Below are 57671 nucleotides of genomic sequence, written 5' to 3'. Positions count from 1 at the left end.
GAGTATAAATGGCTATGTTAAAGAGTGAAAAGCGAGAGAGTTCATTTGCTCTATGCTACAATATGAGCGTGAATTTTGAGACCATCAAGCAGGTGGTTTTCATATTTGCTGTCTCATTCGAAACGTGCGTTTAGCGCTAGTGTAAGGTGCACAACACTACTATTTAACCGAGCAAAAGAACTAGTAATTGTTAGAACTCATAGTATTGGGGACTACGGTTTCCTAATCATAGAAAAAGGACCTTTTCTAATCATAGAATGGTCCTTTTTGGTTTCTATTTAATTTGCATTTCTGAGTGTGGCAAAATAATGGTCTTTATTATAATCGTGCACTTTCATCCAATGGTTCTTCGTTCCCCTCCGTCAAATGACTGAAATATAAAGGGAATCGTATAAAAAGAGGAACGTCTTGTTTAGGAAGTTCCTTACGTTCTTTCATTTACGTCTCGAAATATAGATGCTTATGAAGGCTACAGCCCGGATTGAATGCACTTCGGCAAGCTGGACAAGTGGAGTTACAAGACAGATACTCATCAATGGTCAATTCATGTCCGCAAGCGCCACACAATATAGCTTTTTGATTGAACTGTTCAATTGGCCAAACTTGAGGAGAATCACATCCAACCTCTTCGTGGCAGGAGAAACAAGGATAATAGGTATCGCAACAATAAAACTTGATGGCGATTCGATCGATTTCTGAATGGTAATGAAGGCAACGTGTTTCGTTATCGACATCATTCCCTTTTACTAGGTGTCCATGAATGATCATTGGTTTTCTCCTTTTTAGCGCTATTGAAGCCATTTAACCATACTAATTAAACTAAGTCATTCACTTAATAATAATTATGGAAAAATATTCTTGATAAACATTGTGGAACGACATACATCGTGTTACGATGTAAAAAGTTATTAATCATAAGGAGGGATGTTAATGGATAAGGAAATCATGAAAGGCAGTATCGATATATTACTTCTGTCCATTGTAAATACAAAAGACATGTACGGTTATGAAATGGTGAAGAAATTAAAACATAATAGTGGAGAACTTTACAACATGGGTGAGGGAACATTATATCCAGCTTTGAAACGTTTGGAAAACAAAAAATGGCTTGAATCTTATTGGGATAATCCAGAGGTCGGTGCCAGAAGGAAATATTATCGCATTACAGATTCGGGGAAAAAAGAGTTGGCCCGGAAGTTACAAGAATGGAAGAAGATAAGTGACTTAATCAAAGTATGTTCGGAGGGAATAGCATGGATCAAACCATTGAAGCCTACATTAGGAAAATCGTAAGTGAACTTAATTGCGATGAACATGAAAAAAGTGAAATGACTGAAGAAATGACAGGGCATATCCTTTTATTGAAACAGGAATTTCTGGAGCAGGGATTTTCGGATTCAGAATCCACACAAAAAGCATTGCAAAGCTTTGGGGATGAGAAAAGTATAGAAGAAGGATTCCAACACTCTATATTTCCATACTATAAAATGTTCAGAAAGATTAATTGGCTTTTATTTGGCATCTATTCTTTAATTGTTCTAAGTAACTTACTTTTCTTGAGGATATTATCGATAATCATTAATTACAAAAGTGATTTCAATAAATACTTTTATATCTCGCCAGAATCTAATGGATTCTTTGATTTAGCCACATGGCAACAAAATTCGAATTTGATCCCATTTGGAAATACTTTTGAATATTTAATGGGTGCGGATAAATTCAATGTGGACATTATTATCAACAATACGTTAGGGAATGTGTTGATTTTTATCCCTCTGGGCATTTTCCTTCCCATCTTATTTAAAAAATATCAATCATTCACTCAAGTGTTTGTGGGTAGCATTATCATAACGTTTATTATTGAAGTGTTACAGTTTTCCCTTCAAATTGGCCAGTTTGATATTGACGACATCATTCTCAATACGATTGGTACGGCAGTTGGATTCTTAATCATCAAGCTCTTGATGAGAGTAGCTAAGTTATCCAGATTGACGATATTTTATAAGACTACAAGTTAACCAAAATCTATATGTAATCCCTTTCGTTTTTTAGAGGGGATTTTTTAGTTCAAATGAAGGTTTTTCAGACATCAACGCCAAAAAATCAGACTGAGAGTCCGCTCAATATGAAGAAAACCGTCTACCTGTCCGAATCGAGCAGGAAAAGACAGGATTCAATGTCGAAATAGGAATAAGATAATTTTACGAGGTGATGGAATGAGTTGGATAGAAGCGCTGCAACGCTCAATAGATTATTTGGAGAATCATTTAGAGACTGCTTTCAAAATGGAGGATGCCGCTGCAGAAGCGAATGTATCTGTATTTCATTTTCAAAGAATTTTCATGGTTCTGACGGACATGAGTGTGATGGAGTATGTACGCCGCCGCCGGTTGACTCTTGCTGCAGAGGAACTCGCATTGACGGATGTGCGAGTAATCGATGTGGCATTCAAATATGGTTATGAGACACCGGAATCTTTTGCGAAGGCATTCAAGCGGCAGCACGGGTTATCGCCCTCTGAAGCGCGATCTTCAAAAAAAGGATTCACTTCCTACAATCGTTTGGTCATCTCTGTACAATTGAAAGGGGCGTTACCGATGAAGGTACGAATAGAAGAAAAAGAGGCATTTCCGATTATTGGTGTGAAAAGAGAGTTCTCGTGTGAAAACGGGGAAAATACACGAGAGATTCCAAAAATGTGGCAAGAAGTTCATCAAAACGGAGTGGATGACGAATTGGTCGCGTTGAATAATGGCGCAGTGCAAGGAATGCTTGGAGTCTGTCGCATGATTGATACAGCTGCAAGTACTTTAGAGTATTGGGTTGCTACTGCTTATGATGGAGACGAGGTTCCAGCACGTTATGATCGTATGGAAATTCCCGCGGCGACTTATGCTGTTTTTGAAGTAGTAGGCCCGATGCCTCAAGCAATTCAATCAATGTGGGAGAAAATCTACAGCGAATGGTTCCCGTCGAGCTCTTATCGCCCAAGCGGTTCAGCTGAAATGGAAGTTTATTCGATCGAAGATGCCAGTCAGGCGGATTATTATTCAGAGATCTGGATTCCTGTCGTAAATAAGTAGACCTTTACTGTGACAAATCTTTGAAGACCCTTTCGATAAAATCACTTGATTAGGACGGTATGACTGTACACTCTACCCCTCGCCTCTCTATAATGAGGGGTGTAGAAAGCAGGAGGGGTTAAAATGTCTGAAAAACCACTTAAGCGATTTCGTTTCATGGGATTATTGGAAGGCAGTTCTCTATTAATCTTATTATTCCTGGCGATGCCATTAAAATATTTCTTTGGAATGCCAGAAGCTGTGAGAGTCGTTGGTTCAATCCACGGGTTTCTGTTTGTCAGCTATTGCCTGGTAATTGCGTATATGACTTTTATCGTGAGATGGCCGTTTATTTATAGCGTTATCGCTGTGATTGTTGCCTTCATTCCGTTTGGCAATATCATATTCGATCGCAAGCTTCAAAAATTGGAAACAGTATAGACACTGGTAAGATTCATATCTTACTGGTGTTTTTTCTATTGATTCCAAAGAACCTGCTCGTAATCATGTATAATAATACTTATTTTGGAAATCTTGTTTGCTTAATATATAGGTAAGATAAATGTAGAGAAACTACTGAGAATGATAATCCAGATGAATGATGAAAGGAGCACATGATGAAATTTTTCCACACAGCCGATTGGCATTTAGGTAAGTTAGTACAAGGAGTTTCAATGACGGAAGAACAACGATACGTGTTGCAACAATTTACTGAGGCGATTGCCGAAGAAAAACCGGATGCCGTTATTATCGCGGGAGACTTATACGACCGGGCAGTACCACCGACGGACGCGGTGAATTTGTTGGACGAAGTACTTGAAACGATTGTATTGAAACTGAAAACACCTGTCATTGCCGTTTCGGGGAACCATGATAGCCCGGGGCGTTTGAACTTTGGTAGCCGTATGATGAAATCGAATGGTTTTTATATTACGGGTCAATTGAAGAAAGAATTAGAGCCGATTGTGCTACAGGATGCACACGGAGAAGTTCATTTCCATCTAGTTCCGTATGCTGATCCTTCTCAAGTTCGGCATGTATTAGAAGATGAAGAGATCCGCACACATGATGATGCCATGAAGAAAATGGTTGCACATATTAAGTCTTCGATGGATTTATCTAAGAGACATGTGCTGGTAGGACACGCCTTTGTGACACCTCACGGGGAAGAAGAGGAAAACACGAGTGATTCGGAGAGGCCGCTTGCAATTGGTGGAGCGGAGTATGTAAGTGCTTCACACTTCAAAAAGTTCCACTACACGGCACTTGGACATTTGCATCAAGCCCATTATGTTATGAATGAGACGGTCCGATATTCGGGCTCTCCACTGAAATATTCAATTTCTGAAGAGCATCATCAAAAAGGTTTCCATATAGTTCAGATGGACGAGCTTGGAAATGTCAGTGTAGAAAAGCGTTTACTCAAACCTAAACGCGACATTCGCACCGTTGAAGGAAAAATGGAAGACATTTTGCAGCATGAAATGAATCACGATTATGTGTTTGTGAAATTGCTGGATGAAACACCGATTTTATTCCCTATGGAAAAGATTCGCTCGGTTTATCCAAATGCAATGCATGTAGAACGTAAACTATTGTCTGCTGTAAAAGATAATGAAGAAACCACGGTAGGTTCACGTCGTAAAATGGATGACTTAGCGTTATTTAACGCTTTTTACGAAGAAGTAAAAGGGGTACCTGCATCGGAAGAAACTGAGGATATTTTTAAAGAAGTGCTTCAAGAGTTCTTACTGGAGCAACAGGAAATCACTAGCCCAGGTAAGAAAGAAGGGCTGACAATATGAGACCCATTACCTTAAAGATGACCGCTTTTGGTCCTTATAAACATACCGAAATTATTGATTTCAAAGAACTTAAAGGCAACCAATTATTTGTCGTATCCGGCAGCACCGGAGCGGGCAAGACAACCATCTTTGATGGGATTTGCTTTGCCTTATATGGTTCGGCAAGTGGTTCGGATCGAAGTGAATCACGTATAATGCGCAGTGACTTTGCAGAGGACCATGTCCATACATCTGTAGAGCTGGTATTTGAAATGCATCAGCGAACGTATCGAATCCTACGCCAAATAGGGCATGTGAAAAAAGGCAATAAAGGAGCGACGGGTGAAAAATATGAGTTTTATGAAAAGCTAATAGACCGTGAAGTTCCATGTGTTGAACGGCAAATCGTGTCAGAAATTAATGATAAAGTCGATGAAATTATTGGGCTAACAAAAAATCAGTTCATCCAGATTGTGATGCTGCCACAAGGCGAGTTTCGAAAATTACTAACTTCTGAGACAGAAAACAAAGAAGATATTCTACGGAAAATCTTTAAAACCGAGCCTTATAAAATGATTAGTGAACGACTTAAGACAAAGAAAGCACTTGCTGAAGAAGAATTGAAAATTGAGCAACGCACGACTAACAGTTACATTCAAAATATCGCTGCATCGTTTCCGAAACGCGAATCCACCATATTTGAGGTGCTTGCTCAGGAACACTACAATATTCACCAAGTCATTTCGGGATTGGAAGAAGAAGTTTCTTTCTATGAGGAGAAAATCCGCCAAGATCACTTTAAATACGAAGATGCTTACCAGAACCATACAAGTAAGTCAGGTGAATTCCATGAAGCCAAAAGCTTAAATGAACGATTTGAGGAATGGGAAACAAAAGAACAGAAACTGCAGGCGTTGACGGACCAGTTACCTTTATTTGAAGGCAAAGAAAAGCAGCTTGAACAGGCAGAACGAGCAAGCGTAATCGAAGGAATCGAACGAAACTATAAAGAACTTCAAAAAGAAGTACTGGAGAAACAGCAGCTTTGGGATGGAGCGGTTACTTCAGAGGCAAAAGCAAAGGAAAAGTTAGCGCAGATGAACCTTCAATATATTGAAGAAGAGAACAAGCAGGAGATTCGTGAAAAATTAAGCGAGTCACTTGTCCGTTTATATGATTTCTTGCCAATAGTAAAAGATATGACTTCGAAAGAGTCCGAGTTAAAAGTTATGGAGAATGAAGTCGATAAATTATCAGTAAACGTCAAGGAAATCGAGGAACAAATAAACTCTAAAAATGAAGCTGTTACAGCTATAAAGCTTGATATGGATCGGCTCGAAAATCAGTTGATTCCATTTGATGATAAGTTACAAAAACTTAGCGAGTTAAATGAACAATGCCGAGTGTTAAAAGAGTTTCTGTCCATTCAGCAATCAATGAAAACACTAGAAACTGAAACTCTTGATAAAGAAAGACGCTATAATACGGTGAAAACAGAGTACACAACGCTTGAAAATGAATGGTTTGCTAATCAAGCTCGAGTTTTAGCGGCTCATTTACATGACGGAGATGCATGTCCAGTATGTGGCAGTGTGGAGCATCCAAATAAGAACGAGCAAGATCAAACTATTGCTCCTTCGAAGGAACAACTGGATCAAGTAAAATTGACTTTGAATCAAGTAGACAGTTCCTATCGAAATGCTTCAGCCAAACAAAACGCTATGATGGAGCAACTCTCGATTAAAGGGCAAGAAGTAGCTGGGTTCGGTGTTGATTTAACGCATTCTGATAAGGTCTATGAAACTTTGGATGAATCTCGTCTTAAATTTGATGTTGAAGTGAGTCAAATGCGAAAAGATAAAGACGTGCTTCGAAAAATAAAACTACAACACCAAGAGCTGTCACTAGCTGTACAAGAGTTGGATGTTAAAAAAAATGAGATAACAAAAAATCATCAAGAAGCACAATCTATTTACGAAAAAAGCAAAGCGATTTATGAAGATAAATTACAATCGATTCCAGCCGAAGTGCGTATCTTGTCTCAATTAGAACAACAAGTACGTGAAACAAGTGAACGCAAAACCAAACTTGAAAATGCATGGAAAGCGGTGCAACAACTTCTTCAAGAAGCTAGGGAACAACATGCTTCTTCTGTTTTGACGATTGCACATACCGAACAAGCTTTGCAAGAAACACAGGCTAAACTAGATAAGACAAATGTTGCATTTAATAAAGCCCTCGAGTCCTCGGCTTTTGAATCAGATGAAACTTATCAACAAGCGAAGTTAAGGGATTCAGAGAGAACTTCATTGAACGAGCAAATTCTGGAGTTTAAACAATCTCGACATACACTGATTGAACAAGTGGCTGAATTGTCCATAAAACTTGCAAACAAAACGAAAGTCGATTTAAACGATTTGCAAAATGAACTTGCTTCTTTGAAGGTAGTCTATGAAAAGGCGTTACAGGAAGTAAATCTATCAAATGATTATAAAAAAGCAGCGAACAATCTAATTAGTAGCATAGTGTTATCCAGTAAAAAAGCCATTGCGAAAGAACAGGAATTCAATCAAATCACCGACTTGTATGACGTGATCAGAGGCCAAAATGGAATGAAGATTTCATTTGAACGATATTTGCAGATTGAATACCTTGAACAAATTATTGTGTCGGCGAATGAACGATTGAAGAACTTATCGAATGGACAGTTCCATTTGATTCGAAGTGAACGGCAAGAAGCAAGAGGAAGACAAAGTGGTTTGGGACTAGATGTTTATGATGCGTATACGGGACAAACACGCGATGTCAAAACGCTTTCCGGAGGAGAGAAATTTAACGCCTCATTGTGCTTAGCGTTAGGTATGGCCGATGTCATTCAAAGTTTCCAAGGTAATGTTTCCATCGATACGATGTTCATTGATGAAGGATTTGGATCGCTGGACGAAGAATCATTGAACAAATCAATCGACACACTAATCGACTTGCAAAAATCAGGTCGTATGATTGGCGTCATTTCTCATGTTCAGGAATTGAAAACAGCTATTCCAGCGATATTGGAAGTGACAAAGTCGAAAGAAGGCTATAGCGAGACACGATTTGTTATTAAGTGATTAGACTCGTGTTTCGGATGGTGGTTTTCTGATTGTTTGCAGACAACTTGTTTGAATATAACTACAGATGTAAAACCAGTACCTCATAGAGATACTGGTTTTTTGTATGTAAATATGCTTGATTTATTAAAGATAATTCAATTTATAGCCAATATTACAATTAACACCTTTAGAAGTTATTAAGTTTCCCTCCAGTAAATATTGGAAATGTGGGCAGTTGTAGGGGAAATAATGTTCGGTAATAATTACCACCATTCCCTATATAATTTGCATGCTATACTCAAAAAAAGTTAAGCCAAATACATAACGACCCTTCGTGCTGTTGCTTTAAATAATGAGCCAACAGTTTGCAAGCGCTCTACCTACATATTTTTACATAGTAGACCTTACCAAAACATATTTCAAAATTTGTACCAAGTGTAAGAAAAAAATACCAACTAATTATTCACGAGGAGATGAACTTCTATTAAAAAGTTTACAAGAATTTTGATTCTATCATTTATGTTAGCGCTTTCATTTTCGGGAGTCGCAGGTGCAACATATTCAGTGCATAAAGGTGATACATTAAACGGCATTGCTTATAAATACAGAATGGGCTATCAGGATTTGCGATCATTAAATCCGCAAATCAAAAATCCTCATCAACTTAATATTGGTCAATCTATTGTTGTTAGAACACCGGACAAAGCATCCGATCTTGTTGACTATGCAAAGGTTCTTAAAACACAAACGAAATACGTATACGGGGCAGATTATAGCCTAGCGCCTTACAAAGCAGATTGTAGTAGCTGGACTAAACATGTCTATGCTAAATTTGGCGTGAACTTGCCTAGAACTAGCCGTGAGCAATCACATATCGGAACGTCAATTTCATTTAAGAATATGAAAAAAGGGGATTTAATGTTCTTTGCGAGCAACGGCAAAACTATTTCTCATGTAGGGATTTATATGGGGAATGGGCAATGGATCAGTAATCTAAACACGGCAAACAGTGTACAAACTTTTTCTGTCTGGGGACCATGGACACAAAAACACTTCATGTGGGCACAAAGAGTACTATAATATTCATCCCATATTTCTAGAAAAGCGCATCTAATTTATGTGATATTTTACCAGCAACACTAAAGGACTGACGTTATTCATCGTCAGTCCTTTAGTGTTGCTATTAACCCATTTGATACTTATTTTAACTCCCGTTCAATCGAAAACAAAGAGCTCTCAACTTATATTGTATTAGTTTACACTTTCCCTCAATTTACACTATTTGAAAGCAGTATTTTCAGCCGGAATATAAAATTCAAACGTAGTAGAAGGCTGTGAATGAACGAGTGTGTCATTTATTTTCCGAATGGTCAATATTGCGTTTACTGTATACATTCCTGCCGGCACTCTCTCCGCTTCATTCGTTTTGTAATTCCAGATACTTTCAAATTGAATTTGTTCTCCTTTGTTTAACGTTTTATATTGAAGTGCTTGGAGAAACATTTTCCCTTTACTAAAATGATACACTCGTTCTCCTTGGGCATTATACACTGAATAGTCATAAGACTGACTCGTTGGAAATTCTAGAATTATTGGCTGCTCACTATTATTTTTAACTGTAAAAGTAAACGTAGCTTGATCTACATCTACTGTGACTTTTCCATCCCATTTCAATTCTGTTATGACCCTAACCTCCGTATTTAAAGTTTTATGGTTCCTTACGACGAAAATCATCCGAAAATTGGACAGCAATTCTCCATGAAATGATACCCCTTACTTATAATGATTAAACGAGTTCGTTATTTTTTCGGTACTTCTCCAAAAAGCGCAAATGTAGGATAAACAACAATAAAATTTTAAAGAGCCAATAAAAAAGAAATCCAGTGACTCTAAGAGTTATTGTATTATTTTATGAAGAATATTGGTGCCCGAGAATTAAAGTGTATCTTCTTTTTCAACTTCTGTATCGTCTTTATCCAGATGATAAATGGGTGAACCTTCAGCGACCATATTTTGAGAAGCAATAAAATCTTGATTTTGACGTAATTCCATTTCCTTTTGACTCACATATTCAGGTTTCATCGTCAAATACTCCCCTAATATAGTTTTTTAGAAGTAGTATATGAAAGTTGTCAGAAAATAATTACGAACTCATGAATGGGACACCATTCGTGGAATTTTCGGTCTATTTACAATGATAAGGCTAGCGAGGGAGGCTGAACTTTTCATTATGTGTATAGACTTCTAGTAACTTTTAATTACAGCATTACTTGTCAGGATGAAAAATCTTATTTAGGGGCATATTTCGAAATGAGAGGAAAGAAATAATACTCTGAACAAGGGAGAGCTAAAACATGCCGATGTCTTATGAACAGGTAGTAAATGTCTTAGATGAGTTTCCAGAGTTAAAGCGTAAAGAAGTCTCGAATAATCGCTCGACCTATTATTATCCCAATAGTCCAATTCGCAAAGAGAATGTATTACAAGAATTGCATTTATCGGGAAATGGTTATTTATTTGTTGGCTATTTGTCTGAATATCGTCATCGTATGGATAAAAGACAGTTCATAAGCATTAAAAAGTTTACAGAACCTGAGTTCAGAGATGCGCTAAAGCAGGTTTTGCAGTCATTTCATGAAAAATCAAAAGCTTGATTGAAATTCGTATTTTCTTATTTCTATCACTAAATTAGATAATAGAATCCAGCATGTAAGTAATTTGCTGGATTCTTTTCTATTTTCGAAATCGTTGGGAAGCAACATCTAAACTGAATAATTCTCCCACGACAAGCTGGCAAGAGGATTCAAGGAAGGAGAATAAAAACAAAAGAGTTTGGTCAGAAACCATCCTTTGCCATAGTGAGGTATTGGTAAAATGTGAAAAAGTAATCGTCGAAAAATCACATACAAATGAATAGGTTTATTTTTTTATCGTATTTAATCTAAAGATTTCTCCAAGTCCTTGTCCACAATAAAAACTTCAATTCGTTCACCCATCTTGGTACTTATATCTGCATGGCTTGAGAGTACCTTACAACCTGTACATTTTTCAACTATGCCCTCAAAATCCTTACTGTACATTTCGCGCAGGACTTGTCGCATCTGTTTAACCAGTTTCCGTCCGTTGTCATGAGAAACAAGATGTTTTTCTTCCACGGTAAGAACCCCTTTAAATCGTGCAATCACCATATCTCCTACAATATAGGTCTTCGTTTCTTGTGGGCCACGACCGAGTAATTCCCGTTGCAGCTTTATAAATGCTTCACTTAAATCAGCTTCTAACTTTTTCTTCTGTGAGATTGGCAACTGTATTTCCTCCGGTGGACTGTATTTTTCATCTTCTTAACGACTTATCTTACTGAGGTGTTGTTAAAGTTGTCAATATGAATTTATTTTTATAGTCACACAGTTAAAATACAAACGTAAAAATTCCTGACTAATAGGAACTTTGAATTTTCTGATCTATATTGAATATTCAAAAGTCTAAAAATAGTTCTAATTACCTGTATACATAAAAAAGAGTCAAGAGTAATATACATTTTATTAACAGAAAATAACATATCGGCTTAGTCCTGAGCAATCAGGAACGGAGGAACCAATTTTTTGGGGTTAATTCTACAGTTGTCTGTAGAAAGGATGAGATGCTCTTTCGCCATCCTACCCGTCAGCTAACTTCGTCGGCTAAAGCGGAGGAGGTCACAAGACCACCTTGATTTCGAGAGTCTTTTTTTGTTGCCTTTTTTAGGCGGAAAAGGAAGCTCGGGGACTGTAGTAGGTCTTTTTATATGTTTATTAATATATGATTTTTAGCTAGAGTGCCAACTTCTTAAGGCACTTTAACTGAACTTTTGAAAAAGGAAACAGGAAGACAGAACGCAAAGAGAGCTAGAGCTATTGCTTGCTGGGCGTTAAGTAGGCCAATGTGTACTTTTTCTCCAACAAAGTTGAATTTCAAAAATTTTCATCGACACATCCCACTGGGGTGTGGATTGAGATGGATTTGTTTGCATTTAACTGTGGGGAAGAAGTAAACATTGGCCTATTTTTTGTTTCCAGGCAAACGCTCGAAACCATTCAAAGATGTGCGTTTTGTACGGACAATTTTAAAGGAGGTGATTTTTGAAGACGGAGCTTGAGAAAAAATAATTCACAAATAAAGAGAGGGAGATAAAGTATGGATATCGTTTCAATTGCATTAATTATTTCATCTTTTGCAGTATTTTTGGGGTTCATTCATTTTTGCGACAAAGTTGTAGATGAACAAGGGAGCGGAAAGTAATGATTTTCTTATTGATTCTAGTCGGAGGACTAACAGTTTACCTAATCGATGCCTTAATTCATCCTGAGAAGTATTAATTTTTTAAATAGATGGAGGAAACAAAAATGGATTTTTTACAAATAGGAATTGTATTACTACTGGTTGTACTACTGGCAATTCCGATGGGGCGCTATATTGCCAAAGTATTTTCTTTGGAAGAAACAAAGCTTGATAAAGTTTTTGGTGGCGTAGAAAAAGCCATTTATAAGATGTCGGGTATCTCGATAACGAGCATGAACTGGAAACAATATGCAAAAGCCTTATTGATTAGTAACATCGTCATGTTTGCCACTTGTTACCTCATTATTCGTTTGCAAGGGATATTACCGGCCAATCCAAGTGGGATTGCTGCAATGGATCCTCTCTTAGCCTTCAATACAGTAGTAAGCTTCTTGACGAATACGAACTTACAGCATTATAGCGGGGAATCAGGGTTATCTTACTTCTCCCAAATGACCGTCATTATATTTTTGATGTTTACAACACCGGCAACGGGTCTTGCCATATGTTTGGCATTCATGCGTGGAATCACTGGTCAAAAAAGTGTCGGGAACTTTTATGTTGACCTAGTACGGGCAAATACACGTATCTTAATCCCGTTATCCATAGTTGTAGGACTGCTTCTAGTTGCTCAGGGTGTTCCACAAACGATGGGTGCCACAATATCCGCGACAACAGTTGAAGGTGCGGTGCAGCAAATTGCGCGTGGACCTGTTGCAGCGCTGGAATCAATTAAACACTTAGGTACAAACGGTGGAGGATTCTTTGGTGTTAACTCGGCTCATCCTTTTGAAAATCCAACACCATTTTCCAATGTCATAGAAATTCTGGCCATGTTCTTGATTCCAACTGCTTTGCCATTTGCATTCGGAGCAATGGCTAAAAGCCGTAAACAAGGGGTCATCCTATTTTCAACCATGGGACTCATGTTCCTAGCCTTTTTATCACTTACTTATTTTAGTGAAGCAAGTGGAAATCCAGAACTGGAGAAAATTGGTCTTTCTCAAGAAAATGGAAGTATGGAAGGCAAAGAGGTTCGTTTTGGAATTGCTCAAAGTGCCTTGTTTACCACAGTTACAACCGCAGCGACGACAGGAACAGTAAATAACATGCACGATACATTAACACCCCTAGGAGGCTTCGTTCCATTAGTGTTAATGATGTTCAACAGTGTATTCGGTGGAGATGGAGTAGGCTTCATCAATATCATGATGTACTCTATTCTTGCCGTATTCTTGGCAGGATTGATGGTAGGTCGAACACCCGAGTTCTTAGGAAGAAAAATCGAAGCAAAAGAAATGAAATTGATTGCGATTACCATATTGATTCATCCGTTAATTATTCTTGTTCCCACAGCAATCGCATTGGCTACTGAGATGGGCTCATCAGCGATTTCGAATCCAGGATATCACGGGATTTCTCAGGTTGTTTATGAGTTTACATCTTCGGCAGCAAACAATGGTTCTGGATTTGAAGGGTTAGGAGATAACACACCGTTTTGGAATATATCAACTGGTTTGGTTATGTTGTTTGGCCGTTACTTCTCAATGATTGCGATGATTGCAGTAGCTGGTTCATTATTGGCCAAAAAACCTGTTCCCGAAACAATGGGTACTTTTAAAACAGACAACAGCACATTCCTAGTCATCTTACTGGCAACAGTTGTCATCGTAGGTGCGCTTACATTTTTCCCTGTACTTGCGTTAGGACCGATTGCTGAATGGTTAACTATTCGATAAGCAAAGAAAATAGAACATAAAGGAGTACCCCAATGAACACAACCCGTAAAGCTACGCTGACTAATGATATTGTCAAGCGGGCAATAATTGATTCGTTTAAAAAACTTGATCCACGACTTATGGCGAAAAATCCAGTCATGTTCGTCGTTGAAATAGGATTTATTGTTACGTTATTTCTAACAATTTTTCCAACGATGTTTGGCGGAGAGTCCAATGCCTTTTACAACGGAATCGTCAGCTTTATCCTATTGGTTACTATTCTATTTGCCAACTTCGCAGAAGCTTTGGCTGAAGGAAGAGGAAAAGCGCAAGCGGACAGCTTGAAAAAAACAAAACAAGATACAAAAGCAAAGCTGCTCCAAAAAGACGGAAGCTATAAAATGGTCAGCTCAACTGACTTAAGAAAAGGGGACATCGTTGTTGTTGAAGCGAACGAATTGATCCCGAGTGATGGAGAAATTATTGAAGGTGTTGCTTCTGTTGACGAGTCAGCAATTACTGGTGAATCTGCACCTGTCATTAAAGAATCAGGCGGTGACTTCTGCTCGGTTACTGGTGGTACACGAGTAATAAGTGATAGCATCAAAATTCGGATAACGACAGATCCAGGTGAATCTTTCCTTGATCGAATGATTAGTTTGGTTGAAGGGGCGAAACGTCAAAAAACACCGAATGAAATTGCACTGAATACATTGCTCGTTAGTTTAACGTTAATCTTTCTAATTGTTTGTACAACATTATTACCCATTGCATCTTATGTGGATGCGACCATTCCGATCTCAACACTAATTGCCTTGCTAGTTTGTTTAATTCCAACAACCATTGGGGGCCTTCTTTCAGCTATTGGTATTGCAGGAATGGATCGGGTTACACAGTTTAACGTGATTGCAATGTCAGGTAAAGCAGTAGAAGCTGCTGGTGACATTAACACAATCATCCTTGATAAAACAGGAACAATTACATTTGGTAACCGAATGGCTGCAACGTTTATTCCAGTAGAAAATGTAAATCAAAAAGAATTAAATAAAGTGGCTCTTCATACTTCACTCTATGACGAGACGCCAGAAGGCCGATCAGTCGTTGAGTTAGCAAGAAAAATGGGTGTTTCTGTATCAGAACTAAATGTAGCCGGATCTGAGGGGGTAGAGTTTAAAGCGGAGACGAGAATGAGTGGAACGAACTTTGCAAACGGGCGTCAAGTCCGTAAAGGTGCAGTCAATGCCATCAAAGATTACGTAATGAAAAAAGGTGGAACAGTTCCAAGTGATTTGGATGAGAAAACGAAGGAAATTGCGATGGAAGGTGGTACGCCGCTTGCCGTAGCAGATGGTAACCGAATTTTAGGATTAATTTATTTAAAAGATACAGTTAAACCAGGAATGAAAGAGCGTTTTGATGAACTAAGAAAAATGGGAATAAAAACGGTGATGTGTACTGGCGATAATCCTTTAACAGCTGCAACTATTGCCCGCGAAGCCGGGGTTGATGATTTTATTGCAGAGGCAAAACCAGAAGATAAAATTGCTGTTATAAAAAAAGAGCAATCTGAGGGTAAACTTGTTGCGATGACAGGTGATGGAACCAACGATGCCCCAGCTCTTGCTCAAGCAGATGTTGGTCTTGCCATGAATAGTGGAACAACTGCTGCTAAAGAAGCTGCTAATATGGTTGATTTAGACTCGGATCCAACAAAAATCATTGAAGTAGTGGGAATCGGAAAGCAGTTGTTAATGACAAGGGGAGCATTGACAACCTTCAGTATTGCAAACGATGTAGCAAAATACTTTGCCATCATTCCTGCGATGTTCATGGTAGCTATTCCTCATATGGCTGCTCTGAACATTATGAATTTGGCAACACCGCAAAGTGCGATATTGTCTGCACTGATCTTCAATGCCATCATCATTCCTTTGTTGATTCCTTTAGCAATGAAGGGCGTAAAATATGTTCCGATGAGCTCGACTAAGCTTTTAAACCGCAACCTGTTTATTTATGGGTTTGGCGGAGTTATGATTCCTTTTATTGGTATAAAAATAATTGACTTGATGCTAGTTTTGATAAATTTAACATAAAATAATGAAGGCAAAGGTGACGAATCATGTTAAAAAACTTACGATTAACGCTCGTGTTACTTTTTATATGTGGGGTAGGTTACCCATTGGCGATGACAGGTTTTTCGCAACTAATTATGCCAGCAAAAGCAGAGGGAAGCTTATTGACGGATCAAGATGGGAAAGTAGTTGGATCTGAGCTAATCGGCCAAACATTTAATGACCCAAAGTACTTTTCTGGAAGAGTTTCTTCTATAGATAATAACGCAGCAGGTTCTGGGTCCGGAAACTATGCGCCTTCGAATGAAGATATGATTGAACGAACTAAATCGGATATTGACATATTTCTAAAAAATAATCCTGATATTCAAAAGAAAGATATTCCAGCAGATTTATTAACCAACTCTGGATCAGGACTGGATCCACATATTTCACCATTAGCTGCTGAGATACAGGTTCCTCGAATTGCAGCTGAAAGGGGAGTTAGTGAAGAAGAATTATTAACAATAATTAAGGAACATACGGAAGGACGTCAGTTAGGTGTGTTTGGTGAACCACGTGTAAATGTATTGAATCTCAATTTGGCTCTTGATGAATAGCGATAAGTAGGAGAAAAGGGAGAGTGAAATGACTCTCTCTTTTTACCTTGCAAAAGGAAGGTGATTGATACATGGTAGACCAATTTCGGAGGAAGTCACCTGAAGCACTGCTTCAGGAAATAGTGAAAGTAAATAAAGGTCACTTGAAAATTATTTTAGGAGCAGTGAGCGGGTCAGGTAAAACCTATCATATGTTACTAGAAGGGAATGCAATGAAAAAGAGTGGGATAGATGTCGTGATTGGACTAGTTAGTGTATCGAACCATCCAAAAACAGTTGAACAAATTGGACAGCTTGAAAATATTGCTCCGATTGAGTGGAACAATGAAGGAATAATAAAATGTGATTTAGATATGGAAGCGATTCTTGCGCGAAATCCTGAATTAGTTCTTGTAGATGAGTTAGCACATCGAAATTCCCCACAAGCTAAAAATAAAACAAGATTAGACGATGTTTTAGAATTAATCAATAAAAAAATAAGTGTGATTACAACGGTCAATATTTATGATTTGCAAGGTGTACGAGAAGTAGCTGAAGAAACTTTAGGTGTTCGCGTACAGGTTGATCATTGTGTCCCCGAAGATACATTAGATTTAGCTGATGAAGTAAAACTCATTGATGTGACCCCTGAATCCATACTAAAGCGATTACATGATGGAACAATTGAAAGAACCATTGTTACATCAAAAGGAAGAGATAAATTATATTTGCGTGACAATCTTGCGGTTCTTAGAGAGCTCTCATTAAGGTTTGTAGCAGAAGAAGTAAATGAGGTATTGGATTCTTATAGAGAAAAACAAGGGATGTTAGGAGCATCAGGTGCCTCTGAAAAAATTTTGGTATCCGTTCAATACCATTGGAACGGGTCCATCTTAATCCGTCGAGGCCAACAAATAGCCAAGCGACTAGGAGCAGAACTCCTTGTTGTCTGTTTTCGTTCATCAAAAAGAAACCTCACCAAAAATGAAGAATCGTTCAGACGCGAGATAAAAAAACTTGTGGGAAAAATAGGTGGTTCTTTTGAAGAACTTCCTATTATAAATGAGGATGTAGCTGATGAAATTTACAATTACGCTACGAAGAAAAAAATCACCCGTATAGTCGTGGGGCAAACAAAACGTAGCAGATTGGAAGAAGTGATGTATGGGTCAATTTTGAACAAAATACTACGAAAAACAAAAAATATAGATTTATTTATCGTAGCAGATCGTGCAGAAAAAGAAGGAGAACGGATTCTACCTGCAAAAAAATCAGAAATTCCGACGTCAGATCCATACCGACGACTATCACATAAAGAACTTGAAAATGAGGTACATAAAATTAAAAATGGCACCTTAAAGGTTTACATCGGCTCTGCCCCAGGAGTTGGTAAGACATTCACGATGCTTCGTGAAGCAAATATCTTGAAGCGAAATGGAATTGACGTAGTGATAGGCTTATTGGAAACCCACGGAAGAAAAGAAACGCTGGAACAAGTTGGTACCCTTGAGTTCATTCCTAGAAAAAAAGTGAAGTATAAACATGTCATTTTAGAAGAAATGGATACAGAAGCTATTTTAAAGCGTAACCCTGAGGTTGTTCTTGTCGATGAAATCGCCCATACGAATATTCCTACTAGTAAGTATTCAAAAAGATATATGGATGTCGAAGAAATAATAAAGTCAGGTATTTCAGTGATTTCTACTATGAACATTCAACACTTGGAAAGTTTAAACGATAGTGTTGAACAAATTACGGGAGTGCGAGTTCGCGAAACGGTTCCAGACAATATTCTTCGAATGGCAGATGAAATAGAATTAATCGATATTTCAGCTAAAGCTTTAAGAACACGGATGCGGCAAGGGAATATATATGCTGCAACGAAAATTGAACAATCCTTAAATAATTTTTTTAGAACAGGTAACTTGATTGCGTTACGGGAATTGGCGCTACGTGAAGTAGCAGATGATGTTGACGAGAGATTGGAGTCTCTGGAGAGAAGTCGAACGTTAAGAGGACCTTGGCGGAAACAGGAAATAATATTTGTTTGTGTAAATTTAGGGAATGACAGTGAACGGCTAATTCGAAGGGGATTCCGTATTGCTTATCGATTGAAAGCCAGGTGGTATGTAATTTATGTAAAAGATCATGCTGCTCTTTCAGAATCAGAGGAATCTATGTCAAATAAAGTGAAGTCATTAACAGAAAGACTTGGCGGAGAGTTTGAGATATATGAAACATCGCATCGAAGAAAAGTCGTGTATGAATTAGTTCAAAAGCTAAATGAAAGAAAAGCAACACAAGTCATTATTGGACAGTCAGCTAGAACACGTGTGGAAGAAATCATGAAAGGATCGGTAGTTCAAAAGCTATTGCGTTTAGTCCGACATTTAGATGTGTTAGTTGTTGCTGATTATAAGTCTGAAAAAGACAAAAATTTTTGAAGCTGTGAGCAAAAACATATTCTATCAAGTTTACCAAACTCTTAATGTTTGAAAATAGCACATTGGTTGATATGTTGTTCTACTCTATTTAAGAAAAAATAATAGAGTAGAACAACATAGTAAATTGGTATAATCTCTGGATTAAATGGATATAGTGACAGTAATCTATTAAAAATTGGGGAGGTAGATTATGAACAAAGTAGAGTTTAAGAAGAATTTTGATTTAGGATATGAAGTTCTAGAATTTGTTGCAAATCATGATGAGACATCTATCTGGATTAAGAATCATTACTCTGTTCCATCTTCCACGGTCAGTTCAACTATCATAAAAATTGCTGGAACATTATATGAAGAGAAAAGATGGGGCTTGATTTTTTCGGATTTAATTGAAATTGAAACGAATATTAACGAAGAAGTCCAGTTGGAATTGGACCGATTCGAAATCGATATTGAAGATTTTGATGAAGAAGCGTTTCTTGCACATTTAGTAAACCAAGCCACAATTGAAATACAGAACTCAGAATTCTCTACAGCACTGAAAGAAATGATGGTTGTTTAAAAGTACACAAATTTTGAACATAGGTGAAAGGCAGCCCGCATATCAATCATTATCGTTGGAAATATACGTAGGCAGGAGATTATTATGTGTGGATTTGTAGGGTTTTTGTATAATCAACCTCAAGAAACAAGTGACCTAAGAACGCAGGAAATGAATGAAATTATTTCATTACTTGCCCATAGAGGGCCTGACGACAAAGGGTGTTTTGTTGATGAATATGTAAGCTTTGGATTTAGAAGGCTGAGTATACTAGATATCGAAGGTGGTCATCAACCGTTCTCTTATGAGGATGAACGTTACTGGATTATCTTTAATGGAGAAATTTATAACCACGTTGAACTACGGGAAGAACAAATAGCCAAAGGTCATGAATTTTCTAGTGAATCGGATACGGAAGTCCTTCTTACCTTATATAGTGAGCTTAAAGAAAAAATGGTGCACAAATTAAGAGGGATGTTTGCATTTGTCATTTGGGACAAAGAGGAACAACACTTATTCGGAGCTCGGGATCATTTCGGCATTAAGCCCTTCTTTTACTTAGAAAATGAGGAAATGACGTATTTTTCTTCTGAGAAGAAAGCAATCCTTTATGTCGAATCCGATGAACTGGATGACGATTCACTTCATCATTATCTGAGCTTCCAATATGTACCTGAACCCAACACCATGACGAGATTGATTAAAAAGTTGCCGGCTGGTCATTATTTCACTAAGAAACCGGAGCAACCAATGGAAATTCATTCTTTCTGGACCCCGAAATTCCAGCAAGTTCATTCTTCAGAAAATCAACTAATCCATGAGATCCGCGAAGTATTAACCGATTCAGTTCATGTTCATATGCGCAGTGATGTACCGGTGGGGGCATTTCTTTCAGGAGGGATTGATTCGTCCTTTATTGTCTCATTGGCAAAGGAAGTGAATCCACGGCTGAAAACGTTTACGGTCGGTTTTGAAAAAAGTGGTTACAGTGAGGTAAATGTCGCACAAGAAACAGCAAATGTCCTCCAATTAGAAAATATCAGCTATATGATTTCATCACAGGAATTTCTTGAAGAACTTCCTAAAATCGTTTGGCATTTAGATGACCCCTTGGCCGATCCGGCATTAGTTCCGCTATACTTCGTGGCAAGGGAAGCGGCAAGGCATGTAAAAGTTGTATTGTCAGGAGAAGGGGCAGATGAGTTATTCGGTGGCTATAATATTTATCGAGAACCGCATTCTCTAAGGATGTTTAATCATATTTCTCCACGGTTTAAAGAAATATTGAAAGTCCTCAGTCGTATATTTCCTGAAGGATTTAAAGGGAAAAGCTTCATTGAACGCGGGACTACACCGTTGGAAGAACGATATATTGGAAATGCCAAGATGTTTGAAGAAAATGAGAAAAGGAAATTGCTTCGAACCTATAAATCGAATTTGGATTATACAACCATCACAAAGCCAATTTATCAACAATCAATGAGTTATGATTCGGTCACGAAAATGCAAAATATAGATATCCACACATGGCTAAAGGGCGATATATTAGTCAAAGCAGATAAGATGACAATGGCCCATTCACTTGAATTGCGTGTTCCATTTCTAGATAAACACGTTTTCGAAGTAGCATCGAAGCTACATACCTACCTGAAAATAAAAAACCATTCAACCAAATACATCTTGAGAAAAGCAGCAGAAGGACTCGTGCCTGAACATGTGGTGGAACGGAAAAAGCTCGGTTTCCCTGTTCCCATTCGTCATTGGTTAAAAGATGAGTTATATGAATGGGCAATGGACTTAATACATATCAGCCAAACAGAAACTATTTTCAATAAACAGGAAGTGTTTAATTTACTAGCGGATCACGTGAACAATAAAAAAGACAATAGCCGGAAGCTTTGGACGATTCTTATCTTTATGGTTTGGCATCAAGTTTATGTAGAGAATATTTATGAATTTAATCGTTAAGGCGGATATTGAAAAGACTTAGTAAAAAAATACATAAAAAAACGTCCGGCAACCACTCCGGACGTTTTTTCCACAGACCACATAACACAAAACAGGTAGGTTATGTGTTGAAACATAATATGAAATATTTGTAGGACGAAAGACGATGCGCATCCTCTTCCGTCTACCTTTTAAGTCTAACATGGTTATCAGAGTTGGCTAGACATCAATATATAGTTACGTTTCCAGTATGTTCATGAAACAGGCTAAATTTGTCATGGGGTCTGTAGTACTTTAAGAGTAAATGCTTTAACATCGAGTGCCGTATCTTCCCGTTTCACGTCTTCGAGCATAATATCACGGAAATAAGCAACACTTGCCGGTAACGGCAATTTTATTAATTTCGTCAATGCTTCCTGATACATGAGGATAAATTCTGGGTCGGTATTGCCTCGCTTCAATTCGGCAAAGGACTCATAAAACTGATCGAGTTTATCGGCAAATTCAAGAATCCGTCCTTCGATGGTAGCATCTTTTCCCTCTTTCATTCGATGAAAGAAAACGGGTTGAAATTCTTCGGGGATTTCTTCCAATATGAATTTTTCCATCATTTTATCTTCCACATGGGCAATCATTTGCTTCAACTCAGGCGAGGCGTGTTTGACTGGTGTTTTAATGTCACCAATGAAAACTTCCGCGAAATCGTGGTTAATCGTTTTCTCGTACAGCGCTTTCCAATCGATGGCTTCTCCGTTATTTTCTTCAATCGTCGCAAAAAACATGGCGTATTGAGACACTTTCCAACTATGTGCGGCAACATTATGCTCTTCAAATTTAAATTTTCCTGGACAGCGTATGATGCGTTCTAAATCGTTCATGCTCGTAAAAAATCGATGAATTCCCATTGTATTTCTTCTCCTTTAAGGTAGCTGTTTCCTGTCAACGTGTAATCTGTATGTACAAAAGTCTTTCATAAGTGGTTTCCACCATTCCAACAGATTAAACGCTTCTTCCTATACAATGTGTAAAAATCCATCTGGTCGTGACAAATAACACAAAAAAACTCATCCTCATTAATATCTGAGGATGAGTTATGTTTATTATTTTGTTTCTTCAACTGGTGGTGCAACAGGTGTTGTGTAATCAAAATCAATTTCATTCAATCCGTCAATTTCGATTTTTCCTTTTTTGCCAGCCAATGAGCTGTCTGCAGAAAGTTCAACTACTAAAGTTGTACGATCATCAGATAATGAAGTTCCAACAAACTGAAGTTCTTTTACTGAACCATCTTTGAAGTACGCTTCAATGTAGAACATTTCTGCAAGTTCTGTAACTGAATATTCTTTAGGTGCAGCTTCTTCCATTTTGATTTCAATCGTTGTCGAAGTCAGAATTTTAGCTGATTCTGCAAAAGGCATATAGAAAGAGAACATAATTGTATTGTATAGAAGGTTGGCAAATTCACCACGTTTGATGTTGTCATTCGTACCAAATGAAGTTGCTGTTTTACCATTTGTGATTCCTGAGCCATATAAAGCTTCAATATAAGGTGTAAATACCCCAACAGCATCCGTGAATGGTGTTGTTTCTGCATAATCTTCAAGTCCGAATGAAATAGTCAATAACTTCGCCATTGCGCCTCTGCTCAACAGTTGGTCTGGACCGAATTTATCTTTAGATACTCCCGAGATAATTCCTTCTTCAGCCAAAGCATTTACTGCACCTTGGACACGTGGGTTTAAATCTTTGAATCCTGCAGATGGTGCATTATCGACATCAAGACCAAGCGTGTTTGCCAAAATGACAGCAGCATCTCCACGTTTGATATTTAAATCTGTTCCGAAAGTGGTAGGAGTTGTTCCTTTGATTAATTCATATTCATAAAAGAAGCTGACAGCTTCATCATAACTTGAATTAACATCCGTAAATTGGTGTTCCGCTGCAGAAGCAGATGGAACGATGGCAGATACTGCCAGGATAGCTACTAAGCTAGCAGCAATAAATTTTTTAAGACTAGTAAACATTGATCTTTCCTCCTATGTATGGGTAAAACTATTTTCAAATACATCTTAATTTACCATGGATAGTTTTGTATAAATACAGGTAAATTGAGGGATTTTTAATTTGAGCCTAAAGACTCCGTACAATGGGTAAAAAATGATGAATTGGCATAAAAAAACTGCCCTTAAAAAAGGGCAGCACACTTATTTTACTTCTTCTTTTTTGAAACAATACGGCTCAATGCGAAAGCGCCAGCAAAGACTCCGATAGCAGTATTTGTGCGTTTATTGAATACTTGTTTGACAACCAAGTTCAAGTTTTGCGGACGTTCAGCTAATCTTCTCATGAAGTAACCATACCAATCATCTCCGAATGGTACGTATGTGCAGAAGTTGTATCCTTGTTTCGCTAAATCCACTTGCATGTCTTTGCGGAAACCATACAACATTTGGAATTCAAATTTGTCGTTTGAAATTTGATTGTCTTTTACAAACTTCTTCACATGATTGATAACATTGTGGTCATGTGTCGCGATTGAAGAGAATTTACCATTCAGTAAATGATACTCAATCAGTTTGATGTAGTTGGCATCAATTTCTTGTTTTGTTTGGTAAGCGTGTTCAGCAGATTCTTTGTAAGCGCCTTTTACAATACGTAAACGCATATCTTTATATTTTTCGATATCGTCTTGTGCACGGTAGAAGTAAGCTTGAATTACTGTGCCGACATTGCTGTACTGTTCAGAAAGAGTATCGATTAGATCAAATGAAGGTTGAAGGTGACCATAATCTTCCATGTCAAGGTTAATGTGCATGTCATACTTGCTCGCTGCAGCAACGATTTCATGTAAGTTGTCATAACAGAAATCATAATCGATATCGAGACCAAGTTGAGTTGGTTTCAAAGAAATGTGAGCGTCCACACCATTTGCTTGAATTGCTTCGATTACTTCCAAAATGCTTTCTTTAGCTTTCAAAGCTTCAGATCTCTCGAAAACGAATTCGCCCAAGTTATCAACGGTTGCACTGATGCCCAACGCGTTTAACTCACGAATGCTTTTGATTGTGTCTTCAACATTTGTTCCAGCGACAACAGTTTGTGCGCCTAATTTCAAACCATATTTTTTAGCTGCACTCGTCAGCAATTGGTTTTTTGATAAAGCCATAAATACATCTTTTAACATGATTTTTGCCTCCTAAAAAATATTCATTATATGTTGTCTTGCATCCGTAAAATCACTAAACCTATCATGTGTATCATGACACCGTTTTATTATAAATCTTTTTTCACGAACATGTACACTAAACGTATTGAGATTGTACGGAAATTCTTTCCTTTTAATCGTAAACCTACTCTTTAATACTATCTGAAAAACATCAAAACAGAACGATATCAGAAATAACTGATTTTTATTTATAGAAAATGCTTATCATACACATCTTAAAGTGACTTTCTCATGAGTCGTTTATGGGAGGAAGTTTCTCGTAGGCAGATAGCTTGATGTATAAATGCCATCGATATATTATCAACTCAAGATATTAGTTTTGCGAAAGGATTTTGATGATGACTTTAAATGAAAAATCTATTCCAGTTTCCGTATTGGATTTGGTTGCTGTACTTGAAGGACAAACACATAAAGAAGCAATTGGCGATTTGGTCAATTTAGCTCAACATACAGAAAAACTTGGTTATCAACGTTATTGGTTAACCGAACATCACAATATGCCTGCAGTAATTAGTTCAGCTACGTCAGTTCTTATTGGTCATGTGTTGGAAAATACTCAATCCATTCGAGTAGGGTCAGGTGGAATTATGTTGCCGAATCATGCACCATTGGTTGTAGCAGAGCAATTCGGAACATTAGAAGCCATATATCCGAAACGAGTAGACTTGGGTCTCGGTCGAGCACCTGGAACAGATATGCGTACCGCGCATGCACTTCGTAGAACAACACAGGAAACTGCTTTCGCGTTTCCTCAAGATGTAGTGGAACTGCAACAGTATTTCAGTTCCATTGAGCAGCAAGGGGAAGTTCGTGCATTTCCAGGTGTAGATGCCAAAGTGCCAATCTACATTCTCGGTTCTAGTACATCAAGTGCTTCGCTGGCTGCAAGACTTGGATTGCCATATGTATTTGCAGCCCATTTTGCACCGGCTCAACTCGAGCAAGCACTTCAGATATACCGCAATCAATTTACGCCGTCTGAGTATTTAAGCGAGCCATACGTGATGGTTTGTGTAAATGTCGTAGCGGCGGATACGATTGAAGAAGCCACCAAACTTTCCACTTCAACTAATCGATTCTATTTAAACGTGGTGAGACGCACAGAGGAATTCTTGAAGCCTCCGGTAGAATCAATGGACGGTTTATGGAATTCATTTGAAGAAAGCGCCGTCCGCAGTATGTCTACATATTCCTTTAAAGGTGACAAGAATGCAATTCAGAAACAACTGAAAAGATTTCAGGACACATTCCAAGTGGACGAATTGATGGCTGTGACGTACATTTACGATCGGGAAGCACGAAAACGTTCTTATGAGATACTGAAAGAAGCGATGGATGAACTTCAATAAGAAACAGGAAACAGGCCAGGAGATATTGGCCTGTTTTTTTGTTTGTTAAATTCATTTGAAAGGTGCCCGATCCCGTCAAATGTTCAATTAACTCCGCTCCAAACAAAGCCGCAGGTGTAAAACTGCCGCCAATTAATTACTACTAGAAAATAAAGAAATTTGGTCATTTCGAAAAAAATATAATTTAATCGAAAAAAGTTTTAAAAAAGGAAGTTTATCTCAGTAAATAATTGGTTAAATAGTTAATACATAAATTTACTTTTACGTGAAAATTTTAAGTTGGTAAATAAGTGATTTCATGAATAAAAGCTAAACCAGTTGGAGGATGTAAACAGATGAGAACAAAGACAGTGTATAAGCAACATCTTTTATTGAAACAAATTAACCGTAAAAAGAAAGACATGTACAAAAAGGCTAAGCAATTAGGCTACACACATTCAGTGGTGGTGACTTGTAGTCAAGAACTGGATCAACTCTTAAATCAATATCAAGGGATGATTCCATATCAAGAAGTAGGGTGAAGCCACAATACTCTATTTCATCTAGATACACTCAACTGTTGAAACAATATAATATTGTCATATGATAAAATTCCCTTGTCGAAGAGGAAGGCGCGCAAATGCCTGTATCTAACTGCAGGGGTTTTTTTAGCTTGATTATTTCCCTTAAGATACTTTGATAGTGCACATTTGTTCAGATAGATATCAGTCGTTTTGAGACTCAGTGTTCAAACGTGTAAAATGATTGTAGAAAATCAATTGGGAAAAGGTGCTTTCATGAAAAAATATATCATTATCGGTGCTGGAATTTTAGGGGCGTCAACTGCTTATCACCTAGCTAAAACGGGTGCAACAGTTACTGTCGTGGATCGCTTTGATAAAGGACAAGCAACGGACGCCGCAGCAGGTATTATATGTCCATGGATTTCACAAAGACGTAATAAAGCATGGTACTCTCTCGCTAAAAGTGGGGCGGCCTATTATGAGGGACTGATAGCCCAACTTGAAGAAGATGGTGAAACAGATACGGGATACAAACGCGTGGGAGCCCTCAGTCTGCATACAGATCAAAGCAAACTCATCAAAATGGAAGAACGTGCGGTTACAAGAAGAGAGGATGCAACGGAAATTGGAGAAGTTCTTCAACTGACACCGAATGAAACGGGTTCTCTATTTCCTCCGTTAGCTGAAGAATTTGGAGCGGTTTATGTTAGTGGAGCTGCTCGAGTCAACGGAAGGGCGCTCCGACAAGCCTTAATCAATTCGGCAAAAAAGCATGGAGCAACATTCATTCAGGGCTCTGCTGAAATTGAATTTGATGATCCAGCTATCACTGGAGTTCGTGTCGGCAATGAACGTTACAGTGCTGAAAAGATAATCATTACTGCCGGAGCGTGGGCGGATCAATTATTAAAACCAATGGGTATTGAATTTCAGCTCTCCTCCCAAAAAGCACAAATCGTCCATCTTCAAATGGAAAATATGAAAACGGATGATTGGCCCGTTGTAATGCCTCCAAATGATCAATATATTCTCGCTTTTGATAACGGCCAAATGGTAATAGGCGCCACCCATGAAGACCATGAAGAGTTTGATTTACGCGTCACTGCAGGCGGTTTACATGAAGTCTTTCACAAAGCGTTGTCCGTGGCACCTGGATTAGCAGATAGTACATTTGTTGAAACCCGTGTCGGTTTCCGTCCATTTACACCTAATTTTCTGCCGATCATCGGGAAGGTTCCGGGTTGGGAAGGACTTCTTCTCGCCAACGGGCTTGGGGCATCGGGATTAACTATCGGACCATTTCTAGGTGCACAACTGTCGAAGCTCGCGCTTGATGAACAAGTCGATATCGATTTGGCTTTGTACGATGTGTCAGGTGCAATTATAGACTAACCGTATGAGTTACAAAAAAACGAACACCCCCGTAGAACTTTTTTCTACGGGGGTGTTTCTAATTCTTAATTATCTTCAATAATTTCGATATGATGTTCGCCCCAAGCAGCACGTGCTAAGGAGACGCAATCAATCAACAGGGTGAGACTGTGTTTTAGTTCCAGGTAGACAGAAAGGAACTCCAGGTAGACAGAAATGCCTTCCAGGTTGCACAAAATGCCTTCCAGGTTGCACAAAATGCTTTCCCGAGTTTTCGGGTACTTGCCTTTGATAAAAAAATAGGAGGAATAAAGAAAGTTCACTAAGGACAAACTAAGGTTTTCAATAAGTAAGAGAGGAGAATTCGAAAATGAGTGAAAGAAAACCTCCACATCAGCAAATGTCTGAAGAAAATAATGGTTTGTCCGCTGCGCAGGAAGTGTTGTACAACGAAGAGTTCAACAAAGCAGACAAAGCAAGTGGATTAGAAGGCGTTAAAGGCATCAAGAAGAAAGATGAGAAAACTAAAAATAAATTAAACTGAATAGAAAAAGAGGCCAATCCTAGTTGAAATTTCAACGTTGGAATGGCCTCTTTTTATACACTAATTTTGTAAAGTGCCTTTTTAAAAATTCTTATATCGTTGTCGTTGTTTTTTTCTTATCAAAGGCATTCATGACTTGATCAAGCATGCCTTTACCATTACCATTTTTCGTGAATTCGTTGACTTGCCCTTTAAGTTTTTCTCGAGAATCTTTGTTGCGCATTAGGAAAGCCGCTCCAAGTCCAAGTGCTGCCAATGCCATCGTATTTCTTTTCATTATCAAACCCTCCTGATTTATTTTAGTAAAAGTGTTGTAGTTGAATATTTCCCCAAATGTGTATGTTCAAACATACGAATCTTGTAATTCCGACAGAACTTGAAATATTTGTATTTTCAATACAATATGTGCATATTTATTAATTTACGGTTGTATCCCCATATATTCTTCTTTATAATTATCGTATATTTCAGAAAATGTTTGGAAGTGTAAAGATGGAAATCACCTATTCACCACTTGGAGAAGAAGCAATTGTCTTAGAAGTTGGACAAGAAATTACAAAAGAAGCAACCAACCTGGTACGGTCAATCACCCGTAGAATCGAACAAGCTTCTATTGACTCAGTTGTAGAAGTAATTCCTGCATTTACGACCGTCACTGTTTTTTATAGAGTGTCTGCCGACAATCAATTTGAAGATATGAAGGATTGTCTAACCAAGATACTGCACAATAACAATGATTCGGAAAAAGTAGACCAACGGACCATTGAGATTCCCGTTTGCTATGGAGGCGAGCACGGACCGGATCTCGAGTTTGTTGCGTCACATAATCAATTAAAAGTTGAAGAAGTGATTGCCATTCATTCTTCGGGTACATATGAAGTGAATATGATTGGATTTGCCCCAGGGTTCCCGTTTATTGGAGGCATGTCCGAAAAAATTGCTGCTCCTCGTCGCTCGACTCCTAGGCTCCGTATCCCTGAACGGTCTGTCGGAATTGCTGGAATGCAGACTGGTGTTTATCCGATTGAGACGCCTGGTGGCTGGCAATTGATCGGTCGGACGCCGATGGATTTATTCCTTCCGCATGAAGACGTTCCAAGCTTGCTCCAAGCGGGAGATCTCATAGTCTTCAAGCCAATAACAGAATCGGAGTATGCAGAATGGGAGGGGACAACTCATGCTGATGATTGATAAGGAAGGTTTGCAAACGACTGTTCAAGATCTTGGCAGGAATGGTTTTCAAAAATATGGCGTTATTGTTAGTGGCGTTATGGATTCTTATGCACATCGTCTGGCGAACATATTGGTCGGCAATGAAGAGACGAAAGCAACGATCGAAATTACATTAATGGGCCCACATATAACATTTCTTGAAGACTGTTTATTTGCATTAACTGGCGCGAATCTATCACCCGTCATTGATGGTGTACCCATAAAAATGTGGCGCCCGATTTTTGCCAGAAAAGGTTGCAAGCTGATTTTTGGAAAGCCTGTAACAGGTTGCCGAACGTATATGGCGGTTGCTGGAGGTGTTGCTGTACCTAAAGTGATGGGGAGTCAGTCTACCTATATACGAGCGAGTATCGGAGGGTTTAACGGAAGAGCCTTGCAAAGAGGAGATGTTATTCCGGTTAATGACGCCCCACAACAAGTTAAAGGTTTTATCAACAAGCTCTCTAAAGAAATAAACGATAGGTCATTTATGCAAGTGGAATGGACATTAAAGTCCGAAGCAATTCCCAGCTATCAAAAGGATGAGACGGTGCGTGTCATAGAAGGAAGACAAGCACATTTATTCTCTAAAAAAAGTAAAGATGATTTCCTTAATCAAGTTTTCCAAATCACTTCAGATTCTGATCGGATGGGTTATCGATTGAAAGGAACTGAACTTAGATTAGAAGTACCGAAAGAATTGCTTTCAGAGGCAGTGTCATTTGGTTCCATCCAAGTGCCCCCTGATGGACAACCCATCATTTTGATGGCAGACCGACAAACGACTGGTGGCTATCCAAAAATAGGACAAGTTGCATTTATTGATTTGCCGAAAGTGAGCCAGCTGAAGCCTGGGGAAACCATTCGTTTTGAAAAAATATCTTTGGAAGAATCACAAAAATCAATGATTGAGCAGAGAAAATTGATCGATCAATTAACGCAATCCATTTCACTTAAATTTAAGGAGGGTACATGAAAATGAAGTATCAAGTCGATTTAAATTGTGATATGGGTGAGAGCTTTGGTGCCTACAAAATGGGAAACGATGAAGAGATACTGGATTTTGTGACATCTGCAAATATCGCGTGTGGATTTCATGCAGGCGATCCTTCCACGATGCGCAAAACGGTCAAACTCGCACTCGAAAAAGGCGTAGGCATTGGTGCGCATCCTGGATTTCAAGATTTGACTGGCTTTGGTAGAAGAAATTTTTCAGTTACACCTCAGGAAGCTTATGAAATCGTGGTCTATCAAATTGGGGCATTGTTTGGCTTTGTAAAAGCGGAGGGTGGCGTGATGCAACACGTCAAGCCACATGGTGCGTTATTCAACATGGCGGCTACCGACGCGTCGTTATCTGAAGCAATTGCCGAAGCGGTTTATGCGGTGAACCCTGAGTTGGTTCTCTTTGGTTTATCCGGTAGTGAAATCGTCAAAGCAGGTGAGAAGATTGGTTTACGCACTGCGAATGAAGTCTTCTCCGATCGTACTTATCAAGCAGATGGAACATTGACGAACCGAAAAGAAGCTAATGCACTGATTACGGATACGGAAACAGCCATTCACCAAGTCGTTCGAATGGTTAAAGAAGGCAAGGTCACAAGTATCAGCGGAAAAGAAGTTTTGATTCAAGCCGACACTGTGTGTATTCATGGAGATGGGCTGCATGCACTCGATTTTGCACAACGTATTTCTCAAGACTTGAATTCATCTGGAATTGATATTCAAAAAATTTCAGAGTTCAAATAAATCATAAGGGGGATCCACATGAAAACTGAGAACAAATTGAAAAACACAAACAGGAGTTTATTGCTAGGTGCAGCCTTCCTGATGGCGACTTCTGCGATAGGTCCAGGATTTTTAACTCAAACGACTGTCTTTACCGAATCCCTTCTTGCAAGTTTCGGATTCGTGATTCTGATTTCCATTATTATCGATATCGGCGCTCAGTTGAACATTTGGCGAATCATTGCCGTCTCTGAAAAACGGGCACAGGATATTGCAAACGATATATTGCCGGGCCTTGGTTACTTTCTTGCAATTTTAATTGTTATGGGTGGTCTTGCATTCAATATCGGAAATATTGCAGGTGCTGGTCTTGGAGTAAATGTTTTATTCGGAATCTCTGCACAGACGGGAGCCATTCTCAGCGGAATTCTTGCCATCGGTATTTTTGTTGTTAAAGAAGCGGGCAAAGCGATGGATAAATTCGCGCAAATATTAGGTTTCATCATGATTGGATTAACTGTATATGTCATGTTTACTGCAGATCCTCCAGTAGGAGAAGCTGTTGTGAAAACTTTTGTTCCAGACAAGATTGATATTTTGGCGATTGTAACATTGGTAGGAGGAACGGTTGGGGGTTATATCACCTTTGCCGGGGGTCACCGATTGATTGATGCGGGTGTCAAAGGTGTAGACTCGCTTCCTGAAGTGAACCGTAGTGCAGTATTTGCAATTGTAGTTACTGCTATTATGCGAATTGCCTTGTTCCTTGCTGTTCTTGGTGTTGTGTCACAGGGGTTAAAACTTGATCCTTCTAATCCACCTGCATCTGTTTTCCAATTGGCAGCTGGTAACTTTGGTTATAAAATTTTCGGGATAGTAATGTGGGCCGCAGCAGTTTCTTCTGTAGTAGGTGCGGCCTATACATCCGTTTCATTCATTCGTACATTCCATCCGTGGTTAGAAAAACATCATCAAAAAATCATTATCGCGTTTATTTCGATTTCAACTATCGTCTTTGTATTCGTCGGTCGTCCGGTCAGTATTCTTGTACTAGTTGGATCTGTAAATGGTTTAATTTTACCGATTGCGTTAGGCGTTATGCTTATTGCGGCGTATAAAACGAAAATTGTAGGTGACTACAAACATCCATTGTGGATGACTATTTTTGGAATCATTATTGTTATCGCGATGTCGATTATGGGTGTTTACACCTTAATTGAAGGAATTCCTCAATTGTTTAAATAGAAATCGCTGTTAATCGTACATTTCCATTAGCGGCATGTTCCGCATGAGCCAACACTCTCTTTGATGTGATGCATGCCGCAAATGCGCTATTTCGATATTTATCATCCTTCTTATAATGCCTTAAAAGAAAGGGGGTTTAACTTGATGCAACCATCTGAAATAAGAGGAAAGATGCGCAGTGGTGAGATTTCTTCACCAACTTCTGGGTTGTGTGAAGAGTACATTCAAGCAAATCTGGTTATTTTACCGGAAGATTTGGCTTTTGATTTTCTATTGTTCTGTCAAAGAAATCCCAAATCTTGTCCGCTAATTGACGTCACAGACGCAGGTTCGTATATTCCGAAAATGTCTGCACCCAAAGCTGATTTACGTACAGATTTACCTAGATACCGCGTCTATCGTAATGGAGAAGTCGTGGATGAGCCTACAGATATTAAAGAGTATTGGACTGACGAAATGGTCGGTTTCCTGATTGGCTGCAGCTTCACATTCGAAGATGCGCTAATTAAAAATGGCATTCCTATGAGACACAATGAAGAAGGCGTTAATGTGCCTATGTATAAAACATCAATTGAAACGTCGCCTGCAGGCAAATTTGCGGGACCGACAGTCGTCAGCATGCGTCCAATGAAAGAAGCGGATGTCATTCGGGCAGTTCAAGTCACCAGTCGTTTTCCATCGGTTCACGGTGCACCGATACATATCGGAAATCCAGAATCAATCGGTATAAAGGACATTCAACATCCGGATTTTGGCGATGCAGTGACGATTAAAGACGGAGAAGTACCCGTCTTTTGGGCATGTGGTGTGACACCCCAAGCAATTGCTATGCATATGAAGCCTCCATTGATGATCACTCACGCACCTGGTCATATGTTCATCACAGATTTAAAAAGTGAACATATAAGCGTGATTTGATTCTGACTGCTACCTTTGAATATTCACAATTACTGAAGTATCTCTTGGTTTATGACTGAGAGGTACTTTTTTGTGCTAGTATAAGCAATACAAGGTTAATTGGACGTGACCAAAACAAACGGAAAAGGAGGACCTTTAATTGAAATTCGTAAAATCGAAAATGAAGCAACTCGTAAAAGAAAATGAGGAACTGAAGATACGCTTAAAGCAAATCATGAAAGAACATGAGCTTGAAAAAGATTTCGCCCTTAAAGCGATGTACCATACTGATGTAGTAGAAGGAAAATTTCAAGCAAAATATCAGGAACTTTCATAATCAGCATATTGGCAACAAGGATCCAAATCAGGAAATTACCTGGTTTGGATTTTTCTATATAATGGGATATTTAAAAAGTGTATGTGTACAGTTAATGACAATCTCCTATATTTCTTTGTAAACATGACGTTTGTCATACTACTCTTATGATATATACACTTGTGAAAAACATTGCTTCTTACCATACTAATACATTCAAAGGAGTCTCCATTCATCCTGTTGATTTCCTAAATTAACCATTTTCATTAATCACTTAAGTGGTATTTAAAGGAGCTATGGCCATGAACCAATCAAATATTGCATGGGTTACGGATTCAACTGCTACCCTGTCTACAGAATTTATAGAAAAACATAATATCTATGTGGTACCGTTATTCGTTATTTTCGGAGAAACCGCTTACAAAGAAAACGTTGAAATCAGTTCAAGCGAATTTTATAAAAAACTTGCGTCCGTTAATGATTTACCTAAAACTTCACAACCTTCTCCAGGCGAAATGCTGGAGCTGTTTAATGAAATAAAAAACAAATACAAGCACGTTATTGCCATTCATGCGACAGGTGCATTGACTGGTGCGTATAGTGGCGCAGTTTCGGCGACAAAAGAAGCTGGAGTAGATGCGTTTGTTCTGGATTCTCAAATTGGATCATTTCCACTTGGAAAAATGGTGGAGCGTGCTGTGGCGTTAGAGCAACAAGGAAAAACGTTTGAAGAAATCGTTACTGAAATCAAGACGTTGCCTGCAAAAGGTCGCCTGTTCTTAACGCCTGGCAGCCTTGAACAACTCCACAAAGGTGGGCGTGTAACGGGTTCACAAGCCGTGTTTGCAACTCTATTGAATATGAAAGTCGTCTTGAAATTTCATGAAGGACGTGCAGTGCTGTCCGATAAAGTACGAAGTCATAAGCGTGCCATCGCCAAAATGGCCGACTATTTAGAAGCCGAAAAAAATCACGTAAAAGAAGTGACTGTCCTCCACGCGGATAATTTGAAAGAAGCGACTCAATTGAAAAAAGAACTTCAAACGCAACATCCTCAGATTATTTTCTCTACAACAGAACTTAGTCCCGTGCCAGGCACTCATACGGGAAGAGGAACTGTCGGTCTTGCTTGGTTAGGAGAATAAGAATATTTATAACGTAAAAAGTCGCCAATCCCTATGTATGGGGTGGCGACTTTTTTGTTGTGTGGGCTCCCCAGTTATTGTCTCTTAGTGAAAGGATGCTCTCGTTTCTGGAAATAAATCATAAACTATAACTCGTGGATTTAAGTCGTGACTTTTATGAGGTGTTAGTTGGAATAGTGATAAGTAAAGATAAAGAGAGACGCGAAGTGACAAAATCACATTGCGTCTCTCTTTGTAAATTCGGGAAATGAATTCCATTGTTTATGCTATTACGTTACTTTTTACGCGTACAACTTCTTCAAGTCTAGCTTGAACTTGCTCTTCGCTTAAGGTGTGCTCCACGATATAACGGTTGCGTGGATTCGTGCGGCAAGCATCCGAACAGCTGCGCAAATACAAGTGCTCGTTTTCTTCTGAACAAAGAATTTTATCATTACATTCTGGGTTAGCACAGTTTACGTAACGCTCACAAGGTGTACCATCGAAATGATCTTTTCCTACGATTACGTGCTCGACTTTGTTGATCGGCACAGCAATGCGTTCGTCAAAGACATACATTTGTCCGTCCCAAAGCTGACCTTTCACTTCTGGGTCATTACCGTAAGTGTGGATTCCACCGTGAAGTTGACCTACATCTTCGTAACCTTCTTTGACTAACCAACCGGAGAATTTCTCACAACGAATTCCGCCTGTGCAGTAAGTCAAAATCTTTTTACCTTCGAATTGTTCTTTGTTTTCGCGCATCCATTGTGGCAAATCACGGAAGTTTTTAATTTCCGGACGAACTGCCCCACGGAAATGACCTAGATCGAATTCATAGTCATTGCGTGCATCGATGACGATTGTATCGTCCTGTTGCATTTTTTCGTAGAATTCTGTTGGGGACAAGTATTGACCAGTAATTTCGTTCGGGTTGATATCATCTTCTCCAAGACCAAGATGTACCACTTCATTTTTCGCACGTACATGCATTTTTTTAAACGCATGACCTTCCGCTGCATCAATTTTCCACATCATATCTGCAAAACGTTCATCACTCTTCATCATATCCATGTAGGCTTGGGTCTGTTCGATGGTTCCAGAAACGGTTCCGTTAATTCCTTCATGAGATACAAGAATACGACCCAATAAGCCGATTTCTTTACACGCAGCCAAGTGAGTTTGTGCGAATAATTCAGGTTCATCTATTAATACATATTTATAATATAACAAGACTTGATAAGCATTGTTTTCCATTTTAATTTAACCACCTTAATTTTATGGTAATTCAATCAATAAATATAGCATAAAAGTGATGAAATGAATAGTGATAATAGGGAAATCAGACTGTTAAATTGTGTAGGAAAAGTGAATTTTAGATAAGTTGGGGTGAAATGGAGAAAAGGAATGGCGAATGCTGGATAAGCCCATGTGAAATGGAGATATCCATCACTGAATTCTCGATATCCTTCCACTTAATCTAGATATCGAAAAAACCTTTAAAGGATAACGTCCATATTTCTCGAATAGGATCCCTTATCAAGGATAATCATAATAAAACGTCTGCCTTCTTTTTGGAGGCAGACGTTTTTGTTTATATGACCGTTTAAAGATTTTGTGCAACCTGACCCCTCATTCAGTCTACCTGCTTCGCCGAACTGTTTACCTGAACAAGCATTCTCGTCCGGACAAGCCAAATGCGCAACAGAGAAGGAATTATTTTGTCTCCTGGAGTATCAGATATATTATTTAGGCGGATGTTCACATTAATTATATAAAAATTTTAAATATTTTATGCAATATATTGCATTTCATTTAAAAAGAGAGTAGGATTACTGACAGTGATAGTTTCAGTATGCAATATATCGGAGTTGCATAAACTACAATCTTTAAATTGCAGGAGGTAAACAAAATGGATAAAAAATTATCGTTATCAGCATACTCTGTCATTGGATTGATGCTGTTCGCTTTATTCTTTGGTGCAGGAAACTTAATATTCCCGGCAACTCTTGGTCAAAATGCAGGCACGAATGTATGGTTGGCAGTAGCTGGATTTTTATTAACTGGAATTGGTTTACCGTTTCTTGGCATACTCGCAATGGGCTATTCAGGAAGTCGCAGTTTACAAGACCTTGCAAGCCGTATCCATCCGGTATATGGCGTCATTTTCACTGCCTTGCTGTATTTGACAATAGGACCGTTATTCGCAATTCCTAGAACTGGTGCGGTTTCTTATGATATCGGTGTGGCTCCATTTTTAGGAGCAGGTCATGAACAGATTGGGTTAATTGTCTTCACCATCATTTTCTTTGCTATAACACTTTGGTTATCTCTGAATCCGTCGAAAATGGTTGATCGTATCGGGAAGTTATTATCTCCAGCTATTTTAGTACTGCTAGGAACTTTACTTGTCATGGTAATCGTTAATCCGCTTGGCTCGATCCAAGCACCTCAAGACTCATATGCCAATGGTGCATTCATGAAAGGCTTCACTGAAGGCTATAATACGATGGATGCGCTAGCATCACTGGTATTCGGGATTATCGTCATTGATATTATTCGAAAAATGGGTGTTACATCCACTCGTGGAATTTTAAAGGCTACAGCTAAATCAGGCGCAGTAGCTACTGTCTTACTTGGCATGATTTATGTAGGTGTTGCATATTTAGGAGCGACGAGTACGGAAATGTTTGGTTTATTTGATACTGGTGGACCAGTGCTTACGAATACAGCCGCTTATTATTTTGGAACATTTGGTACCCTAATGATGGCTGTCATTATTTTTCTTGCCTGTTTAACGACTAGTATCGGTCTGATTACGGCATGTGGGGAGTATTTCCATAGCCTATTCCCTAAGGTGAGTTATAAATTATTCATCATCGGTTTTTCAACATTTTCATTTATCATTGCCAATTTCGGCTTATCGAACATTATTACGTACTCGATTCCCGTGTTGATGTTCTTGTATCCGTTGGCAATCGTCTTGATTATCTTAACGTTCGCATCACCGTTGTTTAAGCATTCGCGCATGGTTTATGTTTCGGCAACGGTCGTTACATTGATGGTGAGCAGCATAGATGGACTGAAAACGTTATGCACTTCATTAAACATGGAGTATTTCGATTGGATGAAACCAGTCATTTCGTTTTATGAAAACTACTTGCCTTTTTATGAACAAGGTCTGGGCTGGCTGATTCCTGTGCTCATTGTCATGGTGATTACAGGAATTCTCGCTTACGTAAGAAAAGCTTCACTCGCTTATTCACAATGATTTTAACCTAAAAACCCTCAAATCTCAGATACTTTTAAAGTATCAAGATTTGAGGGTTTTTTTATAGTTCTTCACGAGTATAAAATTCTTCTATTGCACGTAGCCAGTTGTCCCGCATCACTTGGGAGACGGATGCGGCATCACGTTTTTTTAATAATTCGATGATGGTAGCATGCTCCTTAATAGAATGGGTCGTCAAAACGATTGAATTATGGAAGAACTGTCTGAGTACATGGGCTTGTAAATTAGCAACCATCGATGTGATATAGGGATTGTTTGCGGCATCTACAATAATTTGATGAAACTCTTCATCAATTTTCAAGGCTGAAAAATAGTCTTTTGTTTGGATTGCATGTGAAAATCGTTCATTTGTATCTTCCATGTTATGAATCGTTTTTTTATCTAAGTTGGGTATGGCTAATTCGGCAGACAGTGCCTGCAACGCGGCTAACGGAGGAAGGAGATCTTTAATGTCTTCTTTTCTCACAGTTGTGACCTGCGTGGCTTTTCCGGGAAACATTTCAACGAAACCTTGAACTTCAAGCAATTGTAACGACTCTCGGATAGGTGTTCGGCTGACACCCAATGCTTGAGCCAATTCCGTATCGTTCAATTTTTCTTCAGGACGTAATGTACCGTCAATAATCCATTGCTGCAACTGGTTAAAAGCATTCTCTTTGGCAGAGATGCGAATGGGTTTGGCATGATTAGTGGGTATCGGCATATAGGTAACAACCTTTCCTATCAAGAAATAATATGTATAAAAATGGATGATTTCTTCCATTATACAACAAATACTCTGTATGTGATATATTGCACTTTGAATTTAGCATTAATTTTAATTTATATCATATTCCAGTAATATAAAATAGATGATAAATAATACCAGACTAAAGGTGTTGAGGAGTACTGACATTATTACCACAGGAATTTGGAGGATAATATTTGTATTCATGCTTGGCATCTTTTACACTGACCTCAATTCAACACTGGAAAGCGGGTGGCATAATGTTTGGATTTAATGATATGTGGAAATTTTTCTTTTCATTTTTCTTGGTGATGCCTCTTGTGACAATTCTTCATCAAATGGGTCATATGTTTTTCGCGCGCATTTTTGGAGGCAAGGTAAATATGCACATTGGATCGGGAAAAATTTTGACGAAGATTGGACCTCTACATATACGACGGTTGTACTTTTATGATGGTTGGTGTGAATATATTTCTTTGGCTAAAAAGAGACGTAGATGGCAGCTGATTTTGGTCTACTTGGGTGGATCGCTTTTTAATTTGACCGCTATATTACTGTTGAATGGCTTGATTTTGATGCGTGAACTGGAACCCGGCATTTTCTTGTATCAATTCGTTTATTTCTCTTTCTATTTCATTTTCTTTTCACTATTTCCCATATGGCATGGGGAGAACCCGAGTGACGGAATGGCTGTTTGGAATCTCATACGTAAGAAACCATTTAAAAATAATCCTACGATGTAATCCCTATTCGTGATGAGAGGATAAATACGTAGTGTCAGTTTGTCATGGTCCAGCTGGATTAGTAGGTGCAACGCTTTCAAATGGCGCACCATTGGTTGAAGGAAAGCGGGTCAGTGCAACAGTAGAGACGGGGCAAAATTGGTCTGAGAAATCTGTGGTGGATGGCAAATTGATGACAGGTCAAAATCCACAATCCACGCCAAAATGGTTGTAAAAGAATTAATAGAAAAATTAGGTTCATAAATAGGGCTGCATGCGATTTTGTGCACTGCTATTCTATTTTGAATAATGTCATAGCTTTTTCACTGAAACAGTGAAAAGGCTATTTTTTGTGAATTGAAAAATTGGGAATACAGTTTATTTCATGATAAGATGATTCAATCATTCATTTTTGCGGAATGTAAAGGAGTTTTTATGAAAAATCGAAGTATTGTAGCTATATTTTATTTAATTGGATTAACCTTTCTGTCTTTGGGCATTAGTTTAATAATATTGGCTGATTTAGGGGCTGGAGCCTGGGATGCCATGTACGTAGGGCTAAATAATCTTTTTGGCCTAAGTGTCGGTGCGTGGGTCTTTATTGTAGGGATATTACTTATTTTCATCAATGCTCTTCTATTAAGAGAGCGAATTGATATTTCTGCAGTAATCCCTGTAGTAACGGTTGGTTTTTTGATTGATTTCTGGTTGTTATTTGTTTTTGCTAACTATCAGGCACCGATTCTACCAATTCGATTTGCCATGTTGGTTGGCGGTATTGCAGTGATTGCAGTAGGAATTGCCTGTTACTTACAGTCGAAAATTGCACGTAACCCTATGGATACTTTGATGATGGCAATTCAAACTTTGACTGGCAAAAGCATGGCTGTCTCTAAAACCATGATGGAGCTTGGCGTGCTGGTGATTGCGTTCATTCTCGGTGGCCCAATTGGATTGGGTACTATTTTTGTGACTCTTATGATTGGTCCAATGATTCAGTTCTTCTATCGACCGGTAACTAAGTTGCGTGAACGTTTATGTAATGAGTCTGTTTTGCTATAGAGTGTATAAATAGATAAAGAGCAGTGAATTCTTCATGAATTCACTGCTCTTTTTTTAGCTTAATGCGAAAATAAATCGGTTGAATGCTTCATATGTTTCTTTGTTTCTGGATCCACGAAGTGTTTCGCAGAATTAATGGCAATAGGTGCTTCGCCGAATCCACAGGCAATAAGTTTAACTTTACCTTCATACGTGTTGCTGTCCCCGACTGCGTAAACGCCCGGCAGAGTCGTTTCCATACTGGAATTGACTTTGATTGCATGTCGTTCCATCTCCATGCCCCAATTTTTCATGTTGCCAATATGTGAGCGGAATCCATAATTGACAATGACATAATCTGCCTTTAGCAATTCAATATCACCATCCGATTTTCGGACTGCCACATGAGTAAACGTATCACCATCTGGTTCAAAATGATCCACTACAAATGGTGTTTTGATGACGACAGATGATTGATGAAGCAAATCCAAGCTATGTTCGTGCGCACGGAAAGAATCACGTCGATGTACGAGAGTGACTGTTTTCGCGATGGGTTCAAGCATGAGTGCCCAATCGACAGCTGAGTCCCCTCCACCAAATAATACAACGTCTTTTCCTGCAAATTTGCCCATGTCATCTACAAAATAATGAAGTTGCGTACCTTCGTATTTAACTGCTTCTTCGAGTTCCAGTCGCTTTGGTTCAAACGCGCCATTCCCAGTGGTGAAAATGACTGATTTTGATAAGTGCTTCTCTTTTTCAGTTGTCAGTTGCCATGTACCATCTTCAAGTCTTGTCATATCTTCCACGGACTGATCTGTGACGATAGTGGGTGAGAAAATAGATAGTTGCTCGGATAAATTGGCTACTAAATCTTTTGCACGCACTTTAGGAAATCCAGCAATATCATATATGTATTTTTCCGGATAGAGTGCCGTTAATTGGCCACCTACATTGGGTAAACTTTCAATTATTTTGACTGACATTTGACGCATACCGCCATAGAAAGCTGTAAATAATCCAGCAGGACCTGCGCCTATTATTGTTACATCATATACTTTCATATAAATCGAGCCCCTTGTCCATTAAGTGTCTACCATGAGTCTACCACTATCGTTGGTAATATAAGCATTATCACGCACATTTCAGTCGAAAGGATGAGACGAATCTTACAATTGTTTATCCGTAAAATGACGATAAGGATAGTGAATTTCTTATAAGTCTTTCTCCAAAATAATCTTATGTTTCCCTTTAGCACTTGTATACGTGGAAATGATATTAAAACCATGTTTAATGTTGAGAATCAGCATTTCTTTTCGATTATTTCTGGATTTCGTTTGAACCGTTTTGTATTCGGCATTCTTAAGTAGCTTGTGTTGGAGTGCCATTAGTTTGGAAGCAATTCCTTGTTCGCGATAAGAACTGTGTACACCACCAAGCCAGCTATAAAATATATCGGGGCTGAGTTCATATCCCATTTTAAAACCGATTACTTCATCATTGGAAACTACAAGGCATGTAAGTAAGTTATGCTTGTTGTGCAATTCCTCTAGAGAGAGTTCTGCTCCTTCGAACACGTGTTGATGAAGTTGTTGAATGCCAATCAAATACTTTTCTTCGGGAATACCGTCAATATATGTATATACCATGAAGAACCTCCTGTTGTTTGTATGAAAACGTTTCTGTAAGACAATATATATAGGACATTAAATATGTTTTACAAGCCGTATGTTTTACCTCCAAGTTGAAGGGAATAATAAGCATAAGATGAAGATTCTAAAGGAGGCATTTACCATGAGTGAAAAAGAGAAGTTTCCTGAATTTGAGCCAGAGCCTATAGAAATTGAAAAACGGCAGAAACAGCAAGAAGAAAACGAAAAAGAGTTAATACAAAATCAAAAATTGCACGACAATCGTGTGGAACAGAATCGCAATAATCAACAGCAGGATATTCAAGGTGAAAAAGAATTGAACAATCAATCCAATGCAAACCAAAATGAACAGAACTTAAATGATTTGACGCATGACATTGCCAATAAGCAAGGGCGCAACTTTAATTAGGTTATTTTTCCTCGGCTTTGATGGCAACTAACACTAAGTTGTTAGCGAGACCTTACCAATTATTTGGTGAGGTCTTTTAGTTATAACGTCTCTTTTTGTTGATTATAATAGAAAGGGGGGTCTAAGCATGAAAACTTATCAAGAACTTGCAAATTCAGTCGTCATTTCCGCAAAAAAAAATCGACTTCTCAGTTATGACAATACATTGACACTCGTAGGTACCGGAAGAAGTGCTTTTGTCTTTCGGATTAAGTCTTCCAGTAAAGCCATTAAAATCTTTTTTCCGGAATTCACATACATTGCAAAAGAAGAGGCGGATATCTATAAAGAACTGCATGGTATTTCGTATTTCCCGAGCATTTATGATACCGGACAGAACTATATTGTTATGGATTATATAGAAGGACGTACTCTTTTTAAATGTGTTAATCAAGGCATTCCCATTACTTCCGACCACATTGATGAGATTGATAGGGCTTTATCAATGGCGTTAAAGAAGGGGCTGAATCCTTCAGATATTCACTTAAGGAATATTATTATTACAGCAAATAACGACATCAAGCTGATTGATGTCGCTCGTTTCAGGCAAACAAAAGATTGTTCCCAATGGAATGATTTAAAAGCGGTATATCTACAATTTTATACGAAGCGATTCTTTCCGAAAAAAATTCCGGCTGGCGTTATGAACACATTAGCTTTCTTCTATAAAAAACATCTGATTCCGCATCAGTTGTCATCATCGAAGATTGGATAAATAATATTAATACTTATTATGCAACGAGCGGCAGATTTTCAACTGCCGCTTTTTCATATGAAATGAAAATTTTAGTTATTTATAGATTATTGATGGGCAAAACGGTAGAGTGTTTGATTTCCCGTAAGGCAAGACTGGTCTGGATTCGTGAGATGCCTAGTTTATTCAGTTTGCGAATGAATTGTTCGAGTTCATGGCGGTTCCTGTTCGCTACTTTTAATAAATAATCGTATTCGCCAGTCAGGCAGTGACATTCCAAAACAGCGGGGAGGGCTTCCAAATTCTTTTCCAAAATTTCAAGTTTCTCTGCCTGGTGGATATCGGTGCTGATAAAGATGTAGCACAAGAGGTCGAAACCGAGTTTTTGCTGATCGAGAATGGCGACTTGTCTATTGATATATCCTTCGGTTTCCAGCCTTCTTATGCGCGCATGCGTAGCAGGGGGGGACAGACTGACACGCCGACCGAGCTCTGCGTTGCTGATATTCGCTTGTCTTTGCAGAATATCGAGAATTTGAATATCGATTGGATCGAGTACTTTACTAATCAATGATTCCATGGATTTTACCTCTTTCTTTTTTATTCCAAAAATGCCTCTTGGTTAAGTGTTTAATGGAATAATATTAAGTATCTATAGTATATTCTTTTGTTTATTTTGAATTCAACGGATATGACAAAATAATATATGGTAAAAACTATAAAGGTGCTAAAATTAATTTAATAGGAAGAGGAGGTGGATGATATGCCATATATTTATTATCTATTGTTGTTGTTTACAAGCTTGTTATGGGGTGGCAATTTTGTTGTAGGGAAATCATTAGTGGACCATGCTTCTCCAGTGACATTAACGACATTGAGATGGTTAATCGCTGTTATCTGCCTGATTCCAATTGTGTGGTGGAAAGAGAAGAGTCTCGTGCTTTCCCGAAAAGCCATCTTGCCACTCATATTGATGGGGGCAACAGGAGTAGTTTTATTTAACCTTTTTCAATTCCTGTCTTTGAATTTCACGTCTGCAACAAATGTAGGATTGATTTCAACGTTTAATATGTTTTCCATTGCCTTGTTTTCATTTGTGTTTTTAAAAGAGAAAATTAACAGATTCCAGATAGGTTCTATGTTTATTTCTTTCACGGGTGTATTGTTGGTTCTTACAAAAGGACATATCGAAGTACTTTTTTCCATAGGTTTCAATAATGGCGACTTATTAATGATGGCTGCGGTATGTATCTGGGGGTTGTATTCGGTTATCAGCAAGTGGGCGATGAAATATACAACACCTTTGAAAGCTACATTGTATTCTGGGGTTTTTGGCGTAATGATGTTAATCCCAATAAATATGAAGGACTTTGCTATTAGCAACATGGATACACCTTTCATTCAATCAGTTCTTTATACCGGAGTCGTCTCTACGGTAATCTGTATGTTGTTATGGAACATAGCCGTTCAAAAAATAGGTGCAACGACGTCAGGCATTTTCCTGAATTTTAATCCGATTTTCACCGCCATTCTTGCTTATCTTTTACTCGGGGAACGTATGACTTGGATACAGGGAATGGGAAGTTTGATAGTTATCACGGGTTGCATCTTGTTTACATATTTTAAAGCGAAGCCGTTCCTAGGGAAATTCCAGCTGTTTGGGCAAAAGAGTGTCCCGGTCGCTATCGTTAGAAAATAATTGAAAATGTGAGAAGCAAACGAACCTTGGTCAAATATAGACCAAGGTTCGTTTTTTATGCTCAATTTATTTAGCTGGTACTGCTTCGATTTCTTTTGTCAGTTTCACCAATTCATCAATTAATTCGCCGATGTAGGCAATTGTGTCACGAAGTGGTTGTTCAGTTGTAATGTCGACGCCCGCCATTTGAGCAAGTTCAACTGGCGACTTCGTACCGCCTGCTTGAAGAACTTCCAACCACTGAGCTACAGCCGGTTCGCCTTCTTCTAAAATCCGTTTTGAAACTTGTGTAGAAATTGTCAGTCCAGCGCTGTAAGTGTATGGATACAAGCCCATATAATAATGAGGTTGGCGCATCCATGTCAATTCAGCTCCTGGCGTGATTTCAACTGCATCTCCCCAGAATTCTTCCAATACATCTCGTTTGATTTCATTCAAAATCCCCGCATTGACGTTTTTACCTGCATCCACGCGTTCATAGACTTTACGTTGATAAGCAGCTTCAAGTAAATGTGTCACGAAGTTGTGGTAGTAAGTGCGTGCCACGATAGAAGAAATGACCCATCGCTTGAACTTCGGATCGTCCGAGTTTTCCAGCAAATGGTTCGCCATCAGCATTTCATTCATCGTCGATGGTGCTTCAATGAAGTATAAGGATGGTCGGGAGTTAAAGACATTTTGATTTTTATGGGCATTGTAGAAATGACCTGCATGTCCGAGTTCATGTGCTAACACGAATACTTCATTCATCCGGCTTGACCATGAAATTAAAATGTAAGGATGGAAACCGTACGGGCTGGAGCAGAAAGCACCAGTAGATTTCCCTTTATTTTGTGCAAAGTCAATCCAGCGTTCATCGAATGAACGGTTGACCATGTCCAAATAGTCATCACCCAGTATCGCAAGTGCATCGTTCATATATTTCTTGGATTCTTCGATCGTGATTTTTGGTTCATATGAAGGATCCAATGGAATCTTCAAGTCCGCAAAAGTCATTTCTTCCAATCCGTGAACATCTTGAAGCAATTTCGCATACTTACGCATATGTGGTGCAAGCTCAGTCATAATCAAGTCGATTTGACGGTCAAACAATGACTTATCCACTTCCTGACCAAACAACAAATAATCAAAAATATTGTCATAGCCACGTAAATCAGACGTTGTTTTTTCGATTTGTAAATTCATATCGTACGTTTTTGCTGTTGTATGCTGGTAGTTTTTCAGTTGATTTGAAAATGCTTTAAATGCAGCACGGCGAACATCGGTATCTGTCTCCGCTTCCCAATCGCCTTCAAACAGCACATAGCTTAACGGATATTTTTTACCGTTCACTTCAAAATCTTCAAAGGATAAATCGACCATTTTCGTCGTATTATACAACTCGTAAGGACCGTCAAATGAAGAAGAGTAAGCAGCCAATACTTTTTCCACTTCAGGATGAAGCTGATGTGGTTTTTTGCGAATCAATTTCTTCAAATAATGTCCGAATTCAGTTGAGTTTTTCATTGCTTCTTCCAAAACTTCCACAGGCAACTCCAGTAATTCACTATCCACAAAAGATAATTTACTGCTTAAGCTCGCTGACACTGAACCGAATCGAGCAGAACGCATTTGTGCATCACTGTCTGTTTGATCAGTACTGTATGCAAGGCCGGCATAGGTGCCAAGTGGTACAAACATTTTATATAAGCTTTCATACCCTTTTAATGCTTCTTCAGCAGAATGTGCATCTTTAATCTGACCTTTGAATTGTTGATGGAAAGCATCCACTTCTTTTTCAAGCGCGACAAGTGCATCTTGATAAGCTTCTTCTGAAGTGAACAAATCTTGTAAATTCCACGTTTCTTCTCTTTTGACATCTGAACGTGCAGGTAAACTTTGAACCATTTTCATCTCTCCCTTTTATCACGGATGTCGAACTAAAAACTATTATATCTTTATTTATTGAAAAATTCACTCTTTTTATAAAGTTTTATTGCTTGAAAAATTAAGTGGAATTAATAGACTTCCTAAACCCTGAAATTTTTAAGCTCTGTTCACCGTATGTCTTTAAAAGATTAAGTTTCATCAATATGTAAACGGGGATAACAAGTGTATATGATCAAAAAAAATACCATAAAAGCAGGATAGAAATGGTTCATTTCCATCATCATAGTAAGAGACAGAATTAATGAGATAATTCTTAATTATTCGCGTTTTAATGCACTGAGATTTTTGTTTTGACGCAATTAATTCGATGTTATAAGATTAGTAATACCAAGTAAGTCTATATGAATTAGGAGGAATTAATAAAAATGAAGAAATTAACTACATTATTAGCACTGCTACTTACGGTAGTCTTTATGTTATCAGCTTGCGGTTCGAAGGACGATAACGCATCTAAAGATGAAAAGAACACAAGTTCATCTGAAAGCGATTTGTTAGCGAAAGTGAAAAAAGATGGGGAATTATTAATTGGTACTGAAGGAACTTACCCACCATTCACATACCATGATGAAAGTGGTAAGTTAACTGGATTTGACGTGGAAATTGCTGAAGAAATCGCATCACGTTTAGGCGTGGAACCGAAATTCATGGAAACACAGTGGGATGCAATGTTCGCAGGTCTAGATTCTAAACGTTTTGACATGATAGCTAACCAAGTAGGAATTAAAGAGGAACGACTAGCGAAATATGATTTCTCTGAGCCGTATATTTCTTCAGCAGCTGTACTAGTGACACATGCAGATAACAAAGAAGTAAAAAGCTTTGAAGATCTTAAAGGGCTGAAATCAGCGCAGTCATTAACAAGTAACTATGCTGAACTCGCTAAATCTTATGGTGCAGAATTGGTAGGCATAGATGGATTTAACCAAGCAATTGAATTGTTGAACTCTCAACGTGTAGATGCAACGATTAATGATAAACTTTCCGTTTTGGATTTCCAAAAACAAAAACCGAATGCAAAAATTCAAATTGTAGATGAAGCAGACGACGTGGCTCAAAGTGGATTAATGTTCCGCAAAGGTAATGAAACTTTAGTGGAAGCTGTAAACAAAGCCTTGAACGAAATGATTGAAGACGGCACGTACGACGAAATCTCGGAAAAATGGTTCGGCGAAAATGTCTTGGAATAGTTTTTTCGTAGACCCTGAAAAAATGGAGCGATACCTAGATATCGCGCAATCATCCCTCTTGCCTTTGCTGGAGGGGGCTGTTGTATATACTCTTCCATTGTCTTTAATCTCCTTTATATTAGGACTTGCGTTAGCCATACTGACGGCATTGGGGAGAATCTCGACCGTTAAGCCGTTTCAATGGATTGCCCGTTTTTACGTGTCTGCGATTCGCGGTACGCCATTATTGGTACAGTTGTTCATTTTATTTTATGGATTGGGTTCTGTAGGAATTGTCATTGATCCATTTCCAGCAGCGGTAATCGGATTTTCCTTAAACGTTGGCGCCTATGCTTCAGAAGTAATTCGTGCGGCCATTCTCTCTATACCTAAAGGTCAGTGGGAAGCTGCACATATGATTGGGATGTCTTACTCTCAAACTTTGAAGCGCGTGATTTTGCCACAAGCAACCCGTGTGTCCATTCCACCACTGTCGAATACATTCATCAGTTTGGTAAAAGATACATCATTGGCATCTCTGATTCTCGTAACGGAAATGTTCAGAAGAGCCCAGGAAATTGCGGCAACAAATTATGAAGTTTTACTGTTATATACAGAAGTAGCGATTCTTTATTGGATTATTTGTTTCTTCCTTTCGCTTATCCAAGGTCGACTGGAACATCGCTTCGATCGCTATGTATCGAGATAAAAAAGGATGAAGAAAGGAGTAAGAGATGATTTCAATAAATGGATTAAAAAAACAATTTGGCGATCTAGAAGTTTTAAAAGGAATCGACCTGCAAGTTAATAAAGGCGAAGTTATTGTGGTTATTGGTCCTTCTGGATCAGGCAAGACGACATTGCTTCGATGTCTAAATATATTGGAAGTTCCGACTTCAGGCAGTATTACAATCGATGACCAGACGGCGGATTTCTCGAAATCCGTCCCTAAAAGAACGATTGATCTATTTAGAAGAAAGTCAGCGATGGTTTTCCAGCACTATAACTTGTTTCCACATATGACAGCCATTCAAAACGTAATGGAAGGTCCCGTTACTGTGAAGAAACTGTCAAAAGCAGAAGCGCGTAAAAAGGCAGAGCAGTTATTGATTAAGGTGGGTCTAGGGGACAAGCTTGATTTCTATCCCCATCAACTTTCAGGTGGTCAACAGCAACGTGTAGGTATCGCCAGAGCGCTGGCGCTCGAACCGAAAGTGATGCTGTTTGATGAACCAACCTCTGCACTAGATCCCGAGTTAGTTGGGGAAGTATTGCAAGTGATGAAAGATTTAGCTGGCGAAGGCATCACAATGGTAGTAGTAACGCATGAAATGCGATTTGCCAACGACGTGGCGGACGAAGTCATCTTTATGGATCAAGGTAAAATTATCGAGCGCAGCAAACCAATCGACATGTTTACAAATCCAAAAGAAGAACGGACAAGACAATTCCTGAACTTGCTTCAATAAAAGAGATTGATTCAACGTAAAAAGACATCCAATTAGACAGTCTAATTGGATGTCTTTTTTTTACACAAGAGAACAAGCTCTTTTTGTTAAAAATCTTTCAATTCGTTTTTAAATAGAGACTACTCATTTTAAGAAAATAATGTTAAATTATAGTAAAATTCCATTGAAAATCTTGCTAACCACTAAGAGAATGCAATCTATTTTTAATCAGCTACGTGTGTGTAAAATGTTGGTGTGGAAGATATAAAAATTACGAGGTGTGAGAAATGTCTGGAGATAAAAGATTAGCAACGGCTAAAGAAATTAGAGAGAGTCTGCAAGCAGATTGTACAAACTGCTTTGGTCTATGTTGCACAGCTCTAAATATTATTGCATCAAGTGATTTTGCAATTAATAAAGCATCTGGAATACCTTGCCCTAATTTAAAGTCAGATTACCGTTGTCAAATTCACAGTAGTCTTAGAGAAAATGGATTTAAGGGGTGTACAGTATTCGATTGCTTAGGAGCTGGACAAAAGGTTTCTCAAGATACTTTCAATGGAATAGACTGGCGAGAAAATCCTGAAGTTGGCGAGAAAATGTTTCGTGTATTTCCAATTATGGAGCAACTGTACGAAATGATTGCGTATATTGCAGAGGCATTATCCTACAAGGTTTCACATACGTTAACAGTTAAACTGAATTTACAATTAGTTCAATTAGAGAGTTTAACGCGGCTTGATGCTGATGCATTATTATTATTAGATATAAATACTTATCGACTGCCTGTAAATGAATTACTTTTAGAATCTAGTAAGTATATTAGGAATGAATTAATATTAAAGTTTTTCGGTGCTAAGAATACGCGAAAACATGACTTTAGAGGAATCGATTGGATTGGGAAAAAGTTAAAAGGAAAAGATTTAAGAGCGACTGATTTGAGGGGAGCATATTTAATTGCAGCAGATTTGCAAAATACGGATTTAAGAGGTGTCGATTTCATTGGTGCTGATTTACGTGATGCAGATTTAAGTGGTGCGAATCTTTCAACAAGTATGTTTCTAACGCAAATGCAAATTAACTCTGCTAAAGGTGACAAAGAAACAATTTTACCTTCATACTTGAAACGCCCATCTCATTGGACTGACTAGGCGTAGCAAACCAATAGACATGTTCTCAAATCCAAAAGAAGAACGGACAAGACAATTCCTGAACTTGCTTCAATAGATTGATCCCAACGAAAAAAGACATCCAATTAGACAATTAAATTGGATGTCTTTTTAATTGCATCATGAATGAGAGTTAGTATTGCATCTGCTATTTTTGCTCCATTAGATTATTTAATAAAGATAGGAAAGGTTGTGTAACTAGTACTGTTCCAAAACACATCATCTACTGAACTTAATAATATTAGTTCATTTCGTGTGACAAACTATTATTCATGTTAAGAAAAGCGTATGTATTGTAGAGAATATGCGAATGCTTTAAGTTGAAATATTTGAATTTTTAAATCCTTTTTCTTTAAACTTACTCAAAGGAGGAGTATTCAACATGACCAAATTTCGAATAGAGCATGATTCCATTGGGGAAATTCAAGTACCCGTTGATAAAATGTGGGGTGCACAGACGCAACGCAGCAAAGAGAATTTTGCGATTGGCACCGAATTGATGCCCATTGAATTAATTCATGCATTTGCCGTATTGAAGAAAGCAGCTGCAAAAGTGAATTTTGATTTAGGCACCTTGAGTGAAGGGAAGATGCAGGCGATTTCTCGTGCAGCTTCAGAGATACGGGAAGGAAAGTGGGATGAACATTTTCCATTAGTCGTTTGGCAGACTGGGAGCGGTACACAATCGAATATGAATGTGAATGAAGTGATTGCCCATCGAGGGAATCAGTTGTTGAAAGAAACCGGGAGTGAAGAAATACTCCATCCAAATGATGATGTGAACAAATCGCAAAGCTCGAATGACACCTTCCCGACAGCTATGCATATTGCGGCAGTGGAAGTACTGCAGACCATGTTATTACCAGAACTAGCTCGTTTAAAACAAACCTTCGAAAAACAAGAAAATGAATTTAAAGATATTATTAAAATCGGCAGAACGCATTTGCAAGATGCCACACCATTAACCTTAGGTCAGGAAATCAGTGGGTGGAAACACATGGTCGTTAAAAGCGAAGAGATGATTCGTGAAAGCATTGTTCATGTGGGCGAGCTTGCCATAGGAGGGACAGCCGTCGGAACTGGCATCAATGCACATGCGGAATTCGGTGGACGTGTGGCGACTGAAGTGAGCGGGGAGACTGGTTTGAATTTTGTGTCGTCAGCGAATAAGTTCCACGCCTTGACCAGTCATGATCAACTTGTGTATGCGCATGGCGCACTTAAGGCACTGGCTGCAGATCTAATGAAGATTGCGAATGACGTTCGCTGGTTAGCAAGTGGACCTCGTAGCGGAATCGGTGAAATTACCATTCCTGCTAACGAACCGGGAAGTTCGATTATGCCTGGTAAAGTGAACCCGACACAAAGTGAAGCGCTAACGATGGTTACTACACAAGTAATGGGTAATGATGCGACAATTGGTTTCGCAGCAAGCCAAGGTAACTTTGAGTTGAATGTTTTTAAACCCGTCATTTTCTATAACTTTATGCAATCCGTGAGATTGCTTAGTGACAGTGTGAGAAGCTTCCATGACCATTGCGTAGTTGGCATTCAGCCAAATGTGGAACAGCTTTCCCATCATGTGAGCAATTCGTTGATGTTGGTCACTGCTCTTAATCCGCATATTGGCTATGAAAACGCAGCGAAAATTGCCAAGCAGGCACATGAATCTGGCAGTACGCTGAAAGAAGCCGCGCTTCAAAGTGGACTACTGACGGAAGAAGAGTTCGATCGAATTGTAGACCCTTCGAAAATGATTCGATAAGTAAGATAGAATCCCGTACATCTCTGGATGAACGGGGTTTTTCGTTTTTCCAATTGAAGGATACACTTCTTCAGTTGGAAAAAGAGGGAGGTTAGTTAGAATGGTAAAATATTTGGTGATTTCTTGCATCACTTTCACTTTTAAAGCTTATTAGCCTCTTCAGACACCATAAATGCGAGATCATCGTTCCCGAACATTTGAAGAATCTCAATAAGTGTGCCTGAATCAATGTCCAAATCTATTGGTTCGTTGTTTTCGATGATTGATTTCAAAGTTTCATTGGCACCTTGGGTAGGGTATGCTTTTTGATATAAAGATAAAGGGTCAATCTCATAGTTTTGACACCATTGCACAAATAGTTGAATCATCACATGTTCGTCTTCTTGATATTTTTGGATGATGTAGTCGGTCATAGTTTTTTGGTCCATCACTTCAAATCTCCTTTAAGTTAGATAATACTAATCTTATTAATTGTGTCTACATCGTACCATGCGGTATTGGGGCAAGCACGTAAACAATGAATATAGCTAATTCAGACATAAATTTTAAAGTAGTTCAACTCAAAAGAAAGCGGTGATCAACTAATGGAACCAATCATAATAGATTCAATGGTATTCTCACCTAAAGTCTTGGAGCATCATGACTTGCCAAACATGTTGGAGCTGCAGCTACTTGCAAAAAAACATATGGCTTCTTCAGATACGCTACAACCATTATCTCGATCTGAATTTGAATTTATTTTGAATGGTAACGGGTTAATAGTTGGGTTGTTTGAAGGACAAAAACTGGTTGCATTCCGCGCGTTGCTGATGCCATTCATTGATGGAGACCACTTAGGGTTAGATGCGGGGCTATCATTGGGGGCGTTAAGTCGAGTCATTTATTTGGAACTATCCATCGTTCACCCAGACTATCGTGGAAAAGGTCTTCAGCTTCAAATGGGGAAAATTGTAATGGGCACCATCGATCGTTCTCGATACGATTATGTTTGTTCAACAGTTGCGCCATTTAACATTCCTAGCCTAAAGGATAAATTTGTACTGGGTCTTCACATTGTGGCCTTGAACCAAAAATATGGTGGCAAACTTCGATATGTGTTTATGAAAACGTTCAAAGATGAGAAAAACGATGTTAAGTCTTCTGAAGAGAGGCTGATTCCGATGTCAGACACCGCCACGCAGCAACGACTTTTAAACGAAGGGTTTATTGGTATAAGTATAAGCACGGTGACTGAAGAATGGCACGTTCAGTACCTGAAGATTGCAGGAGATAAAGACAGAAACAATGTACATTGAATAAATCAATCTAACGTACCTAGACGAATGGTCCTCGTGAATGTAACTGGAAATTCTTGATATACCTCATTTACATAATTCTAGTATAATTAAGGAGATACAGAAGAGAAGGAATGATTACATGAAAAGTAAAATGAATCAGTTGTTTGAGGACCAAAGGAATGTGCATGTACTGTATTCATACAATGGCATGGATAATTACCATAAACAGATTTTGAATTTTATACTAGATGGTATTGCGGCAGGAGATTACATAATTATTATTGAAAATGCCCGTCTTTACCCTATTATTCACAAAGAGCTGAGCAGACAGTTAACGAAAGAACAAATGGAGTTCATTCACTTTGTAAACAGCTTCGATTTTTATTTTTCTAGTGGCAGTTATCATCCTCCTGCAATCACGGATTACTTTAATAAAACAGTACAGCCCTACGTGGACAATAATATCTCCTTCCGTTCGTGGGCGCATGTGGAGTGGGCAACTATGGAAGAGCCCCTGCATCTCATAGAAGATTTTGAGAAAATAGTAGACGAAGCTGTAAATCAGCTGTCGTTTCCATTAATTTGTGCGTACGAAGGAAAGAGAATGCCAGACTATATTAAAAAGATTTTGATGGAAACCCATCCTTATGTTCTAATGGAAGATGATTTCATCATCTCAGAACAATACCAGGAATCTAATAAGAAATAAAACACGCTTAGGAAATGCAACTAAGCGTGTTTTATTTTGTAGAGTTTTTACTTAAACCAGCCTTTTTCTTTAAAACGTGAAATGGCCTCAATTCGATTGGTTACGTCCAGTTTGTCTAAGATTACGGAAATATAGTTTCTGACCGTACCGGTTGTAATGTATAGCTGACTCGCAATCTCTTTTGTGTTTTTACCGTCAGCTATCAATTCGAGTACTTGATGTTCCCGATCAGTTAAAGGGTTTTCGTCGCCACTATACGCAAGGTCGATGAGCTCCGGTGCGTATACGCGTCGTCCTTCCATGATACTGCGAATAGAGTTGGCTAGATCTTCACTCGGGCTGTCTTTCAAGAGATATCCCATGACATTTGCTTTTCGAGCTCTTTCAAAATAACCTGATCGGGCAAATGTCGTAAGAATGATTACTTTACAATCGTGATCTTTCAGTTCTTCAGCAGCGTCCAAACCAGTTTTCGAAGGCATTTCAATATCCATAATGCATACATCGGGGTTCAATTGGTTGACTAAAGACAATACTTCTTCCCCATTATGTGCTTTACCGACAACCTCCATATCATCCTCCAAATCGAGTAATGAACCAAGAGCTCCTAGTAACATGCGTTGATCTTCAGCAATGACAATACGAATCATGAATTTTCCTCCTCAACTGATTGTAAGATGACGTGTGGGATCCGGATATTAAGGGTCGTTCCTTCGATGCTTAATATTTCAATGATTCCGTTGACGAATTCTAGACGTTCTTTCATTCCACGCAAGCCATTGCCATCTGTAAATTGTTTATCTCCTTCAAACCCAATGCCATTATCTTGTACTTGAAGAAACAATTCAGTCTGTGATTGTTTAATTAACACGTGACAAAACGTGGCCTGACTGTGTTTGACAACATTGGTTACCGCTTCTTTTAAACACATACTTAAAACATTTTCAACGAGTAATGGAGTATCTTTTAGCACTGAATTCCCTTTTACTCGGAAGTCGATTTCTGCAGCTTTCAAGATTTGCTGGACACGTAAAAGTTCATCCACTAGCTTGCCTGATCGCATATTTGAAACTAGTTCTCGTACTTCTTTTAACGCTATACGAGCAGTGTGATTGATATCATGAAGCTCGTTTTTAGCCCGAACGGGGTCTTTTTCGATTACTTTACTGGCTAAATCGCTTTTCAGTCCAATTAAAGAAAGCTTTTGACCCAATGTATCGTGTAAATCACGTGCAATTCGTTGGCGTTCCTGCATGACAAGCAATTGCGAAATGCGTTTGTTGGCATCCTCCAGCTGGCCTTCGAGCTTTTCCTGTTTATTGCGATTGTACGAATTGAAAGGCAATAAAATCACACCGATGATGCCGATTAGAATGAACGGAAATTGAGATACAAGTAGGTCATACTGTGTGAAGAACCCAATGCTGACAGACACCATCGTGGTTACAAGATGAACGACGTACATCGTGATGAATCCAGCTTTGTTGCGAATGTTACCTATAAAAAATGCCAGGAACAATGAAAAATAAAGATAACCAAATAATATAATCAACGTTATGCTGATGGCAATTTGAAAAGCAATCCAAACATACATACGCCATCCTTTTGACATGAACGATCGGCGATATGTTAAAAAGAACCCTAAAACTAACAGCAATCCAAGGAAACTTTCTGATGGAGAATACGATTTGAATATATAAAATAACGGCAAAATACAAAAAATAATCCATATGTAAATACTGACATAAGGGTTTTTAGGGAAAATCTGATACCAACTTTGCATAAGTGCCTCCATAAATTAGGTGCTTTTGTCTTGAGTTAATTATAACAGACAGAAAAACCATTCCCTATGCGGAATGGTTTTTCATCTTACTATTTCTCTTGAATGCTTGAACGTTTTGTTTGCATTTGCATGGAAGTTTTCGTGTCGTTCAGTAAATGTTTAATTTCATTGAAGCTCACAAACGTTTTTTTCGTTTCGTCATATAGGCGGAAGTGAATCGATTGTAAACTTGTTTTCAATGTAATGGTCGTTGCTTTATGAAGAGGTGGTGTCGATTCATGTGCTTGCTCCAACAAATAGTTAGGTACTCGTGGGCTTAAATGATGCACATGGTGGTAACCGATGTTTCCTGTTAACCATTGAAGCACTTTAGGTAATTTGTAGAACGAACTGCCATCAACTGCTGCTTTTACATAATCCCATTGATCTTCATCTTCGAAATAAGAATCTTCAAATTGATGCTGTACGTAGAACAACCAGATTCCAAAAGAACCGGCAACAATCAAGATCGTTCCTTGAATAATTGCGAACGCTTGGATGCCTACCAACCAAATCATAAAAGCATACAAGGCAACGATTGCAACGTTGATGAAGTATGTGTTGTTGCGCTCTTTCTTACGTGCATCTTTACGATTGAAACGATTTGATACCAAGTATAAGAATAACGGTCCTAAACCGAACATTACTAGTGGATTGCGATATAGACGATAAGCAAAACGACGACCAGGTGTTGCTTCGATATATTCATCAACCGTCATAACCCAAACATCGCCAGTTCCGCGTTTATCCAAGTTACTGCTTGTTGCATGGTGAATCGAGTGATCGCGTTTCCATTTTTCATAAGCAAACAATGTCAAAATACCTGTAATGGTTCCCAAGATAGAATTGGCTTTCTTGCTCTTGAAGAATGAACCATGTGTACAGTCATGAAAAATGATAAAGATTCGAACGATAAAGCCTGATGCAACCACTGCCAAAGCGATTGTTAAAAAAATTGAAACATCTAAGCTCAAATATGCTAAGTACCATAAAATGAAAAACGGGGGAATCGTATTAATAATTTGCATGATACTCGCTGACGTA

At 38.5% G+C, this 57671-nt stretch carries 57 protein-coding genes, 1 pseudogene and 1 riboswitch (1 of these 59 cut by a window edge); of the genes and pseudogenes, 40 read left to right on the top strand and 18 right to left on the bottom strand.

Annotation, left to right across the window (positions count from 1 at the left end):
• Positions 1-438 precede the first annotated feature (438 nt).
• Positions 439-768 (bottom strand): CHY zinc finger protein, encoded by a 330-nt coding sequence (locus HMPREF1210_RS17705; RefSeq protein ID WP_016428579.1) that lies wholly within the window; start codon positions 766-768, stop codon positions 439-441.
• A 162-nt stretch (positions 769-930) separates the two neighbouring features.
• On the opposite strand from HMPREF1210_RS17705, the gene HMPREF1210_RS10125 reads away from it, so the two are divergent.
• The 7 genes from HMPREF1210_RS10125 to HMPREF1210_RS10095 all read left to right on the top strand — a co-directional run bounded on the left by HMPREF1210_RS10125 (position 931) and on the right by HMPREF1210_RS10095 (position 9018).
• On the top strand, positions 931-1293 hold the full coding sequence (locus tag HMPREF1210_RS10125) for a PadR family transcriptional regulator (RefSeq protein WP_016428578.1): 363 nt from the start codon (positions 931-933) through the stop codon (positions 1291-1293).
• The gene (locus tag HMPREF1210_RS10120) at positions 1254-2018 is read left to right on the top strand and encodes a VanZ family protein (protein WP_016428577.1); all 765 of its coding nucleotides are present in this window, start codon (positions 1254-1256) and stop codon (positions 2016-2018) included. Before HMPREF1210_RS10125 ends, HMPREF1210_RS10120 begins: the two co-directional genes overlap by 40 nt.
• A 198-nt stretch (positions 2019-2216) precedes the next feature.
• The gene (locus HMPREF1210_RS10115; RefSeq protein WP_016428576.1) at positions 2217-3083 is read left to right on the top strand and encodes an AraC family transcriptional regulator; all 867 of its coding nucleotides are present in this window, start codon (positions 2217-2219) and stop codon (positions 3081-3083) included.
• Positions 3084-3206: 123 nt separating this feature from the next.
• Positions 3207-3503: a DUF3817 domain-containing protein gene (locus HMPREF1210_RS10110; protein WP_016428575.1), complete on the top strand. Its 297-nt coding sequence runs from the start codon at positions 3207-3209 to the stop codon at positions 3501-3503.
• A 176-nt stretch (positions 3504-3679) separates the two neighbouring features.
• Positions 3680-4867 carry an exonuclease SbcCD subunit D gene (locus tag HMPREF1210_RS10105; protein WP_016428574.1) on the top strand — a complete coding sequence of 396 codons (1188 nt, stop codon included), beginning with the start codon at positions 3680-3682 and terminating at the stop codon, positions 4865-4867.
• Positions 4864-7956 carry an AAA family ATPase gene (locus tag HMPREF1210_RS10100; RefSeq protein ID WP_016428573.1) on the top strand — a complete coding sequence of 1031 codons (3093 nt, stop codon included), beginning with the start codon at positions 4864-4866 and terminating at the stop codon, positions 7954-7956. The genes HMPREF1210_RS10105 and HMPREF1210_RS10100 overlap by 4 nt, the downstream gene beginning before the upstream one ends.
• A 546-nt stretch (positions 7957-8502) precedes the next feature.
• Positions 8503-9018 carry a LysM peptidoglycan-binding domain-containing C40 family peptidase gene (locus tag HMPREF1210_RS10095; protein WP_231391079.1) on the top strand — a complete coding sequence of 172 codons (516 nt, stop codon included), beginning with the start codon at positions 8503-8505 and terminating at the stop codon, positions 9016-9018.
• 198 nt (positions 9019-9216) lie between these two features.
• Here HMPREF1210_RS10095 and HMPREF1210_RS17365 read toward each other — a convergent pair whose 3' ends face one another.
• Positions 9217-9612: a BsuPI-related putative proteinase inhibitor gene (locus HMPREF1210_RS17365; RefSeq protein WP_016428571.1), complete on the bottom strand. Its 396-nt coding sequence runs from the start codon at positions 9610-9612 to the stop codon at positions 9217-9219.
• A gap of 261 nt (positions 9613-9873) precedes the next feature.
• Positions 9874-10020 carry a hypothetical protein gene (locus HMPREF1210_RS18220; protein ID WP_016428570.1) on the bottom strand — a complete coding sequence of 49 codons (147 nt, stop codon included), beginning with the start codon at positions 10018-10020 and terminating at the stop codon, positions 9874-9876.
• Between the two features lie 272 nt (positions 10021-10292).
• On the opposite strand from HMPREF1210_RS18220, the gene HMPREF1210_RS10085 reads away from it, so the two are divergent.
• Positions 10293-10592, top strand: coding sequence for a hypothetical protein (locus HMPREF1210_RS10085; protein WP_016428569.1), 300 nt, complete (start codon positions 10293-10295; stop codon positions 10590-10592).
• A 282-nt stretch (positions 10593-10874) separates the two neighbouring features.
• Here the strand turns inward: HMPREF1210_RS10085 and HMPREF1210_RS10080 are convergent, their stop codons facing one another.
• Positions 10875-11243 (bottom strand): DUF2294 domain-containing protein, encoded by a 369-nt coding sequence (locus HMPREF1210_RS10080; protein WP_016428568.1) that lies wholly within the window; start codon positions 11241-11243, stop codon positions 10875-10877.
• A 247-nt stretch (positions 11244-11490) separates the two neighbouring features.
• Positions 11491-11634, top strand: a riboswitch (cyclic di-AMP (ydaO/yuaA leader).
• 581 nt (positions 11635-12215) lie between these two features.
• On the opposite strand from HMPREF1210_RS10080, the gene HMPREF1210_RS18660 reads away from it, so the two are divergent.
• From HMPREF1210_RS18660 to asnB, 7 genes are all read left to right on the top strand, one after another.
• Entirely contained in the window at positions 12216-12293 is a 78-nt protein-coding gene (locus tag HMPREF1210_RS18660; RefSeq protein ID WP_081637833.1) for a potassium-transporting ATPase subunit F, read from the top strand.
• A 27-nt stretch (positions 12294-12320) separates the two neighbouring features.
• Positions 12321-13994 (top strand): potassium-transporting ATPase subunit KdpA, encoded by a 1674-nt coding sequence (gene kdpA, locus HMPREF1210_RS10075; protein ID WP_016428566.1) that lies wholly within the window; start codon positions 12321-12323, stop codon positions 13992-13994.
• 32 nt (positions 13995-14026) lie between these two features.
• Positions 14027-16066: a potassium-transporting ATPase subunit KdpB gene (kdpB, locus tag HMPREF1210_RS10070; protein ID WP_016428565.1), complete on the top strand. Its 2040-nt coding sequence runs from the start codon at positions 14027-14029 to the stop codon at positions 16064-16066.
• A 26-nt stretch (positions 16067-16092) separates the two neighbouring features.
• On the top strand, positions 16093-16644 hold the full coding sequence (gene kdpC / locus HMPREF1210_RS10065) for a potassium-transporting ATPase subunit KdpC (RefSeq protein ID WP_016428564.1): 552 nt from the start codon (positions 16093-16095) through the stop codon (positions 16642-16644).
• Between the two features lie 71 nt (positions 16645-16715).
• Positions 16716-19067: a universal stress protein gene (locus HMPREF1210_RS10060; RefSeq protein WP_016428563.1), complete on the top strand. Its 2352-nt coding sequence runs from the start codon at positions 16716-16718 to the stop codon at positions 19065-19067.
• A gap of 190 nt (positions 19068-19257) precedes the next feature.
• Positions 19258-19626 (top strand): hypothetical protein, encoded by a 369-nt coding sequence (locus HMPREF1210_RS10055; RefSeq protein ID WP_016428562.1) that lies wholly within the window; start codon positions 19258-19260, stop codon positions 19624-19626.
• Between the two features lie 84 nt (positions 19627-19710).
• A complete protein-coding gene (gene asnB, locus HMPREF1210_RS10050) occupies positions 19711-21573 on the top strand; it encodes an asparagine synthase (glutamine-hydrolyzing) (protein WP_016428561.1) in 1863 nt (620 codons plus the stop codon).
• 254 nt (positions 21574-21827) lie between these two features.
• Here the strand turns inward: asnB and HMPREF1210_RS10045 are convergent, their stop codons facing one another.
• The 3 genes from HMPREF1210_RS10045 to HMPREF1210_RS10035 form a co-directional block, all read right to left on the bottom strand.
• On the bottom strand, positions 21828-22457 hold the full coding sequence (locus HMPREF1210_RS10045) for a YfbR-like 5'-deoxynucleotidase (RefSeq protein ID WP_016428560.1): 630 nt from the start codon (positions 22455-22457) through the stop codon (positions 21828-21830).
• A gap of 195 nt (positions 22458-22652) precedes the next feature.
• Positions 22653-23576: an S-layer homology domain-containing protein gene (locus HMPREF1210_RS10040; protein WP_016428559.1), complete on the bottom strand. Its 924-nt coding sequence runs from the start codon at positions 23574-23576 to the stop codon at positions 22653-22655.
• A 185-nt stretch (positions 23577-23761) separates the two neighbouring features.
• Positions 23762-24736, bottom strand: a complete 975-nt coding sequence (locus HMPREF1210_RS10035; protein WP_016428558.1) for a proline dehydrogenase family protein — start codon at positions 24734-24736, stop codon at positions 23762-23764.
• Between the two features lie 377 nt (positions 24737-25113).
• On the opposite strand from HMPREF1210_RS10035, the gene HMPREF1210_RS10030 reads away from it, so the two are divergent.
• From HMPREF1210_RS10030 to HMPREF1210_RS17695, 4 genes are all read left to right on the top strand, one after another.
• Positions 25114-26127 carry an LLM class flavin-dependent oxidoreductase gene (locus tag HMPREF1210_RS10030; protein WP_016428557.1) on the top strand — a complete coding sequence of 338 codons (1014 nt, stop codon included), beginning with the start codon at positions 25114-25116 and terminating at the stop codon, positions 26125-26127.
• 335 nt (positions 26128-26462) lie between these two features.
• On the top strand, positions 26463-26648 hold the full coding sequence (locus HMPREF1210_RS10025) for an aspartyl-phosphate phosphatase Spo0E family protein (RefSeq protein ID WP_016428556.1): 186 nt from the start codon (positions 26463-26465) through the stop codon (positions 26646-26648).
• A 255-nt stretch (positions 26649-26903) separates the two neighbouring features.
• Complete coding sequence (locus HMPREF1210_RS10020; protein ID WP_016428555.1) at positions 26904-28022, top strand: FAD-binding oxidoreductase; 1119 nt, start codon at positions 26904-26906, stop codon at positions 28020-28022.
• 349 nt (positions 28023-28371) lie between these two features.
• Positions 28372-28545, top strand: coding sequence for a YfhE family protein (locus HMPREF1210_RS17695; protein ID WP_016428554.1), 174 nt, complete (start codon positions 28372-28374; stop codon positions 28543-28545).
• Positions 28546-28636: 91 nt separating this feature from the next.
• Here the strand turns inward: HMPREF1210_RS17695 and HMPREF1210_RS10015 are convergent, their stop codons facing one another.
• Positions 28637-28822 carry a hypothetical protein gene (locus HMPREF1210_RS10015; RefSeq protein ID WP_016428553.1) on the bottom strand — a complete coding sequence of 62 codons (186 nt, stop codon included), beginning with the start codon at positions 28820-28822 and terminating at the stop codon, positions 28637-28639.
• Positions 28823-29037: 215 nt separating this feature from the next.
• Here HMPREF1210_RS10015 and pxpB point away from each other — a divergent pair, with 215 nt between their 5' ends.
• The 7 genes from pxpB (at position 29038) to HMPREF1210_RS09985 (ending at position 35088) form a co-directional block, all read left to right on the top strand.
• Positions 29038-29736 carry a 5-oxoprolinase subunit PxpB gene (gene pxpB / locus HMPREF1210_RS10010; RefSeq protein ID WP_016428552.1) on the top strand — a complete coding sequence of 233 codons (699 nt, stop codon included), beginning with the start codon at positions 29038-29040 and terminating at the stop codon, positions 29734-29736.
• On the top strand, positions 29723-30733 hold the full coding sequence (locus HMPREF1210_RS10005) for a biotin-dependent carboxyltransferase family protein (RefSeq protein WP_016428551.1): 1011 nt from the start codon (positions 29723-29725) through the stop codon (positions 30731-30733). The genes pxpB and HMPREF1210_RS10005 overlap by 14 nt, the downstream gene beginning before the upstream one ends.
• 2 nt (positions 30734-30735) lie before the next feature.
• Complete coding sequence (locus tag HMPREF1210_RS10000) at positions 30736-31506, top strand: 5-oxoprolinase subunit PxpA (protein WP_016428550.1); 771 nt, start codon at positions 30736-30738, stop codon at positions 31504-31506.
• An 18-nt stretch (positions 31507-31524) separates the two neighbouring features.
• The gene (locus HMPREF1210_RS09995; protein WP_016428549.1) at positions 31525-32730 is read left to right on the top strand and encodes an NRAMP family divalent metal transporter; all 1206 of its coding nucleotides are present in this window, start codon (positions 31525-31527) and stop codon (positions 32728-32730) included.
• Between the two features lie 144 nt (positions 32731-32874).
• On the top strand, positions 32875-33648 hold the full coding sequence (locus HMPREF1210_RS09990) for a putative hydro-lyase (RefSeq protein ID WP_016428548.1): 774 nt from the start codon (positions 32875-32877) through the stop codon (positions 33646-33648).
• A 139-nt stretch (positions 33649-33787) separates the two neighbouring features.
• A complete protein-coding gene (locus tag HMPREF1210_RS18215) occupies positions 33788-33964 on the top strand; it encodes a hypothetical protein (RefSeq protein ID WP_016428547.1) in 177 nt (58 codons plus the stop codon).
• A gap of 281 nt (positions 33965-34245) precedes the next feature.
• A complete protein-coding gene (locus tag HMPREF1210_RS09985) occupies positions 34246-35088 on the top strand; it encodes a DegV family protein (RefSeq protein WP_016428546.1) in 843 nt (280 codons plus the stop codon).
• 261 nt (positions 35089-35349) lie between these two features.
• Here HMPREF1210_RS09985 and HMPREF1210_RS09980 read toward each other — a convergent pair whose 3' ends face one another.
• Positions 35350-36324 (bottom strand): rhodanese-related sulfurtransferase, encoded by a 975-nt coding sequence (locus tag HMPREF1210_RS09980; protein ID WP_016428545.1) that lies wholly within the window; start codon positions 36322-36324, stop codon positions 35350-35352.
• A 655-nt stretch (positions 36325-36979) separates the two neighbouring features.
• On the opposite strand from HMPREF1210_RS09980, the gene brnQ reads away from it, so the two are divergent.
• Complete coding sequence (gene brnQ, locus HMPREF1210_RS09975; protein WP_016428544.1) at positions 36980-38338, top strand: branched-chain amino acid transport system II carrier protein; 1359 nt, start codon at positions 36980-36982, stop codon at positions 38336-38338.
• A 61-nt stretch (positions 38339-38399) separates the two neighbouring features.
• On the opposite strand, the gene HMPREF1210_RS09970 is transcribed toward brnQ, so the two are convergent.
• A complete protein-coding gene (locus HMPREF1210_RS09970; protein ID WP_036659523.1) occupies positions 38400-39062 on the bottom strand; it encodes a GntR family transcriptional regulator in 663 nt (220 codons plus the stop codon).
• A 284-nt stretch (positions 39063-39346) separates the two neighbouring features.
• Between HMPREF1210_RS09970 and HMPREF1210_RS09965 the strand changes: the two genes are divergently transcribed.
• The 3 genes and pseudogenes from HMPREF1210_RS09965 (at position 39347) to HMPREF1210_RS09955 (ending at position 40870) form a co-directional block, all read left to right on the top strand.
• Complete coding sequence (locus HMPREF1210_RS09965) at positions 39347-39829, top strand: membrane protein (RefSeq protein ID WP_036659896.1); 483 nt, start codon at positions 39347-39349, stop codon at positions 39827-39829.
• Positions 39830-39851: 22 nt separating this feature from the next.
• Positions 39852-40072 (top strand): annotated as a pseudogene (locus tag HMPREF1210_RS17690) (DJ-1/PfpI family protein); the annotation flags it as partial.
• Between the two features lie 171 nt (positions 40073-40243).
• Complete coding sequence (locus HMPREF1210_RS09955; RefSeq protein WP_016428540.1) at positions 40244-40870, top strand: YitT family protein; 627 nt, start codon at positions 40244-40246, stop codon at positions 40868-40870.
• A 59-nt stretch (positions 40871-40929) separates the two neighbouring features.
• On the opposite strand, the gene HMPREF1210_RS09950 is transcribed toward HMPREF1210_RS09955, so the two are convergent.
• Complete coding sequence (locus tag HMPREF1210_RS09950; RefSeq protein ID WP_016428539.1) at positions 40930-41913, bottom strand: NAD(P)/FAD-dependent oxidoreductase; 984 nt, start codon at positions 41911-41913, stop codon at positions 40930-40932.
• 150 nt (positions 41914-42063) lie between these two features.
• Positions 42064-42498, bottom strand: a complete 435-nt coding sequence (locus HMPREF1210_RS09945) for a GNAT family N-acetyltransferase (protein WP_016428538.1) — start codon at positions 42496-42498, stop codon at positions 42064-42066.
• A 145-nt stretch (positions 42499-42643) separates the two neighbouring features.
• Here HMPREF1210_RS09945 and HMPREF1210_RS09940 point away from each other — a divergent pair, with 145 nt between their 5' ends.
• The gene (locus HMPREF1210_RS09940; RefSeq protein WP_016428537.1) at positions 42644-42910 is read left to right on the top strand and encodes a hypothetical protein; all 267 of its coding nucleotides are present in this window, start codon (positions 42644-42646) and stop codon (positions 42908-42910) included.
• A 127-nt stretch (positions 42911-43037) separates the two neighbouring features.
• Positions 43038-43664, top strand: coding sequence for a hypothetical protein (locus HMPREF1210_RS09935; protein WP_016428536.1), 627 nt, complete (start codon positions 43038-43040; stop codon positions 43662-43664).
• A gap of 79 nt (positions 43665-43743) precedes the next feature.
• Here the strand turns inward: HMPREF1210_RS09935 and HMPREF1210_RS09930 are convergent, their stop codons facing one another.
• Positions 43744-44223: an Lrp/AsnC family transcriptional regulator gene (locus HMPREF1210_RS09930; protein WP_016428535.1), complete on the bottom strand. Its 480-nt coding sequence runs from the start codon at positions 44221-44223 to the stop codon at positions 43744-43746.
• A 183-nt stretch (positions 44224-44406) separates the two neighbouring features.
• Here HMPREF1210_RS09930 and HMPREF1210_RS09925 point away from each other — a divergent pair, with 183 nt between their 5' ends.
• The gene (locus HMPREF1210_RS09925; RefSeq protein WP_016428534.1) at positions 44407-45342 is read left to right on the top strand and encodes a DMT family transporter; all 936 of its coding nucleotides are present in this window, start codon (positions 44407-44409) and stop codon (positions 45340-45342) included.
• 66 nt (positions 45343-45408) lie between these two features.
• Here HMPREF1210_RS09925 and pepF read toward each other — a convergent pair whose 3' ends face one another.
• Positions 45409-47229, bottom strand: coding sequence for an oligoendopeptidase F (gene pepF / locus HMPREF1210_RS09920; protein WP_016428533.1), 1821 nt, complete (start codon positions 47227-47229; stop codon positions 45409-45411).
• A gap of 407 nt (positions 47230-47636) precedes the next feature.
• Between pepF and HMPREF1210_RS09915 the strand changes: the two genes are divergently transcribed.
• From HMPREF1210_RS09915 to fumC, 5 genes are all read left to right on the top strand, one after another.
• Entirely contained in the window at positions 47637-48458 is an 822-nt protein-coding gene (locus tag HMPREF1210_RS09915; protein WP_016428532.1) for an amino acid ABC transporter substrate-binding protein, read from the top strand.
• Positions 48445-49146: an amino acid ABC transporter permease gene (locus tag HMPREF1210_RS09910; RefSeq protein WP_016428531.1), complete on the top strand. Its 702-nt coding sequence runs from the start codon at positions 48445-48447 to the stop codon at positions 49144-49146. The genes HMPREF1210_RS09915 and HMPREF1210_RS09910 overlap by 14 nt, the downstream gene beginning before the upstream one ends.
• 25 nt (positions 49147-49171) lie before the next feature.
• Positions 49172-49906 carry an amino acid ABC transporter ATP-binding protein gene (locus tag HMPREF1210_RS09905; protein ID WP_016428530.1) on the top strand — a complete coding sequence of 245 codons (735 nt, stop codon included), beginning with the start codon at positions 49172-49174 and terminating at the stop codon, positions 49904-49906.
• Positions 49907-50172: 266 nt separating this feature from the next.
• Positions 50173-51036, top strand: a complete 864-nt coding sequence (locus HMPREF1210_RS09900; RefSeq protein ID WP_016428529.1) for a pentapeptide repeat-containing protein — start codon at positions 50173-50175, stop codon at positions 51034-51036.
• A 400-nt stretch (positions 51037-51436) separates the two neighbouring features.
• Positions 51437-52819: a class II fumarate hydratase gene (gene fumC, locus HMPREF1210_RS09895; RefSeq protein ID WP_016428528.1), complete on the top strand. Its 1383-nt coding sequence runs from the start codon at positions 51437-51439 to the stop codon at positions 52817-52819.
• A 140-nt stretch (positions 52820-52959) separates the two neighbouring features.
• On the opposite strand, the gene HMPREF1210_RS09890 is transcribed toward fumC, so the two are convergent.
• Positions 52960-53247: a hypothetical protein gene (locus HMPREF1210_RS09890; RefSeq protein ID WP_016428527.1), complete on the bottom strand. Its 288-nt coding sequence runs from the start codon at positions 53245-53247 to the stop codon at positions 52960-52962.
• Positions 53248-53403: 156 nt separating this feature from the next.
• Between HMPREF1210_RS09890 and HMPREF1210_RS09885 the strand changes: the two genes are divergently transcribed.
• Positions 53404-54114 (top strand): hypothetical protein, encoded by a 711-nt coding sequence (locus tag HMPREF1210_RS09885; RefSeq protein ID WP_016428526.1) that lies wholly within the window; start codon positions 53404-53406, stop codon positions 54112-54114.
• Positions 54115-54235: 121 nt separating this feature from the next.
• Positions 54236-54805, top strand: coding sequence for an MEDS domain-containing protein (locus HMPREF1210_RS09880; RefSeq protein ID WP_016428525.1), 570 nt, complete (start codon positions 54236-54238; stop codon positions 54803-54805).
• A 47-nt stretch (positions 54806-54852) separates the two neighbouring features.
• On the opposite strand, the gene HMPREF1210_RS09875 is transcribed toward HMPREF1210_RS09880, so the two are convergent.
• The 3 genes from HMPREF1210_RS09875 to HMPREF1210_RS09865 form a co-directional block, all read right to left on the bottom strand.
• Positions 54853-55455: a response regulator transcription factor gene (locus tag HMPREF1210_RS09875; protein ID WP_016428524.1), complete on the bottom strand. Its 603-nt coding sequence runs from the start codon at positions 55453-55455 to the stop codon at positions 54853-54855.
• A complete protein-coding gene (locus tag HMPREF1210_RS09870; protein WP_016428523.1) occupies positions 55452-56588 on the bottom strand; it encodes a sensor histidine kinase in 1137 nt (378 codons plus the stop codon). Before HMPREF1210_RS09870 ends, HMPREF1210_RS09875 begins: the two co-directional genes overlap by 4 nt.
• Before the next feature lie 89 nt (positions 56589-56677).
• Positions 56678-57671: the 3' portion of a fatty acid desaturase gene (locus HMPREF1210_RS09865; protein WP_016428522.1), read on the bottom strand. The gene runs 59 nt beyond the window's last position; only the last 994 of its 1053 coding nucleotides appear in the window; the start codon falls outside the window, past its right edge; it ends in the stop codon at positions 56678-56680.

This window comes from Paenisporosarcina sp. HGH0030 (assembly GCF_000411295.1).
Taxonomy (GTDB): domain Bacteria; phylum Bacillota; class Bacilli; order Bacillales_A; family Planococcaceae; genus Paenisporosarcina.
The sequence above is the reverse complement of the archived record's forward strand: the minus strand, read 5'-3'. Positions and strand labels throughout refer to the sequence as shown.

Coding starts and splice junctions, on each gene's coding strand:
- HMPREF1210_RS17705 (WP_016428579.1), bottom strand. CDS start 768: ATGATCATTCATGGACACCTAGTAAAAGGGAATGATGTCGATAACGAA.
- HMPREF1210_RS10125 (WP_016428578.1), top strand. CDS start 931: ATGGATAAGGAAATCATGAAAGGCAGTATCGATATATTACTTCTGTCC.
- HMPREF1210_RS10120 (WP_016428577.1), top strand. CDS start 1,254: ATGGATCAAACCATTGAAGCCTACATTAGGAAAATCGTAAGTGAACTT.
- HMPREF1210_RS10115 (WP_016428576.1), top strand. CDS start 2,217: ATGAGTTGGATAGAAGCGCTGCAACGCTCAATAGATTATTTGGAGAAT.
- HMPREF1210_RS10110 (WP_016428575.1), top strand. CDS start 3,207: ATGTCTGAAAAACCACTTAAGCGATTTCGTTTCATGGGATTATTGGAA.
- HMPREF1210_RS10105 (WP_016428574.1), top strand. CDS start 3,680: ATGAAATTTTTCCACACAGCCGATTGGCATTTAGGTAAGTTAGTACAA.
- HMPREF1210_RS10100 (WP_016428573.1), top strand. CDS start 4,864: ATGAGACCCATTACCTTAAAGATGACCGCTTTTGGTCCTTATAAACAT.
- HMPREF1210_RS18220 (WP_016428570.1), bottom strand. CDS start 10,020: ATGAAACCTGAATATGTGAGTCAAAAGGAAATGGAATTACGTCAAAAT.
- HMPREF1210_RS10085 (WP_016428569.1), top strand. CDS start 10,293: ATGCCGATGTCTTATGAACAGGTAGTAAATGTCTTAGATGAGTTTCCA.
- HMPREF1210_RS18660 (WP_081637833.1), top strand. CDS start 12,216: ATGATTTTCTTATTGATTCTAGTCGGAGGACTAACAGTTTACCTAATC.
- kdpA (WP_016428566.1), top strand. CDS start 12,321: ATGGATTTTTTACAAATAGGAATTGTATTACTACTGGTTGTACTACTG.
- kdpB (WP_016428565.1), top strand. CDS start 14,027: ATGAACACAACCCGTAAAGCTACGCTGACTAATGATATTGTCAAGCGG.
- kdpC (WP_016428564.1), top strand. CDS start 16,093: ATGTTAAAAAACTTACGATTAACGCTCGTGTTACTTTTTATATGTGGG.
- HMPREF1210_RS10060 (WP_016428563.1), top strand. CDS start 16,716: ATGGTAGACCAATTTCGGAGGAAGTCACCTGAAGCACTGCTTCAGGAA.
- HMPREF1210_RS10055 (WP_016428562.1), top strand. CDS start 19,258: ATGAACAAAGTAGAGTTTAAGAAGAATTTTGATTTAGGATATGAAGTT.
- asnB (WP_016428561.1), top strand. CDS start 19,711: ATGTGTGGATTTGTAGGGTTTTTGTATAATCAACCTCAAGAAACAAGT.
- HMPREF1210_RS10045 (WP_016428560.1), bottom strand. CDS start 22,457: ATGGGAATTCATCGATTTTTTACGAGCATGAACGATTTAGAACGCATC.
- HMPREF1210_RS10040 (WP_016428559.1), bottom strand. CDS start 23,576: ATGTTTACTAGTCTTAAAAAATTTATTGCTGCTAGCTTAGTAGCTATC.
- HMPREF1210_RS10035 (WP_016428558.1), bottom strand. CDS start 24,736: ATGTTAAAAGATGTATTTATGGCTTTATCAAAAAACCAATTGCTGACG.
- HMPREF1210_RS10030 (WP_016428557.1), top strand. CDS start 25,114: ATGATGACTTTAAATGAAAAATCTATTCCAGTTTCCGTATTGGATTTG.
- HMPREF1210_RS10025 (WP_016428556.1), top strand. CDS start 26,463: ATGAGAACAAAGACAGTGTATAAGCAACATCTTTTATTGAAACAAATT.
- HMPREF1210_RS10020 (WP_016428555.1), top strand. CDS start 26,904: ATGAAAAAATATATCATTATCGGTGCTGGAATTTTAGGGGCGTCAACT.
- HMPREF1210_RS17695 (WP_016428554.1), top strand. CDS start 28,372: ATGAGTGAAAGAAAACCTCCACATCAGCAAATGTCTGAAGAAAATAAT.
- HMPREF1210_RS10015 (WP_016428553.1), bottom strand. CDS start 28,822: ATGAAAAGAAATACGATGGCATTGGCAGCACTTGGACTTGGAGCGGCT.
- pxpB (WP_016428552.1), top strand. CDS start 29,038: ATGGAAATCACCTATTCACCACTTGGAGAAGAAGCAATTGTCTTAGAA.
- HMPREF1210_RS10005 (WP_016428551.1), top strand. CDS start 29,723: ATGCTGATGATTGATAAGGAAGGTTTGCAAACGACTGTTCAAGATCTT.
- HMPREF1210_RS10000 (WP_016428550.1), top strand. CDS start 30,736: ATGAAGTATCAAGTCGATTTAAATTGTGATATGGGTGAGAGCTTTGGT.
- HMPREF1210_RS09995 (WP_016428549.1), top strand. CDS start 31,525: ATGAAAACTGAGAACAAATTGAAAAACACAAACAGGAGTTTATTGCTA.
- HMPREF1210_RS09990 (WP_016428548.1), top strand. CDS start 32,875: ATGCAACCATCTGAAATAAGAGGAAAGATGCGCAGTGGTGAGATTTCT.
- HMPREF1210_RS09985 (WP_016428546.1), top strand. CDS start 34,246: ATGAACCAATCAAATATTGCATGGGTTACGGATTCAACTGCTACCCTG.
- HMPREF1210_RS09980 (WP_016428545.1), bottom strand. CDS start 36,324: ATGGAAAACAATGCTTATCAAGTCTTGTTATATTATAAATATGTATTA.
- brnQ (WP_016428544.1), top strand. CDS start 36,980: ATGGATAAAAAATTATCGTTATCAGCATACTCTGTCATTGGATTGATG.
- HMPREF1210_RS09970 (WP_036659523.1), bottom strand. CDS start 39,062: ATGCCGATACCCACTAATCATGCCAAACCCATTCGCATCTCTGCCAAA.
- HMPREF1210_RS09965 (WP_036659896.1), top strand. CDS start 39,347: ATGTTTGGATTTAATGATATGTGGAAATTTTTCTTTTCATTTTTCTTG.
- HMPREF1210_RS09955 (WP_016428540.1), top strand. CDS start 40,244: ATGAAAAATCGAAGTATTGTAGCTATATTTTATTTAATTGGATTAACC.
- HMPREF1210_RS09950 (WP_016428539.1), bottom strand. CDS start 41,913: ATGAAAGTATATGATGTAACAATAATAGGCGCAGGTCCTGCTGGATTA.
- HMPREF1210_RS09945 (WP_016428538.1), bottom strand. CDS start 42,498: ATGGTATATACATATATTGACGGTATTCCCGAAGAAAAGTATTTGATT.
- HMPREF1210_RS09940 (WP_016428537.1), top strand. CDS start 42,644: ATGAGTGAAAAAGAGAAGTTTCCTGAATTTGAGCCAGAGCCTATAGAA.
- HMPREF1210_RS09935 (WP_016428536.1), top strand. CDS start 43,038: ATGAAAACTTATCAAGAACTTGCAAATTCAGTCGTCATTTCCGCAAAA.
- HMPREF1210_RS09930 (WP_016428535.1), bottom strand. CDS start 44,223: ATGGAATCATTGATTAGTAAAGTACTCGATCCAATCGATATTCAAATT.
- HMPREF1210_RS09925 (WP_016428534.1), top strand. CDS start 44,407: ATGCCATATATTTATTATCTATTGTTGTTGTTTACAAGCTTGTTATGG.
- pepF (WP_016428533.1), bottom strand. CDS start 47,229: ATGGTTCAAAGTTTACCTGCACGTTCAGATGTCAAAAGAGAAGAAACG.
- HMPREF1210_RS09915 (WP_016428532.1), top strand. CDS start 47,637: ATGAAGAAATTAACTACATTATTAGCACTGCTACTTACGGTAGTCTTT.
- HMPREF1210_RS09910 (WP_016428531.1), top strand. CDS start 48,445: ATGTCTTGGAATAGTTTTTTCGTAGACCCTGAAAAAATGGAGCGATAC.
- HMPREF1210_RS09905 (WP_016428530.1), top strand. CDS start 49,172: ATGATTTCAATAAATGGATTAAAAAAACAATTTGGCGATCTAGAAGTT.
- HMPREF1210_RS09900 (WP_016428529.1), top strand. CDS start 50,173: ATGTCTGGAGATAAAAGATTAGCAACGGCTAAAGAAATTAGAGAGAGT.
- fumC (WP_016428528.1), top strand. CDS start 51,437: ATGACCAAATTTCGAATAGAGCATGATTCCATTGGGGAAATTCAAGTA.
- HMPREF1210_RS09890 (WP_016428527.1), bottom strand. CDS start 53,247: ATGGACCAAAAAACTATGACCGACTACATCATCCAAAAATATCAAGAA.
- HMPREF1210_RS09885 (WP_016428526.1), top strand. CDS start 53,404: ATGGAACCAATCATAATAGATTCAATGGTATTCTCACCTAAAGTCTTG.
- HMPREF1210_RS09880 (WP_016428525.1), top strand. CDS start 54,236: ATGAAAAGTAAAATGAATCAGTTGTTTGAGGACCAAAGGAATGTGCAT.
- HMPREF1210_RS09875 (WP_016428524.1), bottom strand. CDS start 55,455: ATGATTCGTATTGTCATTGCTGAAGATCAACGCATGTTACTAGGAGCT.
- HMPREF1210_RS09870 (WP_016428523.1), bottom strand. CDS start 56,588: ATGCAAAGTTGGTATCAGATTTTCCCTAAAAACCCTTATGTCAGTATT.